We start from the raw sequence: 55,706 nt of genomic DNA on the forward strand, positions 1-55,706 counted from the left end.
ACACCGCGCTTGAACCAGTTGTTCACGTGCTGGGGCGTGACACCGCGGTTCTTGGCGAAGTCGGAGGCGGAAAGATGAACTTCCTGTAGTAGCGCTTTTAAACGATCACCTGATGTATTCATAAACGCAGAGTTTACTGGCCGGAATTACAGATCAAATAAACCATGCGTTGAGTTGCGCTTGTAGGGATTTACTTAGTTGTAGCCTGATACTTCGGATTTTGATTTAAATTAAACGTTATTTATAAAACATTGAACTTTCCGTTTAATTTTTCCCACAAAAAAAAGCCCCGAATAATCGGGGCTTTTTCAATTGCCGGGGCAATGAGGAGCGGGTATCAGCCTTTGTAGGCGGCAACCGACTTCAGGATCTCGGCGCGGGCGGCGTCTGCGTTGCCCCAACCGTCGATCTTCACCCATTTGCCTTTTTCGAGGTCTTTGTAGTTCTCGAAGAAGTGTTTGATCTGCTCCAGCAACAGTGGCGGCAGGTCGGTGTATTCCTTCACGTCCACGTACAGCTGGGACAGCTTGTCGTGTGGAACCGCGATCACTTTAGCGTCGCCGCCGCCGTCGTCGGTCATGTTCAGGATGCCGACTGGACGCGCACGGATAACCGAGCCTGGGGTAACCGGGTAAGGGGTTACCACCAGCACGTCGAGGGGGTCACCGTCGTCAGCCAGCGTGTTGGGGATAAAACCGTAGTTGGCCGGGTAGAACATCGGGGTGGCCATGAAACGGTCAACGAACAGGCAGTCGCTGTCTTTGTCGATTTCGTATTTGATCGGCGCGTGGTTGGCCGGAATCTCGATGGCGACGTAGATGTCGTTCGGCAGGTCTTTGCCAGCCGGAATCTTGCTGTAGCTCATTGGGCGTTGCCCCCGTTAATTGGCCATGAAACATGGCCGGATTGGCCTAAAAGTGGCGGCGATTATAGGCACATTCTGACGCCGATGCCATGCGCCAGACGTCGTACGGTCATTCGCCCTGTGGCTGATAGCGCGGGTCGCTGGCTTGCAGTTGACTGAGGCGGGCCAGGGGATCCTGGCGATAAAAGAGGCTGAGTTGGGCGTACACCTGTGGATAACTGCTGACCAGCAAATCCGGGGCGCTGAAAAAATATTCGCTGGTGACGGCAAAGAATTCAGCGGGGTTTTCGGCGGCGTAGGGGTCGATCTCGGTTTCGGCGTCCGGGTTGGCATCGAGTTGGCGATTGAGATCGTCGTAGGCGCTCTGCATCACGCTGGCCCACTCCTGCACGCGCATGTCATGGTGCAGCGGTGGCAGGCCGTTGGCGTCGCCGTTGAGCATGTCGAGCTTGTGGGCCAGTTCGTGGATGACCAGGTTGTAGCCTTCCCACTGGCCGCTGGCCAACACGCCGGGCCAAGCGAGGATCACCGGGCCTTGCTGCCAGGCTTCGCCGCTGTGTTCGCCGTCCCACTCGTGTTCGACGCCGCTGCTGTCGCGGTGACGCTGGGGGCTGAGGAAGTCGTCGGGGTACAGCACGATTTCGTGGAAGCCCTGGTACCAGTCGAGGTCGCCCAGGTTCATCAGCGGCAATTGCGCCTGGGCGGCGAGCAGCAGGCGTTGTTCCTGATGCAATTCGACGCCGGGCAGGGCGGTCAGGTGTTTTTCGGCGAGGAACAGCACGCAGGCTTCGCGCAGCCACTGGTCCTGCTCGGTGCTGATGCCGTCGAGGAAGGTCAGGTGATGGCGCACCCGTTGCCAAGTGTCATCGGCAATCGGGTGTTTGGCCAGCAAGCGCCGGCGACGCCAGGCGCTGAGGGACCACATCGCAGGTTACTGCGGCTTGGCTTCGGAGGATGTGCGGCCAAACCGGCTGCGGAACACCCCAATGATCATCGGCACGAGCGACAGCAGGATGATGAACACCACCAGCAGCGACAGATTTTTCTTGATGAACGGCACATTGCCGAAGAAATAGCCCAGGGTTACCAGGCCGCCGACCCAGAGGATGGTGCCGAATACGCTGAAGCCGAAGAAGCGCGGGTAGGGCATTTTCGCGATGCCGGCAACGAACGGCGCGAACGTGCGCAGGATCGGCAGGAAGCGCGCCAGGGTCACGGTTTTGCCGCCGTGTTTGTCGTAGAAGTCGTGGGTCTTTTGCAGGTAGTCGCGACGGAAGATCTTCGAGTTCGGGTTGCTGAACAAGCGCTCCCCGGCCGTTCGCCCGATCACATAGTTGGTGCTGTCGCCGAGGATTGCCGCCAGCATCAGCAGGCCGGCCAACAGCACCGGGTCCATGCCACCACCCGCAGCGACTGCGCCGGCGATGAACAGCAATGAATCGCCTGGCAGGAACGGCATGACCACCAGGCCGGTTTCGCAAAAGATGACAAGGAACAGAATGGCGTAGATCCACGGACCGTAATTGGTTACCAGCAGGTCGAGGTAGACGTCGAGATGCAGGATAAGGTCGAGCGGGTTGAAATCCATGGATGGCACCTGTGTGAATGGCCCGGCTCAGCAGGCCTGTGCGGAAGCTCGGGTAATAAGGCTACAAGTGTATGCCGCATTTCTTACAACCCTGAAAGGTCCGCATTATACGGATTGAGAGGTGAAAAGCGTGTTGGTTTTGTAGCGAAGGATGTCGTGGTACTCGGGCTTGCAAGTGCTGCAGGGCTAAATGTGGGAGGGGGCTTGCCCCCGATGAGGCAGTGCCAGTTAAAAATTGGCTGACTGGCACACTGCTATCGGGGGCAAGCCCCCTCCCACAGTAGATTTGAGGTGTTTGGGCTACCGCGATCAATCCTCACTGATCGGCAACACGTAGTTCTTGAACTCCGTGTCTTCCCGAAACCCAATGGACTCATAGGTCTTCTGCGCCACTTCGTTGTCGCTGCTGGTCGACACGCGCAGTCGCACCGCGTGGGTCTCCTTGGCCATTTTCTTCGCCGTGCGCATCAGGTTGTCCGCCACCAATTGCCGGCGGGCGTCTTCAGCCACATAGATGTCATTGAGGATCCACACCCGCTTGAGCGACAGCGACGAAAAGCTCGGGTACAGCTGGCAAAACCCCAGCAGCTTCTTGTCATCATCATCCGCCAGGGCCAGGTAGATCACCGACTCCTTGCGCCGCAGGCGCTTCTCCAGGAAGGCCCGCGACGAATCCGGGAACGGCAACGCCCCGTAGAACTCACGGTATTTGACGAACAGCGGGGTCAACAGGTCCAGGTGTTCCAGGGTCGCTTGAGTAATCCGCATGCCAGGCCTCAACTTCCAAATGGGGGATGACCACACAAGCGGCCGTGACTCGATGCTGCCTAATGGCGTGAAAAAGCGCAATCGTGCAGCGTTCAGTCATCCGGTGAACTGAGCAGGAAATTGCCTTTCATCAGGTCAGGATCATCCGACTCGAGGGTCTGCACCTGCGCCTCGTCCTTGAGATTGACCCCCGACAGCTGCCGGCGACACGCCTCTCGCATCAAGTAAAGCAGGCGGTGGGCGGCCATGCCGTAGCTCAGGCCTTCCAGGCGCACATTGGAGATGCAGTTGCGGTAGGCGTCGGTGAGGCCGACCTTGGGGTTGTAGGTGAAATACAGGCCCAGGCTGTCCGGCGAGCTGAGGCCGGGCCGTTCGCCGATCAGAATGACGGTCATCTTGGCCCCGAGCAACTGGCCCACTTCATCCGCCACCGCCACGCGGCCCTGTTCCACCAGGATGACCGGCGACAAGGACCAACCGTCTGCGCTGCTCTGTTCTTCCAGGCGCGTCAGAAACGGCAAGGTGTGTTTATGCACCGCCAGTGCCGACAGGCCATCAGCGACCACCACCGCCAAGTCCACGCCGCCGGGGTTGGCCGATGCATGATCGCGCAGCAACTGGGCTGACTCATCGCTCAGGCGCCGCCCCAGGTCCGGGCGTTGCAGGTAGAGGTGACGGTCAGTGGCAGCACTGTGCAGCAACAGGCTGTCACGCCCGCGTTCGGCCAACTGACCGCGCAGGCCCGCATGGTCGAAGGGCAAGTGCACCGCATCCCGCGCCTGGGCGTGGGCAAACTGGAAATCCAGCTGCGCGTTAGTGGGGATGCTGGTGCCGGTGCGGCCCAGGGCTATTCGGGCTGGCGTCAGGCGGCGCAGTTCCAGCCAAGGGTTGTCAGGCAGGTCGAGTTGCACAGGCGGCTCCTTCATCCCAATTGCGCCAAGGCTTGGCGAAACGCCGGTGGCAGGCTGTTGCCGAAGTGCACCTTGCCGTCGGCTTGCGTAAAGATGCCCATTTTCGCCAGCCACTGCTCAAACTCCGGCGCTGGCTTCAAGCCCAGGGTCTGGCGGGCGTACAAGGCGTCGTGGAACGAGGTGGTCTGGTAGTTGAGCATGATGTCGTCGGAGCCGGGAATGCCCATGATGAAGTTGATCCCGGCCACACCCAGCAGGGTCAGCAGAGTGTCCATGTCGTCCTGGTCGGCTTCGGCGTGGTTGGTGTAACAGATGTCGCAACCCATCGGCACGCCGAGCAGCTTGCCGCAGAAGTGGTCTTCGAGGCCGGCGCGGATGATCTGCTTGCCGTTGTACAGGTACTCGGGGCCGATAAAGCCTACGACGGTATTCACCAAAAATGGTTTGAAATGTCGCGCCACCGCGTAGGCGCGGGTTTCGCAGGTTTGCTGGTCGACGCCAAAGTGCGCGTTGGCCGACAGGGCACTGCCCTGGCCGGTTTCGAAGTACATCAGGTTCTGGCCCAATGTGCCGCGATTGAGGCTCAGGCCTGCTTCGTAACCTTCCTGCAGCACACTCAGGCTGATGCCGAAGCTGGCGTTGGCCGCCTCGGTGCCGGCAATCGACTGGAACACCAGGTCCAGCGGCACGCCACGGTTGATCGCTTCGATGGAGGTGGTGACGTGGGTCAGCACGCAGGCCTGGGTGGGGATTTCATAGCGTTGGATGATCGCGTCGAGCATCTCCAGCATGGCGCAGATCGAGGCGATGCTGTCGGTGGCCGGGTTGATGCCGATCATGGCGTCGCCGTTGCCGTACAACAGGCCATCGAGAATGCTCGCGGCGATGCCGGCCGGCTCATCTGTAGGATGGTTGGGCTGCAGCCGCGTGGACAAGCGCCCGCGCAGGCCCAGGGTGCCGCGAAACTGCGTGACCACGCGGATCTTCTGCGCCACCAGCACCAGGTCCTGCACACGCATGATCTTCGACACGGCGGCGGCCATTTCCGGTGTCAGCCCTGGCGCCAGGGCGCGTAGGGAATGTTCATCGGCCGCGTCGCTGAGCAGCCAGTCGCGCAAGCCGCCGACGGTCAGGTGGCTGACCACGCTAAACGCCTGTTTATCGTGGGTGTCGATGATCAGTCGGGTGACTTCATCGCTTTCATAGGGGATCAGCACTTCGTCGAGGAAGTGTTTGAGCGGGATATTCGCCAACGCCATCTGCGCCGCCACGCGTTCACCGTCGTTCTGTGCGGCGACGCCGGCGAGAAAGTCACCGGAGCGTGCGGGGCTGGCCTTGGCCATTACGTCCTTGAGGCTGTCGAAGCGGTAGGTCTGTGCACCCACCGCGTGGGAAAAACTTGCCATACAGAGTCTCCTGGGCGACGCAGGCACGCGCCTGCGTCGAGGTTTACGGCTATCAGTGCAAGGCGGCCTCTGCGGCCTGGATCGCCGCGAATTCCTCTTCGGGCGTGCCCGCTACCAAGTGATGCCGGCTGTAGAAAGCAAAGTAAGCAATTAATACTCCATAGATGATCGCGGCGCCAATCACCACCCGTGGATCCACCAGAAAGCCCGCTACCACGGCCACGCAGGCCAGCACGAGGGCAACGCCGGAGGTGAAGACGCCGCCCGGCGTGCGGTACGGACGGTCCATTTTGGGGCGACGGATGCGCAGGGTGATGTGCGCGGCCATCATCAGCATGTAGGAAATGGTCGCGCCAAACACCGCCACCAGGATCAGCAGGTCACCCTGGCCGGTCAGCGACAGGCCAAAGCCGATGATGCCGGGGATCACCAACGCCAGCACGGGCGCCTTGCTTTTGTTGGTCTCGGACAGTTTGCGTGGCAGGTAGCCGGCACGCGACAGCGCGAAGATTTGTCGCGAATAGGCGTAGATGATCGAGAAAAAGCTGGCGATCAGGCCCGCCAGGCCTACCAGATTGACGAAGCTGCCCATCCAGGTCGAGCCGCCATAGGACAAGGCCAGCGCCTCCACCAGCGGGTTGCCGGACTTGATCAACGCGTACGTGCCGGCGCCGCCCGGTGCTATTACCAGGATCAGCAGGGCAAAACTGGTCAGCACCACAATGGCGCCAATCAGGCCGCGCGGCAGGTCGCGCTTGGGGTTCTTGGTTTCTTCGGCGGCCAGCGGCACGCCCTCGACGGCCAGGAAAAACCAGATGGCATAGGGGATTGCCGCCCACACACCCACATAACCGAACGGCAGGAAGGTGCTGGCACCCTTGGCCTCGGTCACCGGGATGTCCAGCAGGTTGGCGACACTGAAGTGCGGCACCATCGACACCAGGAACACGCCCAGGGCAATCGCAGCCACGGCGGTAATCACGAACATCAGCTTCAAGGCTTCGCCGACACCCAAGATGTGGATGCCGATAAAGATGATGTAGAACGCCAGGTAAATCATCCAGCCGCCAATGCCGAACAGCGACTCGCAATACGCGCCGATAAACACCGCGATGGCGGCGGGGGCGATGGCGTATTCGATCAGGATCGCGGTGCCGGTGAGAAACCCGCCCCAGGGACCAAAGGCGCTGCGGGCGAAGCCGTAGCCACCGCCGGCGGTGGGGATCATGGAAGACAGCTCGGCCAGGGAAAAACACATGCACAGGTACATGGTGGCCATCAGCAATGTGGCCAGGAACATCCCGCCCCAGCCACCTTGGGCCAGGCCGAAGTTCCAGCCGGCGTAGTCGCCGGAGATCACGTAGGCAACGCCAAGGCCGACCAGCAGTACCCAGCCGGCGGCGCCTTTTTTCAGTTCGCGTTGTTGGAAGTATTGGGAGTCGACTTTTTCGAAGTCGACAGAAGATCCAGTCGGTTCGCTAGGCATGGGAAAGTACCTTTCATTCTTATTGTTTTTAATTTGGCGTCTTTGTGTCGAATGCAAAATGTGGGAGGAGATAAGCCCCTCCCACATTTGATTGCATTTCAAATGTGCGAGGGGGTAATTAGAAGAAGCCCAGCGGATTAATGTCGTAGCTCACCAGCAAGTTCTTGGTCTGCTGGTAGTGATCCAACATCATCTTGTGGGTTTCACGGCCAACGCCGGACTTCTTGTAACCACCGAACGCGGCATGGGCCGGGTACAGGTGGTAGCAGTTGGTCCACACGCGGCCCGCCTTGATCGCGCGGCCCATGCGGTAGGCGCGGTTGATGTCGCGGGTCCACACACCGGCGCCCAGGCCGAACTCGGTGTCGTTGGCAATCGCCAGGGCTTCGGCTTCGTCCTTGAAAGTGGTGATGCTCACCACCGGGCCGAAGATTTCTTCCTGGAACACACGCATCTCGTTGGTGCCCTTGAGCAGGGTCGGCTGGATGTAATAGCCGCCGGCCATGTCGCCGCTAAGCTTCTCGACCTTGCCGCCGGTCAGCAACTGCGCGCCTTCGCCCTTGGCGATTTCCAGGTAGGACAGGATCTTGTCGAACTGCTGCTCGGACGCCTGGGCGCCGACCATGGTGTCGGTATCCAGCGGGTCGCCGCGTTTGATCGACTCGATCTTCTTCATCACCACTTTCATGAAGTCGTCGTAGATCGATTCTTCCACCAGTGCACGGGAAGGGCAGGTGCACACTTCGCCCTGGTTGAAGAACGCCAGCACCAGGCCTTCGGCTGCTTTTTCGATGAACGAAGGTTCGGCTTTCATGATGTCGGCGAAGAAGATGTTCGGCGACTTGCCGCCCAGCTCAACAGTCGACGGAATAATGTTCTCGGCCGCCGCATGCATGATGTGCGAACCCACCGGGGTGGAGCCGGTGAAGGCAATCTTGGCGATGCGCTTGCTGGTCGCCAGGGCTTCGCCGGCTTCCTTGCCGAAACCGTGCACCACGTTCAGCACGCCCGGTGGCAGCAGGTCGCCGATCACTTCCAGCAGCACGTTGATGCCCAGCGGGGTTTGCTCGGCAGGCTTGAGCACCACACAGTTACCGGCGGCCAGCGCCGGGGCGAGTTTCCACGCGGCCATCAGCAGCGGGAAGTTCCACGGGATGATCTGGCCAACCACGCCCAGCGGTTCGTGGAAGTGGTAGGAGGCGGTGTGTTCGTTGATCTCGGCGCTGGTGCCTTCCTGGGCGCGAATGCAGCCGGCGAAGTAGCGGAAGTGGTCGGCCGCCAGCGGGATGTCGGCGTTGAGGGTTTCACGCACGGCCTTGCCGTTGTCCCAGGTTTCGGTGATGGCCAGCAGTTCGAGGTTCTGTTCGATGCGGTCGGCGATTTTCAACAGGACCAGCGAACGGTCCTGGGCCGAGGTCTTGCCCCAGGCGTCGGCGGCGGCGTGGGCGGCGTCCAGGGCCTTGTCGATGTCTTTGGCGGTGGAGCGCGGGAATTCGGCGATGGGCTTGCCGTTGACCGGCGAAGTGTTGGTGAAATAGTTGCCATCGGCCGGCGCAACGAATTCGCCACCGATGTAGTTGCCGTACTTGGCCTTGAACGAAACGATGGCGCCTTCAGTACCGGGGTGTGCGTAACGCATGGTGGGTATCTCCTGGCTTTTATGTTTATTGGGAGCGCAGCGCAGCGAGCGCTTGATAAGCGTAGAGCAAAGGTTGGGCCACTGCTTTGCAGGCCAGGTAAATCAAGGGGTTAGGGATTGTTGCAAAGCGTTGCTGTGGCAGGGGTGATACAGCCTGAGTGACAGTTTGTGCCATAAACGGTACAGCCTGTGACGGGCGGGTCGGCCTGGGATTGCATTGCCAGGATGGCTGGGGGATGCTGGGGGTTCTCACGCAGGGAGAATAATAAGAAATGCACAACGATCATTTCAGTCGCCATGCCCAGCAAGTCCTCACCGTGGCGCATGGTCGCGACCCATCCAGCGATCCCTCCATCGCCCGCTCCTGGCTGCGCTGCCTGGAGGACTATCACCTCGACCCTGCGCAAACCATTGCCCCCACCGTGCTTGAACACGGGCGCCTGCTGGAAAGCCGCGAGCGCCTGCAACAGGTGCTGCATATCGCCGGCAGTGAGATGAACAGCCTGCACCAGCAGCTGTCCGGCGCCGGGCATGCGGTACTGCTGACCGATGCGCGAGGCGTGATCCTCAACTGTGTCACCGCGCCGTCCGAGCGCAAGATCTTCGAACGCGCCGGGCTTTGGCTGGGCGCTGACTGGAGCGAAGCGTGCGAGGGCACCAACGGCATCGGCACCTGCCTGGTGGAGCGCCAATCCCTGACCATTCATCGTGATGAACACTTCCGTGGCCGGCATACCGGGCTGACCTGTTCGGCTAGCCCGGTGTTCGATCCCCATGGCGATCTGCTGGCTGTGCTGGATGTGTCCTCGGCCCGCGAGGCGGTGTCGCGTCAGAGCCAGTTCCACACCATGGCGCTGGTCAATCTGTCGGCGAAGATGATCGAGAGTTGCTATTTCTTGCGCCACTTTGAAAACCACTGGTTGCTGCGCTTTCACCTGCAGGCTGAGTCGGTGGGGTTGTTCAGTGAAGGATTGCTGGCGTTCGATGGCGACGGGCGCATCTGCGCGGTGAACCAAAGTGCGCTGAACCTGTTGGGGCAGTTGCGTGGCGGTCTGCTGGGCCAGCCGGTGGAGGCATTTTTCGAATGCACCCTCGATCAGTTGCTCGGCCGCGCCAGCGCCAATGCCACCGCCAGTTGGCCGTTGCGTACCCGCGATGGTCGGCATTTGTTCGCGGCGCTGCGCGGTCAGGTGCGCAGTATTCCCACACCCGTTGCCAAACCTGCGGTAGTGGAACGGCCGCGCCTGCCCGGCATCTGCCTGGGCGATCCGGCCCTGCAACAGGACTTCAGCAAGGCGTTGCGGGTTTTCGAGCGCGATGTGCCGTTGCTGATCAATGGCGAAACCGGTTCCGGTAAAGAGGCCTTTGCCAAGGCCGTGCATCAGGCCAGCCGGCGGGCCGACAAGGCATTTGTGGCACTCAACTGTGCCGCCATCCCGGAAAGCCTGATCGAAAGTGAATTGTTCGGCTATCGGGGAGGCAGCTTTACCGGTGCGCGCAAAGAAGGCATGCAAGGCAAGTTGCAGCAAGCCGATGGCGGCACCCTGTTTCTCGACGAAATCGGCGATATGCCCCTGGCGCTGCAAACCCGTCTGCTAAGAGTGCTGGAGGACCGGCTGGTGGTGCCGCTCGGCGGTGAGCCCCAGGCGGTAAACGTACGAATTATCAGCGCCACCCATCGCAATTTGCTGGCGCGTGTGCAGGACGGCACCTTTCGCGAAGACTTGTACTACCGGCTCAATGGTCTGGAAATTTCCCTGCCGGCACTGCGTGATCGCGCGGACAAATCCCAGTTGCTGGATTTTCTGCTGGGCCAGGAGGCGGGTGAGCAACAGGTCGCGCTGGATCCTGCTGCACGCCGGGTGTTGTTGGCGTTTGCCTGGCCAGGCAATGTGCGTCAGATGCGCATGGTGCTGCGCACGCTGATCGCGCTATGTACGGACGGTCTTGTTCGGCTTGAAGACGTGCCCGCCCGTGTTCGTGGTTCGCAGACCGCACAGGCAAACAGTGTCATGCCATCGGTTGATTCATCGCTTGATGTCGCCGAACGTGGAGCGTTGCTGGCCGCCTTGGCGCAGCAACACTGGCACATGAGCCAGACCGCGGTTTTATTGGGCATCAGTCGAAATACGTTATATAGAAAGTTGCGCAAGTACGGAATCGCTCGTCAATTGCGCCAGGAATGTTAGTTGCCGGTCGCTTATTAACTGCGGCGTGTAAGTAACGGTTATCGCTCACCGTCCGAGGGGTCGGCTTTGTTTGCGCGGCATTGGTTTTCTGGAACTGGTGGTTGGTTTTTCAAGACGCAAAGGATAAGGCCAATGTGCAATTTGGCCTTGCCTGTCTCAACAACCATCCGTTTCAGAAGTTATCAGGGTGAAGGTTATGCGTATAACAGGTCAGACTCCGGCAACACCTATGCAAACTGAACAACCGTCCACCGAGTCATCAAAAGAGCCCACGGCACCGCCCATTAATTATCCCAGTGATGAAGCCCAAAACGGGCAAGAGGTACACAGTCGTCGCAAGAGAGACTTGTTTTTCAACCCGTTCAGGCGGCGTCCGCCATCACCACCGACACGGGGAAGCAGCGTTGGAGGCTCACGGCCACGCCTCAATCCCCCGCCTGCAAGCCCAGCGCCGCCGACGGGGTCTGCGGGAAGTGCCTTCAAGAGTATTTTGCCAAAGATCACTGGCCAGCCGGTGGCCAATGTGATTCCGTCCCAGACCCATGCTGCTCCCAAGACCTTGGCCGAGGTGACGCAAAACCTGATCGTTGCGGATCGATTGCACAAGGCCGGTGTGTTTTCCACTTCCCCCAAACTCGGCACGGTGGCCCGTGATGCCTTTGTAAATGCGGGTGTCAATGGGCTCGTCAGTGCGCCACTCAGTATTGCAACCTACGCAGGGTCCGCTTGGACAGGAGAGGCGATCAAAGGCCAGTACGCCGCACAGACCCCGGTACTGCCACCGGTGCACCAACCGGCCCCCAGCACTCAGGGGACGACGCCCACGGGCAGTATTTCGACGCAGAATGCCAATGTAGACACGCGATTGGCCCTGGCCGAACTGCGTATCGAGGTCGTGGCGAATAACATCATGGCAATACGGGAGGGGACGGATGCGACGGCCCTCAAATTGGTTGAACGTGATTCACAGTCTCCGGGTGAGCGACTGGCCGCGCTTGAGGCCTTGTACGACGTCGCCGAAAATCAACTCAAGATGATCGGTGATGAAAACGACATGATCTTTCGACCTTACAAAGAAGCTTCCGGCGCAACGACCGGTACCGACAGCAGCCGGCTGGACAGCCTGGACAAGCGTTTTGAGGCGGTGAACAAGTTCATCGGCAAACTCATCGTACTCAAGGCCACCGAGTTACCCGTCGAAACAACAGCTGATACGGCGACCGTCTGAGTCCCCGGGCGGCCCTCCGGGGCCGCTTCCTGACAGCTAAAGAGTGCGATTTTCGCCCCCCTGCGCTAACCTGCCTCGATGTTTTACGAGGTCGACTATGCACATTCATATTCTCGGTATCTGCGGCACGTTCATGGGCTCGATGGCGGTGCTGGCCAAAGAGCTGGGCCACCATGTCACCGGCTCCGACGCCAACGTCTATCCGCCCATGAGCACGCAACTCGAGGCCCAGGGCATCGAGCTGACCCAAGGCTACGACCCGGAGCAATTCGACCCGGTCCCTGACCTGGTGGTGATCGGCAACGCCATGTCCCGTGGCAACCCAGCGGTCGAATATGTGCTCAACAAAGGTTTGCCTTATGTGTCTGGCCCGCAGTGGCTGGCCGACCACGTGCTGCAAGGCCGCTGGGTACTTGCTGTCGCCGGCACTCACGGCAAGACCACCACCAGCAGCATGCTGGCCTGGGTGCTTGAGCATGCGGGCATGAGCCCGGGCTTCCTGATTGGCGGCGTGCCGCAGAATTTCTCGGTGTCGGCGCGCTTGGGCGACACGCCGTTCTTCGTGATCGAGGCGGATGAATACGACAGCGCCTTCTTCGACAAGCGCTCAAAGTTCGTTCACTACCGTCCGCGCACGGCAATCCTGAACAACCTGGAATTCGATCACGCCGACATCTTCCCCGACCTGGCGGCCATCGAGCGCCAGTTCCACCACTTGGTGCGGACCATTCCAAGCGAAGGCCTGGTGATCCACCCGACCACCGAGCCTGCCTTGCAGCGCGTGATCGAGATGGGCTGCTGGACCCCGGTACAAACCACCGGCGCGGGCGGGCAATGGCAGGTCAAGTTGCTCAGCGAAGACGGTTCCCGCTTTGAAGTGCTGTTCGAGGGCGAGGCCCAAGGCATCGTCGAGTGGGACATGACCGGCCAGCATAACGTCGCCAACGCTTTGGTGACCCTGGCGGCTGCGCGGCATGTAGGCGTAGTGCCGTCCATGGGTATCGCCGCGCTGAGTGCATTCAAGAGCGTGAAACGGCGTATGGAAAAGGTCGCCGACGTGAATGGGATTACCATCTACGACGACTTTGCCCACCACCCGACGGCGATTGCCACCACCCTGGATGGCCTGCGCAAGCGCGTTGGCGATGCGCCGATCATTGCGATTGTCGAGCCGCGCTCCAACTCCATGAAGCTTGGCGCGCACCGCGACGGCCTGCCGGAAAGCGTCAACGATGCCGACCAGGTGGTCTGGTACGCACCGGCCAATCTCGGCTGGGACCTGCCGGCGATTGCCGCCCTGTGCACGGTGCCGTCCAGCGTCTGCGACTCCATCGAAGGCATCATCGAACACGTCAAGCACCAGGCCAAGCCCGGCACTCACGTAGTGGTCATGAGCAACGGCGGCTTTGGCGGCCTGCATGGCAAGTTGGCCGAGGCGCTGAAATGAGCGGCCCGGAGCGCGTCACCCTGGCGATGACCGGTGCATCCGGCGCACCCTATGGCTTGCGTCTGCTCGATTGCCTGGTGCGTGAAGACCGCGAAGTGCATTTCCTGATCTCCAAGGCCGCGCAGTTGGTAATGGCCACCGAGACCGACGTGGCGCTGCCGCCCAAGGTGCAGACCATGCAGGCCTTCCTCACCGAATACACCGGTGCGGCGGCGGGGCAGATCAAGGTCTACGGCAAAGAGGACTGGATGTCGCCGGTGGCGTCCGGCTCGGGAGCGCCGGCGGCGATGGTGGTGGTGCCGTGTTCCACGGGCACCTTGTCGGCGATTGCCACGGGGGCCTGCAACAACTTGATCGAACGGGCTGCTGACGTGACCTTGAAGGAGCGCCGCCAGTTGATCCTGGTGCCACGAGAAGCGCCGTATTCGAGCATTCACCTGGAGCACATGCTCAAGTTGTCGAACATGGGCGTGACCATTCTGCCGGCCTCGCCGGGTTTCTATCACCAGCCGCAGACCATCGATGACCTGGTGGACTTTGTGGTGGCGCGCATTCTCAACCTGCTGAACATTCCCCAGGACATGCTGCCACGTTGGGGCGAGCACCATTTGAGCAGCGATGAATAAGGCGCTGCTGGTCCTGCTGGCGCTGCAACTGACGGGCTGCGCCACCGCGCGTACGTTGGACGCGGCGCAACCGGGTGCGCCGGTGGTGTATGCCGGCACGCGGTTGGATTTGTATGCGATGAATGGTGGCTGCTGCGCCAAGGACAGGTTTGGTGCCGAGGCGCCGGGTTATCCTGGGGTGGATCTGCCGGCGAGTGCGTTGCTCGATACCTTGTTGTTGCCGCTGTCGGTGTTGACGGTGTTGGGCGTTGGTTTCAACGCCACGGGCGGCCTGTAACCCTGGGGCAAGCCCGCTCGCCACGAAAAAGCCCTTCAGTGGGAAGGGGCCGGTTATTTGCCGAGTTTGCGCAACTCGTCCGACTCCACCACCCGCACCCCATCCTGCTCTTCCAGCGCCAGGCGCCACATGGCGCGGGCCAGTTCGCACACTTCAATGCCGTGGTATTTGCCCGGAATCAACCGCGACAGCGGCCCGGCCAATTGCTCCGCCAAGCGCGGTTGCAAGCGTTCCCCCAGCAACAACGAAGGCCGCACGATGGTCAGCTGTGGCCAGTCCTGGGCCCTCAAGGCTTGTTCCATTTCCCCCTTGACGCGGTTGTAGAACACCGAGGATTTCGGGTCGGCGCCAATCGCGCTGATCACGATCAGGTGCCGCGCGCCCATTTCCCGCGCACGCTTGGCGAAGGCCACGACCATGTCCAGGTCAACCGCGCGAAAGGCGGCTTCGGAACCAGCTTGTTTGAGGGTGGTGCCCAGGCAGCAGAAGGCGATATCCACCCGGCCGCTCAGTTGTGGCAGGAGCACCTCCGGGTCGCCCACCGGGTTTTCCAAATGCGGGTGTTCGGCCAGCGGCTTGCGGCTGGGCGCAAGCACGCGGGTCACGGTGGGTTCGTTGAGCAGGCGGTCGAGCAGGTGTTCGCCGGTAAGGCCGGTGGCTCCGGCGAGCAAGATATGCTGAGGCGTCAGGTACATGGTGTTTCCCCCTTGTTACACGTTACAGCTTAGTTGCCTTTGGCTTCCTTGCTATTCATTGAGACGCTTTCCAGCGCCTTTCGTGCCTGCTGTTTGCGTAATAATTGCCAGTGGGCGATCACACCCTTGGGGGCCCAGATCTGCGGTTCGGAGGCTTCGAAGTTGTCCGCCTGTTCGCGTTCGGCCACATGCAGTTGCGCCAGCTTGAAGGCTTGCTGCAAGTCGTCGGTCTGGTTGAGGGCTTGGGCGAAGAGGGCGTCGCCGAAGTAGGTGAAGTCGGCTTCCTCGGAGCAGCCGAAGGACACGCGGTCGGCCCGGGAGGCGGTCATGATCAGCGTGTGCTCATCCTTCAAGGCCGGGATGAAGCCGCCGGAGTAGCAGGCCGAAATCACCACGATCTTGTCGCGGTTCTTCAGCGGTGCCAGCACGGCTGCCAGCTCATCGGCTGGCAGGTCGGCCAGCTCCATGCGCGGCTGGTCCAGCACCAGTTCGTGTTCGTGGGTACCGTGGCTGGTCATGTAGATGAACACCAAGTCTTCCGGGCCGGTGCGCTCGGCCAGGGTTTGCACGGCGCGACGCAAGCTTTCGCGGGTGGCCAGGGGGCGATCGGTGATGTGGTCGCGGTGATTGACCAGGCGAATCTGCCCGCGTGCGCCGAAGCGGGTGGCGAGCATATTGCTGACGTAATCGGCTTCGCGCAGGAACACGCTTTGTTTACCGTCGCCAGCCACGGCCAGGGTGTACAGCTCCACGGCGGGGGTGGAGGCGGGCACGGCGGCGAGGGCTGCATCCAGCAGGCGGCCTTGGGCCAGCACGCCGATTTCCAGGGGGTCGGGCAGCAGTTTGCCGTCGGCGTCACGCACGCGCATGCCATTGACCCAGGTACCGGCCTGCACGGTGCCGTCGGTGAGGACCAGGGTGCCTTTGCCTTGATAGTTGTCGCCGTCGAAACCGCCGATATAGAAGCTGCCATCGGTGAGGTTGAGGCGACCTTCGCCGCTAAAGCGCCAATCAGCGAACTGGCCGACGTAGTGGCTGCCATCCACACCGATCAACTCGCCCTTGCCGCTGAGCGCGCCTTCCTTGAATTGGCCGATCCACACGTCGCCATCGGCGTTCTCGTAGCGGCCCTTGCCGTTGAGTTGGTTCTGCTTGAACTGGCCGACATAGATGTCACCGTCGGCGCTGTTGAAGGTGCCGTTGCCTTCCAACTGACCATCGACGAAATGGCCGCTGAACTGGTTGCCGCTGTCGTCGTTGCGCTGGCCTTCGCCATTGGGCTTGCCGTGGGCGAACTGGCCCTGGTACTGGCTGCCGTCCGCCAGCTCCAGGCGACCAAGGCCGGAATACTGGTCGTCCTTGAATTCGCCGCGATAGGTCATCTGCCCCTCTTTGAGGGTGCCTTCGCCATTGCGTCGTCCGTTCTTGAAGCCGCCCACATAGTGGCTGCCCGCCGTGGTCAGGCTGCCCTGGCCATCGAACAGGCCTTGCTGGAACCGGCCTTTATAGACTTCGCCGTTGCTGCCATGCCATTCGCCCTGGCCGTGCCACTGGCCCTTGTCGAACTGCCCGGCGTACCAGCTGCCGTTGGGGTAGTCCACGCGGCCCTGGCCCTGCAGCAAGCCATCGACCACATCACCCCGGTAGCGGCCGCCATCAGGCAGGCGCGCATCGGGCGGCAACAGCGATTCGCCATCTCCGCAAGCGGTGAGCAACAGGGCAAGGGCGAGGGGAGCGAGTGGGCGCATAGCGGGATCCGGATAATTGAGCGCCGAGTATGCCGCAGCTGCGAGTTTCATACATAAATTTACATACCCTGTGGTGAGGTTTATTTCCCCACCACAGGCACGGCCTTATACAAAGCAGAGTGACAACGACTCGGCAATGTAAGCCGGTTTTTCCTGGCCTTCGATTTCCAGGGTGCAGGTTGCCTTGAGCAACCACTGGCCGGGCTTTTTCTCGGACACGTCGGTGAGGGTGACCGCCAGGCGCACGTTGGAGTTGACCTTCACCGGCTGGATGAAGCGTACGCTGTCCAAACCATAATTGACTGCCATCTTCAGGCCTTCGGGCATGATCAGGATGTCTTCGATCAGCTTGGGGATCAGCGACAACGACAGGAAGCCGTGGGCGATGGTGCTGCCGAATGGCGTTTGCGCGGCCTTGACCGGGTCGACGTGGATGAACTGATGATCGCCCGTGGCCTCGGCGAACAGGTTGATGCGTGCCTGGTCGATGGTGAGCCATTCGGAACGTCCCAGTTCCTTGCCGACATAGTCTTTGAGCTGCGCTACGGGTACATGGGGCATTGCGTCTCTCCTTGGTTCATCGGTGCTGTTTTTATCGATTACAGAGAACCAATGTAGATCATCATGGCCAATCGGCCCGGTCAACCCACCATGCTTTTGGCGAATGCCGGTGCATAGGGCGGGCATGCTTATAATGCGGGCGAGTTTCGAGGGGGAAGAACGGATGCTGTTACGGGGCCTGACCTGGCTGGTGCTGTTTCAATTGATCGGCACCGCGATCAATCATTTGCTGTTGCCGGTACTGCCGGGGCCGATCATCGGGCTGCTGCTGATACTGGGCTTCCTGGTCTGGCGTGGCGAAGTCGGCGAGCCATTGAGCCTGGCCGCCAGCAGCCTGTTACGGTACCTGCCGTTGCTGCTGGTGCCGCCGGCGGTAGGCGTGATGGTGTATGCCAAGGACATCGCCGCGGACTTCTGGGCCATTGTCGGTGCGCTGGTGTTGTCACTGGTGATTGCCATGGGCTTTGTCGGCGTGTTGATGCAGCAGATGGTCAAGCGCAAGGAGAAGGATCAATGACCTTCGACTGGCAGGGCGCCTGGGCGGCGGTGATCCATCACCCGTTGTTCGGCATCGGCATCACCCTGGGTGCCTATCAACTGGTACTGGCCGGTTTCGAGAAAACCCGCTGGATCTTCCTGCAGCCTGTACTGGTTTCCATGCTGCTGGTGATCGGCGTACTGATCAGCTGTGGCCTGAGCTACGCCGAGTACCGCAAGAGCACCGAGATCATGGGCATCCTGCTGGGCCCGGCGACGGTGGCCCTGGCGGTGCCGCTCTACTTGAACCTGCGGCGCATTCGCCAATTGTTCTGGCCGATTTTTACTACGCTGGTGATAGGCGGAGTGTTGGCCACCGGCCTGTGTGTACTGCTGGGCTGGTGGTTTGGCGCCGAACACAGGATGTTGATGACCATGGCGCCCAAGTCGGTGACCTCGCCGATCGCCATGCTGGTGGCCGAGCAGATTGGCGGTGTGGCGGCATTGGCGGCGGTGTTTGTGCTGATCACCGGGGTGATCGGCGCGATGATCGGCCCGGCATACCTGTCGCGCCTGGGCGTGCACAGCCCTGAGGCGCGGGGCATGGCCCTGGGCATGACCGCCCACGCGGTCGGCACCTCAGTGGCGTTGCAGGAAAGCGAAGAGTGCGGCGCCTTTGCGGCGCTGGCCATGAGTCTGATGGGCGTGGCCACGGCAGTGTTCCTGCCGCTGGCTGTGTCGGTGATCGTTTAAACCGGGTTTAAGGAAACCTTTATGAGTCTGGCGCTGTTCCCACTCAATACCGTGCTATTCCCAGGCTGCACCCTCGACCTGCAATTGTTCGAGGCGCGCTATCTGGACATGGTCGCCCGCTGCATGAAAAAGGGCGAAAGCTTCGGCGTGGTGTGCATCCTCGACGGCAAGGAAGTGGGCCTGGCCCCGGACGGCTACGCGCTGATCGGCTGTGAAGCGCTGATCCGCGACTTCAAGCAGCAGGACAATGGCCTGCTGGGGATTCGTGTCGAAGGCGGTCGCCGGTTCCGGGTGCGTGACGCGGGCGTGCAGAAAGACCAACTGCTGGTGGCTGATGTGCAGTGGCTCGAAGAACTGCCGGATCAACCGCTGGAAGAAGAGGACGCCGACCTGCTGGCATTGCTCCAGGCGTTGGCCGAGCATCCGATGGTGGCCTCGCTGGACATGGACGCCCACGCCGACGGGCAGCAAGCCTTGGGCAATCAACTGGCGTATCTGCTGCCATTCACCGAGGCCGACAAGATCGACCTGCTGCAACTCGACGACCCGCAGCAGCGCCTGGATGCGATCCAGATGCTGCTCGATGAGTTGCAGGGCGAGTTGTTCACTTAATAGGCATAACGCAGCAGGGCGTGGGGCGTGCCGGTGAGGGCGATAAAGCTGAGCACCGCCACCAATGCTGGCAGCAACAGCCACCAGGCTTTTTGCGGCATCGCCGGCAGCGGGCTGCGGTACTGGCTGACCCCCAGGCTGAACGCACATACCGTCATCGCCAGCAGCGTGCCGGCCAGGATGTCTGTGGGCCAATGCGCGCCCAGGTAGACCCGCGACAATGCGATAAAGGCGGCGGGAATGCAGCCCAGCAGCATCCAGGTCAGGCGTAGCCGGATGGGTTGCCCGCGCCCGGCCAGGACCGCGAGGGCCAGGAAAAACGCAAACGCGCCGGATGCATGGCCGCTGGGCATACTGAAACTGGTCAGTGGGTCTGTGAGGATTTCCGGGCGGCCACGGGCGAAAAACAACTTGGTTCCGGTGTTGATCACCGCCGCACCGGCGAGGGTCGCGCCGACAAACACCGCATGGCGCCATTGCCGAGCCACTAGCAGCAAGCCGGTAAACACGGCGCTGGCGACGAACATCTTCTTGAATTCGCCCAGTTGGGTGATGCGCACCATCACTTCGTCCAGCCAGGGGCTGCGGTGCTCCTGTACCAGGGCGCTCAGGCCCTGGTCAAAGTCATTGAGGTGGGGGTAGCCGATAAACAAGGCGATCAACATCGTCAGGCTGGCGCAACCGATCCAAAGGGTAGCGCGACGATGGCCACGCAGGCTGCTGTTCAGGCTCAGGCCCACCACCACCGCGATACAGGCTGCTACCACTCCCGCTTCAGGCCAGAAACCCTCCGGCAATGGCAGGCGGAACGCGGCGCCGGTCGCCCAGCCTGGCAGCAGGTACGCCACCGACCATCCCGCCGCCGCCACGAGGCTGACAATCGCAAAACGCGGGAAGGGCATGTCGCACATCCCGGCCACCATCGGCAGCATGGGCCGCAGCGGGCCGATGAAGCGCCCGACCAGCAGGCTGGCAATGCCGTACTTGTGGAAGTAGGTTTCGGCGCCGTTCATCCATTCCGGGTGATGACGCAAGCCGGGCAAGCGCCGGATGTTCTGGTGGAAATGTCGCCCCAAGTAGTAGGAAACCCCGTCACCCAACAATCCGCCGAGGAAGCCCAGCAGCAGGGTCTCGCTCAGTGACAGCGCACCGCTGCCGGCGAGGGCGGCAATGGCAAACAACAATACCGTGCCCGGCACGATCAGCCCGGCGATGGCCAGGCACTCCACGCAGGCGACGATAAACACCGCGACCGCCAGCCATTCGGGGTTCAGGGTCAACCAGCCGGTAATGCTATCGAGCCATTGGCCCATACAATCCACTCCATGCTCAAATCAAAAAATAATCGCGGCCTTCGACCTGGCCCCTGCGCAGCGGGTTCCGCGTGCAATAAGGCGCGTAGCCAGCATCGACGAAGCGGTACATCAGGTGTTCATCACGCCCGCTGGGGATCCCCAGGCGGGTGGTCTGGATGATCTGGGTCGGGGTCTGCCCCACATCCTCCACGTAGAGCCGTTCCTGATCGAAGCGCTTGGCATCCCACATCGGCACCTTCAGACCCAAGGCCTTACACAGCAGGGTCTGGCCGGCGCACAGTTTTTGCGAGGCGCGGGGACTGCCGTCGGGGGTCGGGTTGTTCAACAACATCTGTGCCAGGCTGGCCGGGCCTGATACCTCATCGACCCATGGATAGGCCGATTTGATCAACACGGCATTGCCTGGTCCATGGGCGCTGAAGTTCAGCGAATCGCCACCCCGGGCGTAGTACATGTAGATATGCCCGCCATCCAGAAACAAAGCCTTACGCTTTTCTGTGTAGCCCAATGAGGCGTGACTGCCTTTTTCCGCCACGTAATAGGCTTCGGTTTCAATAATCCGCGCCGAAAGCCAGGTTTCACCGACGCGATGGCGGATGACTTTGCCGAGCAATTCCTGCGCAAGCAGTTGCGCGTCACGGTCGAAGAAGCAGTCGGGCAGGGCGCTGGCGGGGAGTTGCGGCGATGAACTGGGCATGGCGGTCAGGGTAAATACGGCTAAATGTGACGGAATCATAACAACTCCCACCTTAATTACCGCTGAACCCCAGGTTTTTACAGTTCATTTCGACCATCCGCCCCTCACCGCTGTCAGTCGGGCGGCGTCACAGCTATAATCTGCCGCTTTCCTCCCTGCCAAGACTCCCTGACCATGACTGAGTCCGTTCTTGACTACATGACCCGCCTGGGTCGCGCTGCCCGTCAGGCCTCGCGGTTGATCGCCCGTGCGAGCACTGCGCAGAAGAACCGTGCCCTGCTGGCCGCCGCCGATGCCCTGGATGCTTCGCGCTCCGAGCTCAGCGCCGCCAACGAGCAAGACCTGGCCAACGGCCGCGCCAATGGCCTGGAGCCGGCCCTGCTGGACCGCCTGGCACTGACCCCGGCACGTATCGACGACATGATCGAAGGCCTGCGTCAGGTGGCCAAGCTGCCTGACCCCATCGGTGAAATCCGCGACATGCGTTACCTGCCGTCCGGCATTCAGGTCGGCAAGATGCGCGTGCCCCTGGGCGTGATCGGTATCATTTACGAGTCGCGTCCGAACGTGACCATCGACGCCGCGAGCCTGTGCCTGAAGTCTGGCAACGCCACCATCCTGCGCGGCGGTTCCGAGGCGATCAATTCCAACCGTGCCATCGCGGCCTGCATCCAGCAGGGCCTGGCCGTGGCCGAGCTGCCCGCCGAAGTGGTGCAAGTGGTGGAAACCACCGACCGCGCCGCCGTGGGCGCGTTGATCACCATGCCGGAATTCGTCGACGTTATCGTGCCGCGTGGCGGCAAGAGCCTGATCGAACGCGTCAGCCGCGATGCCAAGGTGCCAGTGATCAAGCACCTGGACGGCGTGTGCCACGTGTACATCGACATCGCCGCCGACATCGACAAGGCGATCCGCATCGCCGACAACGCCAAGACCCACCGCTACGCCCCGTGCAACACCATGGAAACCCTGCTGGTGCACGTCGGCATTGCCGAGCGCGTGCTACCGCCGCTGGCTGCCATCTACCGCGACAAGGGCGTTGAACTGCGCGGTTGCGCGCGCACCCGTGCGCTGCTGGGTGCGGACGTGATCGAGGCGACCGAGCTGGACTGGTACACCGAATACACCGCGCCGATCCTGTCGATCAAGATCGTCGATGACCTCGACGAAGCCATCGAACACATCAACACCTACGGCTCCAAGCACACCGACGCCATTGTCTCCGAGCATTTCAGCGATGCGCGACGCTTCCTCAACGAAGTGGATTCCGCCTCGGTGATGATCAACGCTTCGACACGCTTTGCCGACGGCTTCGAATACGGCCTGGGCGCAGAGATCGGGATTTCCACCGACAAGCTCCACGCCCGTGGCCCGGTCGGGCTGGAAGGCCTGACCAGCGAGAAGTACGTGGTGTTCGGCGACGGTCATGTGCGCACTTGATGGGTAAACGCATCGGGCTGCTCGGCGGTACCTTCGACCCCGTGCACATCGGCCATTTGCGCAGTGCCCTGGAAGTTGCGGATGCTCTCGCGCTGGACGAGCTGCGCGTGATGCCCAATGCGCGGCCGCCCCATCGCGATACGCCGCAGGTGTCGCCGCAGCAACGCCTGGAAATGGTGCGCCTGGCGGTGGAAGGCATAACGCCGCTGGTGGTGGACGACCGCGAGCTCAAGCGCGATAAACCGTCCTACACTGTTGACACCCTGGAGCTGATGCGCGCCGAGTTGGCCGCGGATGACCAGTTGTTTTTGCTTCTGGGCTGGGACGCTTTTTGCGGCCTGCCCTCTTGGCATCGCTGGGAGGAACTCCTCCAGCATTGTCACATCCTGGTTCTGCAACGCCCGGATGCCGACAGCGAACCGCCGGATGCCTTGCGCAACCTGCTGGCCGCGCGGTCGGTAAGTGACCCCTTGGCCCTGACCGGGCCGAACGGGAATATTGCATTCGTCTGGCAGACCCCGCTTGCGGTGTCCGCCACCCAGATCCGTCAACTGCTGGCCAGCGGGAAGTCGGTACGTTTCCTGGTGCCTGACGCGGTCCTGGCCTACATCGATGCGCACGGGCTTTACCGTGCGTCGAACTGAAAAGGCGCGCTTGAACGCACGAAAAATCGTACGGCAGGCGCCCGAACATACGAGCAAAACGAGTTTTATATGACGAACAAAGACGTAAGCAAAGTTAAGCGCAAAGGCACTTTCAAAAGCGCGCCGCTGCCGGTTGAAGCCCACGTAGGCCCGGAATTGGCCGGCGAAGAGCTGGTAAAGGTCGCCGTGGCTGCCCTGGAGGACGTCAAGGCCCAGGATATCCAGGTGCTGGACGTGCGCGACAAGCAGAGCATCACCGACTTCATGATCATCGCCACCGGTACCTCGAACCGCCAGATCGGCGCGATGCTCGACAAGGTCCGCGAAGCCGTCAAAGCCCAAGGCGTGAAGCCGCTGGGTGAAGAAGGCAAGGGCGACAGCGACTGGGTGCTGCTGGACATGGACGATGTGATCGTTCACATGATGACCTCCAACGCCCGCCAGTTCTACGATCTGGAGCGTCTGTGGAAAGGCGCCGAGCAGAGCCGTGCCGCCGATGGCAAGCACCACAGCCCGGAAGTGGGCCACGCGCACTTCGACAAGCTGAACAAAGACCAGGAATAAGGAACGGCTGTGCGCCTGCGTCTGATTGCTGTCGGTTCACGCATGCCCAAGTGGGTGGAAGAAGGCTGGCACGAGTATGCCAAGCGTCTGCCCGCCGAGCTGTCGCTGGAACTGGTAGAGATACCGCTCAATACCCGGGGCAAGAATGCCGACGTGGCGCGCTTTATCCGTCAGGAAGGCGAAGCCATGCTGGCCAAGGTCGGCCCCAACGAGCGCATCGTCACCCTCGAAGTGCACGGCAAGCCCTGGAGCACCGAGCAACTGGCGGTGGAACTGGATCGCTGGCGCCTGGACTCGCGTACGGTCAACTTCATGGTCGGCGGTCCCGAAGGGCTGGCGCCGGAAGTCTGTGCGCGGGCGGACCAGCGCTGGTCGCTGTCGGCGCTGACGCTGCCGCACCCGTTGGTAAGGATCCTGATCGGTGAACAGCTGTATCGCGCCTGGACAGTCCTGTCCGGGCACCCTTACCACAAATAATCTGCGCCCCTCCCGATGACCCAACCGATCCGCATCAAGGACCACGAGAAAGACGCACGTCTCGTACGCGCACGCGTGGTGTTTGGCGCGATCATGGTGGTGGCGTTGTTGGGCGTGCTGATCGCCCGTCTGTATTTCCTGCAGGTGATCCAGTACGACTATCACTCCACGCTGTCGGAAAACAACCGGGTGCATGTGCAGCCGATCCCGCCGACCCGTGGGCTGATTTTCGACCGTAATGGCGTGGTGGTGGCGGACAACCGGCCCAGCTTCAGCCTGAGCATGACCCGCGAGCGCTCTGGCGACTGGCAGCAGATCCTCGATGTGATCGTCGAGGTGCTGCAACTGACGCCGGAAGACCGGGTGATCTTCGAGAAACGCATGAAGCAGGGGCGCCGGCCTTTCGAGCCGGTGCCGATCCTGTTCGAGCTGACCGAAGAGCAGATCGCGCGGATCGCGGTGAACCAGTTCCGCCTGCCGGGTGTGGAAGTGGTGGCGCAGTTGGTCCGGCATTACCCGCAGGGGCCGCACTTTGCTCACTCCGTCGGCTATATGGGGCGGATCAACGAGAAAGAGCTGAAAACCCTCGATCCGGTGAATTACAGCGGCACCCACCATATCGGCAAGACCGGCATCGAGCGTTTTTATGAGCCCGAGCTGCACGGCCAGGTGGGTTACGAGGAAGTCGAGACCAACGCCCGTGGCCGCGTGCTGCGGGTGCTCAAGCGCACCGACCCGGTGCCGGGCAAGGACATCGTACTGAGCCTGGACATCAAGTTGCAGGAAGCGGCGGAGATGGCCCTGGGCGGGCGTCGCGGCGCGGTGGTTGCCCTGGACCCGGCTACCGGTGAAGTCCTGGCGATGGTCAGCCAGCCGAGTTTCGACCCCAACCTGTTTGTGACCGGGATCAGCTTCAAGGCCTACGCCGAGTTGCGCGATTCCATTGATCGTCCGCTGTTCAACCGCGTGCTGCGCGGCCTGTACCCGCCGGGTTCGACCATCAAGCCGGCGGTGGCGATTGCCGGCCTGGACGCGGGTGTGGTTACCGCTTCCAGCCGCGTGTTCGACCCGGGCTACTACATGCTGCCCAACTACGATCACAAATACCGTAACTGGAACCGCACCGGCGACGGCTTTGTCGACCTGGACACCGCAATCATGCGCTCCAACGACACCTATTTTTACGACCTAGCCCATAAGCTCGGGATCGATCGCCTGTCTGCCTACATGGGCAAGTTCGGTCTCGGCCAGAAAGTCTCCCTGGACATGTTCGAAGAGTCCCCCGGCCTGATGCCGTCGCGGGAGTGGAAGCGCGCAACCCGCCGCCAGGCGTGGTTCCCGGGCGAAACCCTGATCCTCGGTATCGGCCAGGGCTACATGCAGGCCACGCCGCTGCAACTGGCCCAGGCCACGGCGTTGGTCGCCAACAAAGGCATCTGGAACCGTCCGCACCTGGCCAAGACTATCGAGGGCGAGAAGCCCTTGGATGAAAACCCGATCCCGAACATCGTGCTGCGCGATCCGTCCGACTGGACCAAGGTCAACCATGGCATGCAGCAAGTGATGCACGGTGCACGCGGCACCGCACGCAAGGCGGCCATTGGTGCGCAGTACCGCATTGCCGGCAAGAGCGGTACCGCCCAGGTGGTGGCGATCAAGCAGGGCGAAAAATACGACCGCTCCAAGGTTCAGGAACGCCACCGCGACCACGCCTTGTTTGTCGGCTTTGCCCCGGCGGACGATCCGAAGATTGTGGTCGCGGTGATGGTCGAGAACGGCGAGTCCGGCTCCGGCGTCGCGGCGCCCGTGGTGCGCCAGGTGATGGACGCCTGGCTGCTGGCCGACGACGGCAGGCTCAAGCCCGAATATGGCGGCCCCCCTTCAAGCACCGAGGTTACGGCCCGTGAAGAGTAATTTTGACCGCATCCTCTCCAGTGAGGATGTGATGCGTCGCCGTGCGACGTTGCTGCAACGCATGCACATTGATGGCCCGCTGCTGATCCTGCTGCTGACCCTGGCGGCCGGCAGCCTGTTCGTGCTGTATTCGGCCAGCGGCAAGAACTGGGACCTGCTGATCAAGCAGGCGTCGTCGTTCGGCCTGGGCTTGTTGTCGATGGTGGTGATCGCCCAGCTCGAGCCGCGTTTCATGGCGCGCTGGGTGCCGTTGGGCTACGTCGCCGGGGTGTTGTTGCTGGTGGTGGTCGACGTGATGGGCCACAACGCCATGGGTGCGACCCGCTGGATCAACATTCCGGGGGTGATTCGCTTCCAGCCGTCGGAATTCATGAAGATCCTGATGCCCGCGACCATTGCCTGGTACCTGTCCAAGCGCACCTTGCCGCCGCAGCTCAAACATGTGGGCATCAGCCTGATCCTGATTGGCGTGCCGTTCATCCTGATCGTGCGCCAGCCCGACCTCGGCACCTCGCTGCTGATCCTGGCGGGTGGCGCGTTCGTGCTGTTCATGGGCGGCTTGCGCTGGCGCTGGATCCTCAGCGTGCTTGCCGCTGCCGTGCCGGTGGCCGTGGCCATGTGGTTCTTCTTTATGCACGACTACCAGAAGCAGCGGATCCTCACGTTCCTCGACCCGGAAAGCGATCCGCTGGGTACCGGCTGGAACATCATCCAGTCGAAGGCCGCCATCGGCTCCGGCGGGGTATTTGGTAAGGGTTGGTTACTGGGTACCCAGTCGCACCTGGACTTTTTGCCCGAGAGCCACACCGACTTCATTATTGCGGTGATGGGCGAAGAGTTCGGCCTGGTGGGCATTTGCGCGCTGTTGCTGATCTATCTGCTGTTGATTGGTCGCGGCCTGGTGATCACCGCGCAGGCGCAGACGCTGTTCGGCAAACTGCTCGCCGGCGCCCTGACCATGACTTTTTTTGTTTACGTTTTCGTCAACATCGGTATGGTCAGTGGCCTGTTGCCGGTGGTTGGGGTGCCGTTGCCATTCATTAGCTACGGCGGAACTTCGCTGGTGACATTGCTGTCAGCGTTTGGGGTTTTGATGTCGATTCATACGCATCGCAAATGGATCGCACAGGTTTGAATAAGGTGAAGATGTCAATGCAAGTAATGCGCGGCTGGGCGACTCGGCACGCGTCCTGGATGGGCCTGATTGGGCTGCTGGGCGCAACGCAGGAGGCGCAGGCCGGTGACTATGATGGTTCACCCCAGGTCGCCGAATTTGTCGGTGAGATGACCCGCGACTATGGTTTCGCCGGTGAACAGCTGATGGGCGTGTTCCGCGAAGCGCAGAAAAAGCAGGCGATCCTCGATGCCATCTCGCGCCCCGCCGAACGTGTGAAGCAGTGGAAGGAATATCGCCCGATGTTCCTCACCGACGCCCGCGTGGCCCGTGGCGTGGACTTCTGGCGCCAGCACGAGGCCGTGCTGGCTCGCGCCGAGCAGGAGTACGGCGTGCCGGCCCAGGTCATCGTTGCGATCATTGGCATTGAAACCTTCTACGGGCGCAATACCGGCAGCTATCGGGTGATCGACGCCTTGTCGACCCTGGGCTTCGATTATCCGCCCCGCGCCGAGTTCTTCCGCAAGGAACTGCGCGAGTTCCTGCTGCTGGCCCGCGAAGAGCAGGTCGACCCGCTGAGCCTCAAAGGTTCCTATGCCGGTGCGATGGGCTTGCCGCAGTTCATGCCGAGCAGCTTCCGCGCCTATGCAGTGGACTTCGACGGCGACGGGCATATCAATATCTGGAGCAACCCCGACGACGCCGTCGGCAGCGTGGCCAGCTACTTCAAGCGCCATGGCTGGGTCGCCGGCGAGCCGGTGGTGATCCGCGCCGATGTCAGTGGGGACCGCGTCGATGAAGGTCTGACTCAGGGCATCGAGCCGGCCAAGACGGTCGGGGAGTTGCGGGCGCTGGGCTGGTCGAGTCAGAATGCGCTGCCTGACGATATGCCGGTCACGGCATTCCGCCTTGAGGGCGAAAACGGCCCGGAATACTGGATGGGCCTGAAGAATTTCTACGCAATCACGCGTTATAACCGCAGTGTGATGTACGCCATGGCCGTGCATCAGCTGTCAGACATGCTGGTCCAAGCACGGGGCACTAAGTAATGCGGGCATCGCCGTTCAATCAACCGCTCAAGCTGGTGGCGTTCGTCGCGTTGTCCCTGCTGGTCGTCAGTTGCTCCACCAGCCGCGGTCCGGCGCAGAAGTCCGGGGGCACCGCAGTTCGTTCCCAGCCGGGCCTGGACATCAACCGTGCGCACAAAGACGGCGCGCCGTGGTGGGATGTCGATGTGTCGAAGATCCCGGACGCCACGCCCACCCTGCACACCGGTGCCTACAAGGCCAACCCGTACACCGTGCTGGGCAAGACCTATTTCCCGTTGCAGGACTCCAAGACCTACGTGCAATCGGGCACGGCTTCCTGGTACGGCACCAAGTTCCATGGCCAGAACACTGCCAACGGCGAAGTGTATGACCTGTATGGCATGAGTGCAGCGCACAAGACCCTGCCGCTGCCGAGCTATGTGCGGGTGACCAACCTGGACAACAACCGCACGGTGATCCTGCGCGTCAACGACCGTGGCCCGTTTTACTCGGACCGTATCATCGACCTGTCCTACGCCGCCGCGAAGAAACTCGGCTACGCCGAAACCGGCACTGCGCGGGTCAAGGTCGAAGGCATCGATCCGGCGCAGTACTGGGCCCAGCGCGGCAAGCCGGCACCGTTGATGCTCAACGAGCCGCAGACACCACAACCGCAAATCACCGCATCGGCCGGCAAGGTCGAGCAGTGGACACCGCCGCCACAGCAGCACGCCCCGGACACCGTGGCTGTGCCGCAGGCTGCCCAGGGCGCTTCGCTGGCTGGCGGCCAATACTTGCAGGTGGGCGCTTTCGCCAACCCGGATGCGGCAGAACTGTTAAGGTCCAAGCTAAGCAGCATGGTCAACGCGCCGGTCTTCATCAGTTCCATCGTGCGTAACCAGCAGACATTGCACCGTGTGCGCATGGGCCCGATCGGCTCGCCGAGCGAAGTGGCGCAAGTGCAGAACAGCGTGCGCCTGGCCAACCTGGGGCAACCCAGCGTGGTCACCGCTGAATAAACAGAATTGATGGTTCTGGCCCGTGCGCGGGGCAGGGCTGTGGTTGTTGGCTCGTTGAACAATAAAAACCCGGGGGCAAGGGGTGAGCGGGCAACCGAACACGTGACAGTCTGGTAGCGGACTGTCTGAATAAGTTTTGCCCGCGAGGGCAAGTTTCCATAAGCAATTTCGAGAGACGGATGAACATCACCACCTTAGCCAAACGCACGTGCCTGCTTCTTTCGCTGATCATCACCCCGGCCGCCTGGGCGGTTGAAATGGTGCCGGCTTCCCCGCAACTGGCTGCCAAGGCCTGGGTCCTCATGGATGCCGCCAGCGGCAACGTGCTGGTCGAGAACAACGGTGACCAGCGCCTGCCACCGGCCAGCCTGACCAAACTGATGACCGCCTACATCGCGACCCTGGAAATCCGTCGCGGCCAGATCGGCGAGAACGACCCGGTTACCGTCAGTGAAAACGCCTGGCGTACCGGCGGTTCGCGGATGTTCATCAAAGTGGGTTCGCAGGTGACTGTGAGCGACCTGCTGCACGGCATCATCATCCAGTCCGGTAACGACGCCAGCGTCGCCCTGGCCGAGCACATCGCCGGCAGCGAAGACGCGTTCGCCGACATGATGAACAAAACCGTGGCCGACCTGGGCATGACCAACAGCCACTTCATGAACCCGACCGGCCTGCCGAACCCGGAGCACTACTCGTCGGCGCACGACATGGCGATCCTGGCGCGCGCGATCATTCGTGTCGACCCGGTGCACTACGCGATCTACTCCCAGAAGGAGTTCTTCTGGAACAACATCAAGCAGCCTAACCGCAACCTGCTGCTGTGGCGCGACAAGACCGTCGACGGTCTGAAAACCGGCCACACCGAAGAAGCCGGCTACTGCATGGTGTCGTCCGCTGTGCGCGACGGCCAACGCCTGATCGCCGTAGTCTTCGGCACCAACAGCGAGCAGGCCCGTGCGGCCGAGACGCAGAAACTGCTGACCTACGGTTTCCGTTTCTTCGAAACCCAGACCTTCTACCAGAAGGGTACTGAGCTGGCGACCGCGCCGGTGTGGAAGGGTGCTACCTCCCAAGTCAAGGCCGGCCTGGCTGAAGACCTGACCCTGACCATGCCTAAAGGCCAGCTGAAGAAGCTCGCTGCCAGCATGACCATGAACCCGCAACTGGTTGCGCCCATCGCCAAGGGCGACGTGATCGGTAAAGTCGAAGTGAAGCTGGACGACAAGGTGGTGCACAGCGCCGACCTGATCGCCCTGGACGCCGTCGACGAAGGTGGTATCTTCCGCCGCGTGTGGGATAGCATCCGTCTATTCTTCTACAGCCTGTTCAACTGATTGTGTGCACCTGCAAGGCCCCGTGTTGATCCGACGCGGGGCTTTGCCCGTCGCCACGGCTTACGCTTACGAGGCCGTTACGCCATGACCGATAAAGAAGCAGAAGTAAAGGCGCCCAAGATCGAATTCCCAGTGACGGATTATCCCGTCAAGGTGATCAGCGATACCGGCGTGGGCCGTAAGGACACGATTCTCGCGATCGTTCGCAAATACGCGACGATCAATGACAACCGCGTGGACGAGCGTCAAAGCTCCACCGGCAAATACACCACGATCCAGTTGCACATCGTTGCGACGGATCAGGACCAGCTCTACAACATCAACAGCGAACTGCGGGCCACCGGCTTCGTGCACATGGTGCTGTGATGTCACAGGTCCTGGGCTTTCGCGAGCTCGGCCGGATGGACTACGAGCCCGTCTGGCACGCCATGCAGCGCTTCACTAACGAGCGCGGCACGTCGGCCCCCGATGAGATCTGGCTGGTGGAACACCCGCCCGTGTTCACCCAGGGCCAGGCCGGCAAGGCCGAGCATCTGCTGCTGCCGGGGGAAATTCCGGTGGTGCAGGTCGACCGAGGTGGCCAAGTGACTTACCATGGGCCCGGCCAACTCGTGGCTTATTTGCTGCTGGATGTGCGCAAGCTGGGGTTTGGCGTGCGCGACCTGGTCAGCCGCATGGAGGCTTGCCTGATCGAGCTGCTGGCCAGTTACGGAGTGACTGCTGCGGCCAAGCCGGATGCGCCGGGTGTGTACGTTGATGGCGCGAAGATCGCCTCCCTGGGGCTGCGGATTCGCCACGGCTGTTCCTTTCATGGCCTGGCCCTGAACGTGGACATGGACCTGGCACCGTTCCGGCGGATCAACCCGTGTGGCTATGCCGGGTTGGCGATGACGCAACTGAGCGACCACGCCACACCGATTAAATTTGCCGAGGTAAGTGCCCGGCTGCGTGCGCAGCTCGTCAAACACCTCGACTATGCTGAGCAGACGACCCTTACGGGCGGAATCGACTGATTATGACTACTGATGCAGTGCAAACCATGATCCCGACGGTGGACGTTACCGAACGCCCAGCCCCGGCCCCGCGTGCCAAGGTGGAAGCCGGCGTCAAGCTGCGCGGCGCCGAAAAGGTTGCACGCATCCCGGTGAAGATCATTCCGACCACCGAACTGCCGAAGAAACCCGACTGGATCCGCGTGCGCATCCCGGTTTCGCCGGAAGTCGACCGTATCAAGGCGCTGCTGCGCAAACACAAGCTGCACAGCGTCTGCGAAGAGGCCTCCTGCCCGAACCTGGGCGAGTGCTTTTCCGGCGGCACCGCCACCTTCATGATCATGGGGGATATCTGCACCCGTCGTTGCCCGTTCTGCGACGTTGGCCACGGCCGTCCGAAGCCACTTGACGTCAACGAGCCGGAAAGCCTGGCCATCGCCATCGCCGACCTGCGCCTCAAGTACGTGGTGATCACCTCGGTAGACCGCGACGACCTGCGTGACGGCGGTGCCCAGCACTTTGCCGACTGCATCCGCGAAATCCGCAAGCTGTCGCCGAACGTGATGCTCGAAACCCTGGTGCCGGACTACCGCGGTCGCATGGACGTGGCGCTGGAAATCACCGCAGCCGAGCCGCCGGATGTGTTCAACCACAACCTGGAAACCGTGCCGCGCCTGTACAAGGCTGCCCGCCCCGGTTCGGACTACCAGTGGTCGCTGACCCTGCTGCAGAAATTCAAGCAGATGATGCCGCACATCCCGACCAAGTCCGGCTTGATGCTGGGCCTGGGCGAGACCGACGAAGAAGTCATCGAAGTCATGAAGCGCATGCGCGAACACGACATCGACATGCTGACCCTCGGCCAGTACCTGCAACCGTCCCGCAGCCACTTGCCGGTGCAGCGTTTCGTGCACCCGGACACCTTCGCCTGGTTCGCCGAGGAAGGCTACAAGATGGGCTTCAAGAACGTGGCGTCCGGCCCGCTGGTGCGTTCTTCGTACCATGCGGACGAGCAGGCCAAGCTGGTCAAGGCAAGCCTGGTTTCCTGATAGCGCTGTGAGCGGCACCGCAGGTTAATGTGGGAGGGGGCTTGCCCCCGATAGCGGACTGTCAGTCAGCACTTCTGATACTGATACACCGCCATCGGGGACAAGCCTCCTCCCACAGTTGTTTCGCGTTAGCCAAGGAGAGTCGTGGATGACCGCTGCAGTACCTGCCCTCCGTAGCGAAGGCACCATCGCCCTGATCGCCCCCGCCGGCCCCGCCACCCTGGACGTTGAAAAAGCCGGCCAATGGATGCGCACCCGCGGCTACGACCTGCGCATCTTCCCGGGTGTCTATGAACGCGACGGCTACCTCGCCGGCAGCGATAAAACCCGCCTCAACGACCTGCACACAGCTTTCGCCGACCCTGAAATCGACGCCATCTTCTGCCTGCGTGGCGGCTACGGCACGCCGCGCCTGCTCGATAGCCTGGACTTCGACCTGCTACGCGCCAATGCCAAACCCTTCGTGGGTTACAGCGACATCACCGCGCTGCACCTGGCAATCAGCCGTTACGCCGGCTTCGTGACCTTCCATGGGCCGATGCTCAACGCCGATCTCTTGGGCGACAAGCAACCACCTACCGAGTCTTCATTGTTCAGCATGCTGCGCGGCCAGTTGGGCGCTGGCAGCGAGTTGACGCACCCCGTGGCGTACCCGCTGACCACAATCGAGCCTGGCATTGCCTGTGGGCGCTTGCTGGGTGGCAATCTGTCGATGATCGCGGCAGTCATGGGCACACCCTTTGAGATCGACGCAGATGGCATCATCCTGTTGATCGAGGACGTCAACGAGCCGATCTACCGTATCGACCGCCTGCTGACGCACCTGCGCCTGGCGGGCAAGCTGGAGCAGGTCGCCGGCGTACTGGTAGGGGACGTGGCGGGTGTGGATCAGGTTGCGCTGGAGCGCTTGCTCAAGCAGACCTTCGAGCCATTGCGCATCCCGGTGTTGTCCGGTTGGCGCAGTGGGCATTGCGACCCGAACCTGACGTTGCCGATGGGCGCATTGGTGCGGTTGGATGCGGGGGAGCAGCGGGTGGTGTTGGAGCAGGATGTGGTGTTCAAAGCCTGAGCTTTTTAGTCTGTCAGTCCGTCATCGGGGGCAAGCCCCCTCCCACAATGGAATGCTGTCGGAATGTGGGAGGGGGCTTGCCCCCGATAGCGATAGCCGCCAAAGGCAGCTCTATCGATTCTGCAACGACTCCAATAGTTTAACCGTCGGATACCCATCCGCCGGCCAGCCCAAGGCCTGCTGCGCCGCACGAATCGCCTTGCGCGTATTGGCGCCGATAATCCCATCCGGGTTGCCCGCGTCATAGCCGTTGGCACTCAAGGCCGTCTGCAAGTCGATGCGCTGCGAGCGGCTCAATGGCAGCTCATCCTTCGGCCAATCGCCACGGATCACTCCACCGCCACCAAAGCGTTCCGACAACAAGCCAACCGCCAGTGCATAGGACGAGGAGTTGTTGTACTTGAGGATCGCGCGGAAGTTATCCAGCACCAGGAACGCCGGGCCACGGTAACCGGCCGGCAACAGCAGCGCAGCGGAGAGTTGGTCGACGTTGGGCGGCATGCTTGCGCCGGGCGGCAGTTGGATACCCAGTTTCAGCCAATCTGCGACCGTCTTGCGGATGCCGCCATCGGCCAGGGCGTAATCGAAGTTCGCCGGCAGTTGTTTCACTTCGAAACCCCACGGTTGGCCTTTCTGCCAGCCGGAGCTCTGCAGGTAGTGTGCGGTGGAGGCGAGGGCGTCTGACGGGCTGTTCCAGATATCGCGGCGACCGTCGCCATCGAAGTCGACGGCGTGGGTGTTGTAGGTGGTTGGGATAAATTGGGTCTGGCCCATGGCGCCGGCCCAGGAACCTTTCATCTGGTCGGCCTGGATATCGCCGTGCTGGATGATCTGCAGCGCCGCCAGCAATTGCGCCTGGGCAAATGCCGGGCGGCGGCCTTCGTAGGCCAGGGTCGCCAGGGAGCGGATCACCGAGTTGTTGCCCTGGAACTGGCCGAAGTTACTTTCCATGCCCCATACCGACACCAGCGCCTGGCGGTCGACGCCATAACGTTGTTCGATGCTTTGCAGGATGTCGGCGTACTTGACCAGCAACGCCTGGCCGTTGCGCACGCGCACGGGCGACAGGGCGCCGTCGAGGTATTCCCACACCGGGCGGGAAAATTCCGGCTGGCTGCGGTCGGCGCGGATCACCGCCATGTCGGGTGTGACGTTGGCGAATGCGTTGTCGAACACGGTGGCGGTGATGCCGGCCTGCAGGGCTTGCACGCGAAAGGCCGCCTGCCATTCGGCGAAGGTCTGGGTCGGCTGGATATCAAGATTATCCACAGCCAGCGGGGCCACGACAGCGGGCGCAACCACAGGGGCGGTCTGGAGCTTGGGCAGCGGTTGAGCGTCGGCGGCGGTGGGTTTCTCCGCACAGGCGACGAGCAGGATGAGGCTGGAGGCAGCGATCAGCTGGCGAAAGTGCCAACGACGGGAAAGACTAGAGGGCATGCACAGGTCCAGGGATTGCAAATCAGGTGCAGACCTTATCATGCCAGAGGGCTGCTTGCCTTCAGGCAGCCAGAAAGTAAGAAGCCTCCCAGCTATTAGACTGGAAGGCTTCGCGGCGGTAGCTGCCTTTGCCCTTGCCGGCGCGTTCCTGACGGCTACGGAACAGTGGCTGGGCGATGATGGATTTGGCCTTGTTGGGGCCATGCTTGGATGGCTTTTTGCTCATGGTCGTTACTCTCGTTGGGTGGTTGAAGCGGTGCAAATCATCTGCCGATGTTGCGCCGCTGTAAAGCCCTTCGAGAGGTAGGACTATTCTGCCGGCAATGTCAGGCGCTGGCCGGCCATCAACAATGATAAACGGCTCAGGCTCATCCACGGCGAACCCGCCGCCTGGCCCTTGATCTGCGCGTCGATGCGTTGCGCTTCCAGCAGCAATAGCGCCCAGCGTTGCGCCGAGTGCCGCTGCAGTGCTTTGCTCATCAAGGGTTTGCGCTTGTCCCAAACCGGTGGCTTGGCCTGGCTGAAGCATTTGTCCAGCGGCGTACCCTGGCTGTATTGCAGGGCAATATTGGCCAGCACCCGCAGTTCCCGGGCCAGGGCCCAGAGAATCACCGGCGGTTCCACGCCTTCGCCGCGCAGGCCTTCAAGCATACGCAAAGCGTGGGCGGGTTCACCGTTGAGGATCGCATCCACCAGCCCGAACACATCGAAGCGCGCGCTATCGGCCACGGCGCCCTGGACGGTTTCGACGGTAATCTGCCCGTCTTCGGCCATCAGCTTGAGCTTTTCGATCTCCTGGGCAGCGGCCAGCAAATTGCCTTCAACCCGGGCGGCGATCAACTCCACTGCGTCCTGGGTCGCCGACAGTCCCGACTGCGACAGCCGCTGGCGAATCCATTGCGGCAACTGGCTGCTATCCACCGGCCAGATCTGGATGAACTGGGTCTGCGCCCCTTCCACCAGGGCCTTGCCCCACTTGGTTTTCTGCGCGCTGCCATCAAGCTTGGGCAGGCTGATCAACAGCACGGTGTCTTCGGCGGGGCGCGAGCAGTATTCCATCAGGGCGGCCGCGCCTTTGTCGCCAGGCTTGCCCGAAGGCAGGCGCAGTTCCAGCAGGCGCTTCTCGGCAAACAGCGACATGCTCGCACCGGCCTGCAGCAGCGTGCCCCAGTCGAAGCTGGCGTCGGCGCTGAAGACCTGGCGTTCGTCGAAACCTTGCTGGCGTGCCGCCGTGCGAATGGCGTCGGCGGCTTCCTGACACAGCAGCGGATCATCACCGCTGACAATGTAGACAGGCGCAAGGCCACCTTGCAGGTGTTTGGCGAGTTGGGCAGGGGCGAGTTTCATAGGCGGGGTAAACGGGGCGCTTGGGGCGCCCCGTCCGGCTTACTCGACAGGGACTTCAACAGGCGACTGTTTCGGTGTGTTGTCTTCGTACTCTTTGGCAGCTTTCAGCGCGTCGGCCTCGGCCTTGGCCTTGTTGTCAGCCTGTTGCTGCAGGGTCTCCAGTTGTTCCGGAGTCAGCATCGACAGGCGCAGCACAATGCGCTGTACCAGTTCGCGACGCATTTCCTTGCGCACCTGCTGGATTTCGGAGTCCGAACCCACCAGGTTGTTGCCATCGTGGCTGACCACTTTCTGCACCTGGATCTTGTCACCCATCAGCGGCAGATGATCGCGGCCCTGGATTTCGAAGTTGAGCGCAGTGCTCAGTTCGATGTCGGAGGCACGCCCGGCGCTGGCGTAGCTCAGGTTACGCTGGGTTTCTCTTTCATCCACCAGGAACAGTTTGTACGTCGCGCCGGTGTAGACGTGCACGCCGCTGTTTTCCAGCACCTGACGCAATTGCGTCACCGTATCGCCGTAGGCGTTGCGGGCGCTGACGTCGAGTTCCTTGATCGTCAGGTCATTGGTGGCAGTACCGCGCAGCTGGAAGCCGCATGCGCTCAGCAGCACGGCAAGGCCCATCACCAGCAAATTGCGTTTGATCATTTTGTTGCTCCCCTTGAAACCATGTGGGCCTTATCGAGGCCCTGAAGGCTTTGTTCGACGCAGGGCCCAAGCCCTGCGCCCGATCCGATTAGCTCGCGACGATATTGACCAGTTTGCCAGGCACCACGATCACTTTGCGAATCGTCAGGCCTTCGGTAAAGCGCAGCACGTTTTCGTTGACGCGGGCAGCCGCTTCAACGTCTTCGCGGCTGGCGGTGGCTGGCATGTCGATCTGGCCACGCAGTTTACCGTTGACCTGGATCACCAGTTGCAGCGTGTCCTGTACCAGGGCGCTGTCATCCTGCACCGGCCAGCGCGCATCGATGACGGCGTCGTTGTGGCCCAGGCGGTTCCACAGGTCGTGGCTGATGTGCGGCGTGATCGGCGCCAGCAGCAGGGTGACCGTTTCCAGGCCTTCCTGTACCAGTGCGCGATCCTGCTCAGTCACTTGTGGGGCTTTTTCCAGCACATTCATCAGCGTCATTACCTGGGCGATGGCGGTGTTGAACTTGTGGTTCTGGCCTACGTCCTGGCTGGCTTGCTTGATGGCCAGGTGGGTGCTGCGGCGAATGAGTTTCTGCTCGTCGCTCAAGGCGGCCACGTCCAGTTTACCCGGCAGGCCCTGGCTGATGTGAGCGTGCGCCAGGCGCCAGACGCGCTTGAGGAAACGATGCGAGCCTTCGACGCCGGAGTCGGACCATTCGGCGCTCATGTCAGGCGGCGAGGCGAACATCATGAACAGGCGGCAGGTGTCCGCGCCGAACTGATCGATCATCGACTGCGGGTCAACGCCATTGTTCTTGGACTTGGCCATCTTCTCGGTGCCGCCGATTTCCACCGGCAGGCCGTCGGCGATCAGCTTGGCGCTGATGACCTTGGCTTTGCTGTCGCGCTCAAGCTCGACGTCTGCCGGGTTGAACCAGGTGTAGGCGCCATTGGCTTCACGGCGATAGTAGGTCTCGGCGACCACCATGCCCTGGGTCAGCAGGTTCTTGAACGGCTCATCGGAGCTCACCAGGCCTTCGTCACGCATCAGCTTGTGGAAGAAGCGCGCGTACAACAGGTGAAGGATGGCGTGTTCGATACCGCCGATATACTGGTCAACCGGCAACCAGTGGTCGGCTGCGGATTTCTCTACCAGGCCGCCTTCATAATGCGGCGAGGCGTAGCGGGCGTAATACCACGAGGACTCCACGAAGGTGTCCATGGTGTCGGTTTCACGTTTGGCAGGCGCGCCGCATTTGGGGCAACTGCATTCGTAGAATTCGGGCATGCGCGCCAATGGCGAACCGGCGCCGTCCGGCACCACCTCTTCCGGCAGGACGACTGGCAGTTGATCTTCCGGTACTGGCACGTCGCCACAGCTTGCGCAGTGGATGATCGGGATCGGGCAGCCCCAGTAGCGCTGGCGGCTGATACCCCAGTCGCGCAGGCGGAACTGGGTGCGCGAGGCACCGAGGTTTTTCTTGATCAGGGCGACTTCAATGGCGTCGAAGGCGCCCTGGAAGTCCAGGCCATCAAACTCGCCGGAATTGATCAGCTCACCGTGCTCGCCGTAGGCGTCCTGCCACGGGGCCGGGTTGGTGTCGCCCGAGCTGGTACGCACCACGGACTTGATCGGCAGGCTGTACTTGGTGGCGAATTCGAAATCGCGCTCGTCGTGAGCCGGCACAGCCATGACAGCGCCATCGCCGTAGTGCATCAGCACGTAGTTGGCCACCCACACCGGCAGCTTTTCACCGGTGAGTGGGTGCTCGACGAACAGGCCGGTCGGCAGGCCTTTTTTCTCCTGGGTGGCGACGTCGGCCTCGGCCACGCTACCGCCTTTGCATTCGGCGATGAACGCCTGCAACTCAGGGTTGTTCTGTGCAGCCTGGGTGGCCAGCGGGTGTTCGGCGGCCACGGCGACGTAGGTCGCGCCCATCAGGGTGTCCGGGCGGGTGGTGAAGACTTTCAGTGCGCCCGCTTCGCCGATCGAGTCGATGTTGTACGGGAACTGCACTTCCATGCCCTTGGATTTGCCGATCCAGTTGCGTTGCATGGTCTTGACCTGCTCCGGCCAGCCCGGCAGGTCGTCGAGGCTCGACAACAGTTCATCCGCGTAGGCGGTGATCTTGAAGTAGTACATCGGGATTTCGCGCTTTTCGATCAGCGCGCCGGAGCGCCAGCCGCGACCGTCGATCACTTGCTCGTTGGCAAGGACGGTCTGGTCGATCGGGTCCCAGTTCACGGTGCCGCTTTTTTTGTAGATCACACCTTTTTCGAACAGGCGCGTGAACAGCCATTGTTCCCAGCGGTAGTAATCCGGCTTGCAGGTGGTGACTTCGCGGGACCAGTCCACCGCCAGGCCCAGGCTGCGCAGCTGGGTCTTCATGTAGGCGATGTTTTCGTAGGTCCACTTGGCGGGGGCCACGTTGTTTTTCATCGCGGCGTTTTCCGCCGGCATGCCGAAGGCGTCCCAACCCATGGGTTGCAGGACGTTCTTGCCTTGCATGCGCTGGTAACGGGAAATCACGTCGCCGATGGTGTAGTTACGCACGTGCCCCATGTGTAGCTTGCCGCTGGGGTAAGGGAACATCGATAGGCAGTAGTAAGTCTCCTTGCCTGGCTGTTCACTGACTTCAAAGGACTTTTGCTCGTCCCAGAAGGTTTGGGCGGCATTTTCTATTTCACGGGGCTGATATTGTTCGTGCATGGCTACTTTTGAACTGAATAGGGGTGGCCTAATCCTCTTCGGTGCAACATTCAGGTTGATCGACACCAAAAAGCGGCGCGTCCGTGCCCAAACCCTGCGGGAAGTGGAGTTACAGGAAGCGCCGTAGCATACATGACCCCACTCTATCGAGGGAAACCCTGATTGCTCTGGCAGGGCCGTCTGTCGTGGCGCCGGGCAGGCGCAGCCACGGGGGCTACGCTGTTTATTGGGGAGCAAGTCTTTCTTCAATGAGGTGAGGGGATGGTTGAATCGCAGCGAATCGTAACGAAACCGGAAATCTACGAAGGACTGATCGACCGATTGGGTCGTGCATTGGATGCAGCGAGGACAGCGGGCCGATTGCGTGATGAACGGCCTGTGGAGTTGGAACTGCGCGGTTTGACCCGCGCGGAGCTGGAACTGATCAAGGCTTTTCTGGAACGGAATGGGCGCGGTGCGCCTCCTCTGGTGGCAACCCCGCCACCCAAGGAGCCCACGCACTCTGCCAAGGTGGTGTGGCTCAAGGACTTGTCGGTCGGTCGCGGCCCGGAAAAACGCCGCTTCGTACGCTACAAGTAGTTCACTCCCCCAGAGCAACACCTTCGCGTCATGTCACGGTAAAGATTGTCGCTAAACCCCGTTACACCTTAGGCTTCGGGCATCTTTGGAGATGCCCGATGCCTATTCGTTACTTCATCAAACAACTGCTCCTGCCGCCCGGCATTCTTTTGCTGTTGCTGGCCCTTGCCTGGTGGTTTCGGCGCAGCCGGCCACGCTTGGCGGGTTGCTGCTTTGCGCTGGGGTTTGGCGGTATGTGGCTGATCAGCCTGCCGGTGATGGTGGAGTGGGGCGCGCGAACCCTGGAAACCGAGCCGCCGTTGGCGCGGGAAGACTGGTCGACGCTGGCGCAGCGCGCCGATGCGATCGTGGTGTTGGGCTCCGGGCGGGAGCGCGGGGACCCGGCCTGGGGCACCGATCAGCCGACGGGTATCGGCCTGGAGCGCCAGCGCTATGCCGCACGATTGGCCAAGGCCTCCGGGCTGCCGGTGCTGACTACCGGCGGCCTGCATTACGGCACACCGCCCAGCGAGGCGGAACTGATGGCGGTATCTATGCAGGATGACTTCGGCGTGACAGTGCGCTGGAAGGAAGAACGCAGCCGAACCACCTGGGAAAACGCGCAGATGAGCGCGGAAATTCTCTTGCCCGAAGGCATCAGGCGCGTGGTGGTGGTGACCCAGGCCTGGCACATGCCGCGTTCGGTGTGGAGCTTCGAGAAGGCCGGTTTTACCGTGGTGCCTGCGCCGGTGGGCTTCCTGGGCGTGGATAACGCCCGGCCACTGGGTGGCTGGATGCCTGAGTTCGTATCAGTGTGGCGCAGCGGGCAGTTGATCAACGAAGCGGTGGGGCAGCTGGGTTATCGGTTGTTCTATCGATAACGCGGCAGATCAACATCTGGGAGGGGGCAACCCCCCCTCCCACATTGGTTATGGGTTGTCTGTCAGACGGTTTTGGACATGCGGCCCGCCAGCAGCGCCCAACCGAACAGCCCCAGGCACAGGATGATCAACGGCCACGAACGCCATTGCAGGTACGGCGTGAGGTTGTGCATCGGCACCACTTCGCCGTAGAGAATGCCGCGTTCGAATTGCGGGATCTGCGCCGTGATCTGCCCGAACGGGTTGATCAGGCCGGTCACGCCATTGTTGGTGGCGCGGATCATCCAGCGCCCGGCTTCCAGCGCACGCATCTGCGCCATTTGCAGGTGCTGCAACGGGCCGATGGAGCGGCCGAACCAGGTGTCGTTGCTGATGGTCAGCAGCAGATCGCTCTGGGCTGACAGGCCGGCGGCGAATTCCGGGTACACCACTTCGTAGCAAATGAACGGCGCAATCTGATAACCCTTGGCCTGCAGCATCGCCTGGTCAGAGGGACCGCGGGCGAAGTCCGACATCGGTAGATCAAAAAAGGCAATCAGGCCACGCAACATGTCCTGCAGCGGCACGTATTCACCGAACGGCACCAGCTTCTGCTTGAGGTAGGTACCGTCGCCTTCGCCGACCACGGTGATGCCATTGAAGTAGCGCTTCTGGTGGTGCACTTCCTGGCGAATCGGTACCCCGGTGATCAGCGCGGTGTGCCGGTCGGCGGCGAACTTGCCCATCATGCCCAGGTAGCCTTCGACAGACTCCTTGAGCACCGGCACCGCCGTTTCCGGCCATACCAGCAAGTCGACACGCTTGGAGCTGAAGCTCATGTCGCGATACAGCGCCAGCTGCGCGTTGAGCTGCTCCGGGTCCCACTTCATGCTCTGTTCGACGTTGCCCTGGATGGCGGCCACGCTCAGCGGCGCGCCGGACGGACTGGTCCAGGCGTGATGCTTGAGTGCCAGGCCGATCGCCCAGGGTGCTACCAGCAATACCAGGCCGGCACCGATAAAGGCGTTGCGCTTGCCGGCCAGCAGGCGCGGCAGGTTGCACAGCAGGGCGGCGGTGAGTGCCAGGGCAAAGGAGATCAGCCACATCCCGCCCAGCGGCGCGAGGCCGGTGAGCGGGCCATCGAGTTGGCTGTACCCGGAATACAACCATGGGAAACCGGTGAGGAACCAGCCGCGAAATGCTTCCTGGCCCACCCACAACGCCGCGAAGGTCAGGGCATCGGCCAGCGGCGCTTCGTTGCGACGCAACCAGCGCGCCCACAGCCAGGCGGGCAGGGCGAAGAACCAGGCGATGGCGGCGGTGAACAGCAGCATCAGGAACCCCGCCAGCAACACCGAAGCGCCGCCGAAGTGGTGGATGCTGTAGTAGATCCAGCTGGTGCCGGCGCCGAACAGGCCGAAGCCGAAACACCAGCCACGGCCCAGGGCCTGGCGTGGGCTCAGTTCCCGCAGCCCGACATAGAACAGGCCGACCGCCACCAGCGCAAAAGGCCACAGGTCGAACGGCGCCAGCGCCAGGGTGGTGATGGCGCCGGCCACCACGGCCAGCAAATTACCGGGCCAGCCGGGGCGGGTTAGGCGCTGCATGTCATTCCTTAGCGGGCAATTGGTGTCAGGCGGATCAGGTGGATGCGACGGCTGTCGGCATTCAGGATGCGGAAGCGATACGCGCCGATCTCGGTGGTTTCGTTACGCTTGGGCAGGTGCCCGAACGCACTCATCACCAGGCCGCCAACGGTGTCGAACTCATCGTCGGAGAATTCGCTGTCGAAGAACTCGTTGAAGTTCTCGATCGGCGTCAGCGCCTTGATCAGGAAGTCACCGCTGGGCAGTGGCTTGATGTAGCTGTCTTCTTCGACGTCGTGTTCGTCTTCGATATCGCCGACGATCTGTTCCAGCACGTCTTCAATCGTCACCAGGCCAGCTACGCCGCCGTATTCGTCGATCACAATGGCCATGTGATTGTGGTTGGCGCGGAATTCGCGCAGCAACACGTTCAGGCGCTTGGATTCAGGCACGAAGGTGGCCGGACGCAGCAAGTCCTTGATATTGAAGCTGTCGCCGTTCTCCTTGAGGATCAGCGGCAGCAGGTCCTTGGCCAGCAGGACGCCCATGACATCGTCATGGCTTTCACCGATCACCGGGTAGCGCGAGTGCGCCGAGTCGATCACGGCCGGGAGGAACTCCCGTGGGGTCTGGGTCGCCTTGATGCTGATCATCTGCGAGCGCGGGACCATGATGTCCCGTACTTGCAGGTCAGCCACCTGGATGGCGCCCTCGACAATGGCCAGCGCTTCGCTGTCCAGCAACTTGTTCTGATGGGCCTCGCGCAGCAGCTCCAAGAGCTCCTGGCGGTTTTTCGGCTCGTGGGCAAAAGCCTGGGTCAGTTTACCCAGCCATGACTTCTGCCCGTTGCTCGATCGGTCTTCGCTCATAGCGATTACTCTGAATCCTTTATTGTTACAGTTGAGTGTTTTTAAGCTTCGTCGTCGGCATATGGGTCCGGATGACCCAATTCTGCAAGCAACGTTTGTTCCAGTGTTTCCATTTCCTCGGCTTCCTCATCGTCTATATGGTCGTAACCCAAGAGATGCAAGCAGCCGTGGATGACTAGATGGGCCCAGTGGGCTTCAAGTTCCTTGCCTTGTTCCTTTGCCTCGCGCTCCACCACGGCGACACAGATGACCAGATCGCCCAGCAACGGGATATCCAGCAGCTCATCCGGCACATCGGCGGGGAAGGACAGCACATTGGTCGCGTAATCCTTCTGGCGCCAGGTGTGATTCAGTTCGCGGCCCTCGGGCTCGTCCACCAGGCGAATGGTCAGTTCCGAGTCGGCGGTGCGCTGGCGCAGGGCCAGGGCGCACCACTGACGGAACTGGGCTTCGCTGGGGGCGGGCGCTTCGGTGGCCAGCTGCAGGTCTAGCTCAAGCATCGCGGCGAAGGTCCTTGGCCGGTGCATCGTCGCGATGGTCGAAGCGCTCGTAGGCTTCGACGATGCGCTGCACCAGCGGGTGACGAACCACATCCTTGGGCATGAAGTGCGTGAAGCTGATGCCCGGCACGTCCTTGAGCACCTCGATCACCTGGGCCAGGCCCGACTTGGTGCCTTTGGGCAGGTCGACCTGGGTGACATCGCCGGTGATCACGGCGGTGGAGCCGAAACCGATGCGGGTGAGGAACATCTTCATCTGCTCGACCGTAGTGTTCTGGCTTTCGTCGAGGATGATGAAGCTGTTGTTCAAGGTACGACCACGCATGTAGGCCAGCGGGGCGATCTCGATCACCTGGCGTTCGATCAGCTTGGCCACGTATTCGAAGCCGAGCATCTCGTACAGTGCGTCGTAGAGCGGGCGCAGGTACGGGTCGATCTTCTGGGCGAGGTCGCCGGGCAGGAAGCCGAGCTTCTCGCCAGCCTCGACCGCCGGGCGTACCAACAGGATGCGGCGCACTTGCTCGCGTTCCAGCGCGTCGACTGCGCAGGCCACGGCCAGGTAGGTCTTGCCGGTACCGGCAGGGCCGATGCCGAAGTTGATGTCGTTGCCGAGGATTTCCTTGACGTACTTCTGCTGATTCAAGCCGCGCGGGCGAATCATGCCTTTTTTGGTACGCAGGGCCACGCTGGCTTCGGCCACGGGGTTATTGGCCAGGTCTTCGACGGCCGATTCCTGCAGGTACAGGTGCACGGTTTCCGGCGACAGCTCGCTACCCTTGGTTTCGCGGTAGAGGCGGCGCAGCAGGTTTTCTGCGGACGTGGTGTGTTGGGGTTCACCAATGAGCTCGAACTGATTGCCGCGGTTGCGGATCTCGATGCTCAGGCGTTGTTCGATCAGGCGCAGGTGCTCGTCGAACTGTCCGCACAGATTGGCGAAACGGCGAGCCTCAAAGGGCTCGAGGAGAAAACGATGGGGTTCTGCTATGGGTGCGTTCAAGGTTGTTTTTAGCCGCCCTTTGGCTGTTGAGGTGAAAGAGAGAATAACGCCAGCTGCCCGTGCGCGAAAGCACTTACGTCATCGGAATGTTGCGCGGTCAGAATGTGGGAGGGCGCTTGCCCCCGATAGCGCCGGTTCAGATAAAACATCTGTGTCTGACACGCCGTCAGCGGGGGCAAGCCCCCTCCCACCTAATCAGGCAATTATTGCCGCAATGACCCGCGCAACGAATGCGGCTGCGCCGCATCGATGTGCACATCGGCAAACTGGCCGATCAGGGTCGGATTATCGCAACGGAAGTTTACGATTCGGTTGTTCTCGGTACGCCCCTGCAATTCGCCCGGGTCTTTTTTCGAATAGTCGGTGACCAGGATGCGCTGGACAGACCCGACCATTTGTCGGCTGATCTCGAAACCCTGCTGGTTCAAGCGGTGTTGCAGCGCATTGAGGCGCTCTTTTTTCAGCGCTTCCGGGGTGTCGTCCGCCAGGTCGGCCGCCGGGGTGCCGGGGCGTTGGCTGTAGACGAACGAATAGGAGAAGTCGAAGCCGACATCTTCGATCAGCTTCATGGTCTGCTCGAAGTCTTTCTCGGTCTCGCCGGGGAAGCCGACGATAAAGTCCGAACTGATGCAGATGCCCGGCACCGCTGCGCGCAATTTGCGCAGTTTGGATTTGTATTCCAGGGCGGTGTGGTTGCGCTTCATGGCCGCCAGGATGCGGTCCGAGCCCGATTGCACCGGCAAGTGCAGGTGCTTGACCAGTTCCGGCACTTCAGCGTGGGCCTGGATCAGGCTGTCGGAGAACTCCAGCGGGTGTGAGGTGGTGTAGCGGATGCGCTCGATACCGTCCACGGCAGCCACCACGCGGATCAGCTCCGCCAGGTCGGCCAGGCGGCCATCCTCGGTCAGGCCGCGGTAGCCATTGACGTTCTGGCCCAGCAGGGTCACTTCGCGCACGCCGTTTTCGGCCAAGTGGATGATTTCCGACAGCACATCGTCAAATGGCCGGCTGACTTCTTCACCGCGGGTGTAGGGCACCACGCAGAAGGTACAGTACTTGCTGCAGCCTTCCATCACCGACACATAGGCGCTTGGCCCATCGATACGGGGTTCGGGCAAGTGGTCGAATTTTTCGATCTCCGGGAACGACACATCCACCTGCGGCAGCTTGGTAACGCGCGCGGCATCGATCATTTCCGGCAGGCGGTGCAGGGTCTGCGGACCGAAGACCACGTCGACATAAGGTGCGCGGTCGCGGATCGCGGCGCCTTCCTGGCTGGCCACGCAACCGCCGACGGCGATCACCATGTCCGGGTTGGCCAGTTTCAATTCGCGCCAGCGGCCCAGTTGCGAGTACACACGGTCCTGGGCCCGCTCGCGGATCGAGCAGGTATTGAGCAGGATCACGTCGGCATCTTCGGCGCGGGCGGTGACTTCCAGGGCCTGGTGTTCGCCCAGCAGATCGACCATGCGCGAGCTGTCGTACTCGTTCATCTGGCAACCGTGGGTTTCGATGTAAAGCTTCTTGGCCATGGGAATCGTCAACTGGTGGTAAAGAACCGCGCATTATAGGGGGCATGCCCATTGGTTCCTAGCGTTGTGCATCGGGTGCCATGCTATAGTTCGCGCCCTCTTTTATATCCCCGATGTGTTGTTCGCCCACCATGACCAAACGTGAAGCTCCAATCTACAAGGTGATTTTCCTCAACCAGGGCCAGGTGTTCGAAATGTACGCCAAGCAGATCTATCAAAGTGATCTGTGGGGGTTCCTGGAGGTGGAAGAGTTCGTCTTTGGCGAGCGCACCCAGTTGGTCGTCGACCCGGGCGAAGAGAAGCTCAAGGCGCAGTTCGAAGGCGTGGTGCGCAGCTTTGTGCCGATGCATTCGATTGTGCGTATCGATGAAGTCGAGCGCCTGGGCACGCCGAAGATCAGCGAGGCGCGGGGCACCAGCAATGTGATGCCATTTCCGATGCCAATGCCGGAGAAGTAGGGCGGCTGTCAGGGCAGCGGTGAGAAGGGCGAACGCCCATCGGCGCTCTGCAGTTCCAGAAGGTAGTTGCGGAAAATCTGGCCCAGCACCTGGGTCGCCACTTCCAGTTCATCGCGCTGCATGTGCTCGGCGACTTCGTCGGCGGTGTCCAGCGCGTCTTCAGCGCCGTTGACCGCGGCCATTTTCAGCACGATGTAGGCCTGGACGTTGTTGGCCGGCACGCCTTCGCCCTTGAAGAACATGTTGCCCAACTGGAATTGCGCTTGGGCATGGCCCTGCAACGACGCTTTCTCGAAGTAGCTCAAGGCCTTGTTGAGGTCGCGGGCAGGGTTCTTGCTGTCGTGGAAGTACTCGCCCAACTCGTATTGCGCCTGCGCATCCCCGCCGTCGGCCTGCTTCTGGCACGCGCTCAGGGCTTCGGCCTGGCTGTCTGGCTGGGTATTGAGGGTGCAACGACCCATCGCTGGGATTAACAACGAGTTGCCGCCTGCTTGTGCATGTGCCAGCAGCGGCTGAAGGAGCAACAGGCAGCCCAGAACCAGGGTGCGGCCGGTGCGTTTCATGGGAATCGACTTACCTCTGACGGGGCACGCGGACCCTCGGGGGATCCAATAAGCGCGCATTATGAAATAAGCAGGCCTCTGCTTACAAAGTCTTTACTCGTTTTTCTGCTGCTTGGGCAAGTTATCTGCCGGATTGCAGGTGAATTCTCGGAAAAACTCGGAAATATCTGTAAGCAAAGTAGCAAATCAGACACCGTTTGCGGGGTGCCTGATGGTTGCGGCCTGTTACTTCAGTGCGGCGAAGGCGCGTTCGGCGGCGTCGAGGGTCAGTTTCAGCTCGGCTTCGCCGTGGGCGATCGAGGTGAAGCCGGCTTCGAAAGCGCTCGGTGCCAGGTATACGCCGCCTTCCAGCATCAGGTGGAAGAAGCGTTTGAACAGACCGGCATCGCTGCTCATTACGTCGTCAAAAGTGACGATATCGTCGGCACCGCTGAAGTACAGGCCGAACATACCGCCCGCCTGGGTGGTGACAAACGGAATGCCGGCGGCATCGGCGCGCTGTTGCAGGCCGTCGAGCAGGCGCGTGGTGTAGTCGGTCAGCTCGGCGTGGAAGCCCGGGCGGCTGATCAGGCGCAGGGTGGTCAGGCCGGCGGCCATGGCCAGTGGGTTACCCGACAAGGTGCCCGCCTGGTACACCGGGCCAAGCGGCGCGATGTGCTGCATGATCTCGCGCTTGCCGCCGAAGCAGCCCACCGGCATGCCGCCGCCGATGATCTTGCCGAAGGTGCTCAGGTCCGGCGTGACGCCGTAGTGCGCCTGGGCGCCGCCGAGGGCGACGCGGAAACCGGTCATCACTTCGTCGAAAATCAGCACCACGCCGTGTTTGTCGCACTGTTCGCGCAGGCCTTCCAGAAAGCCTGGCGCGGGCGGCACGCAGTTCATATTGCCGGCCACCGGCTCGACGATGATGCAGGCCACGTCCTGGCCCACTTCATTGAGCATCTGCTCGACGGCGGCGATGTCGTTGAACGGCAGGGTCAGGGTGTGCTTGGCAAACGCGGCAGGCACGCCCGCCGAGCTAGGGACACCTTGGGTCAGCGCGCCAGAACCGGCCTTGACCAACAGGCTGTCGGAGTGGCCGTGGTAGCAGCCTTCGAACTTGATGATGCTGTCGCGGCCGGTGAAACCACGGGCCAGGCGGATTGCGCTCATGGTGGCTTCGGTGCCGGAGCTGACCATGCGCACCATTTCCATCGACGGCACGATCGAGCAGACCAGGTCCGCCATCTCGGTTTCCATGGCGGTCGGCGCGCCGTAGGACAGGCCGTGTTCCAGTTGCTTGCGCACCGCGTCCAGCACGTCCGGGTGGCTGTGGCCGAGGATCATCGGGCCCCAGGAGCCGACGTAGTCCACGTAGCGCTTGTCATCTTCGTCGGTGACGTAGGCGCCTTCGGCATGCTTGAAGAACAGCGGCGTGCCGCCCACGCTCTTGAACGCACGCACGGGGGAGTTCACACCGCCGGGGATGTGTTTCTGGGCATTGGCAAACAGCGTTTCGGAACGGGACATGATCGGGCTCTCTAAACTGAAATTTTAAGAAGGTCGTTGAACGCACGGGCGCGGCGCGTGACTTCCTGGGTGCTATCGGCGCCAAACAGGCCGTGCACCACCGCCAGCAGGTCGGCACCGTGGGCCACCAGGGGTTCGGCGTTCTCCAGGGTGATGCCGCCGATCACGCAGATCGGCAGCTGCAGGCGCGCACGGGCCAGGGCCAGCATTTCGACGGTGGCGGCCGGGGCGCCGGGCTTGGTACTGGAATTGAAGAAGCGACCGAAGGCGACGTAGCTCGCACCTTCCTTGGCAGCCTGCTCGGCCAGTTCGATCTGGCTGTGGCAGGTGGAACCGATGATGGCCTTGGAGCCGAGCAGGGCACGGGCCGGAGTCAGCGGGCCGTCGGTCTGGCCCAGGTGCACGCCGACGCCGAGGCGCGCGGCCAGTTCGGCGTCGTCGTTGATAATGAGTTGGGTTTTGTAGCGCGAGCACAGCTCCCGCAGCTTTTCTGCTTCACGCAGGCGCCGGGCTTCGTCGCTGCTTTTGTCGCGGTATTGCAGCAGGGTCACGCCACCGTCCAGCGCCGCTTCGACGTAGGCGAGGAATTTGCCGGCCAACAGTTGGCTGTCGGTAATGGCGTAAAGGCCACGTAGTTTCATCAGGCAGGCCTCGTGCTGTTAAGAGCAGAAATCCAGCGGCAGACGGCGCGGCACGAACTGGCCCTGGCCGAGTTGTTCAGCGTCACGCAGGGTGCGCCAAGTGTAGTTGAGGGCCGATTGCACGGCGCTCACCAGGCCTTCGCCCTGGGCGATCCGGCCCGACAGGGCACTGGCCAGCGTGCAGCCCGAACCGTGATAACTGCCAGGCAGGCGCTGGCAGGTAAAGGTCTGGCGCGTGCCGTCGCGGCTGTAGAGGCGGTTGTGTACTTCGTGCTCGTCGCCATGCCCGCCGGTGATCAGCAAATGCCTGATATACGGCAGCAGCTTCTCGGCGCATTCGTCCGCCGAGCCTTCCGGCAGCTCGGCGAGGATGCGCGCTTCGGGCAGGTTCGGCGTGGCGATCAGCGACAACGGCAACAGCCGCTCGCGCATCGCATAACCGACCTCGTCCTTGCCCAGGCTACCGCCGCCACCGGCGCGCAGTACCGGGTCGCACACCACCGGCAGGTGCGGATGCGCCTGCAGCAGTTCGACCACGGTGTCGACCATCGCGGTGGAACCGAGCATGCCGAGCTTGACCGCCGCCACTTCGGAGTCGCCGAGCACGGCATTGGCCTGGGCCAGTACCCATTCGCGGTCGAGCACGCGGAAGTCGCTGACGTTGACCGTGTTCTGCACGGTCAGCGCGGTGACGGCCGGAGCCGCGTGGCAACCCTGGGCGAGCAGGGCTTCGATATCTGCCTGCAAGCCGGCGCCACCACTGGGGTCATGGCCGGAGAGACAGAGGACAACGGGGCGAGAGCTGTAGATATTCATGGTGCGCGAGCTTACCACCAAACGCTTTTGGCGGGGCTGTTGCGCGAAAGAGGATTTTCACCGCGGGTGGAAGGTTTCAGCAATCCAGGTCAGTGCATGAATATTGCTGAAAGCCCCGTTCTAGAGCCTTTCAAAAAATTATTTCAATGGTGTCCAATAGCCTTTAGTGGCTATGCTAGAGTGGATCCAAACTACTAACTGTATTGCCGGTGTACGTCTTCTCAAAAGGAATGGGGGGCTTTTTGACATAACCGGGCAGGCCACGCTGGGGCTCTATGCGCTATTTGCTGATTTTATTGTTGTGCGGGCTGCCGCTGCTCGCCAGCGCCATCGAGTTCAACCAGGACACGCGCAGCCTGCCGCTGGGTCGAGCCTTGCAAGTGCTCGAAGACCCGACCGATGCCCTCACGATCGCCGATGTCAGCGCACCCTCTGCCGTCACGCAGTTCAAGCCCCACGATAAAGACACGCTCAACGCCGGTTACTCACGTTCGGTGTTCTGGCTCAAGGTCAATCTGCACTACCTGCCTCAGAATCCTGAAGCCCAACGCACCTGGTTGCTGGAGCTGGCCTACCCGCCGCTCGACCATCTGGACCTGTACCTGCCCGACAGCACAGGCACCTATCGCCTCGCCGGGCGCACAGGGGATGCGCTGCCGTTTGCCGCCCGTGAGATTCGCCAGAACAACTACCTGTTCAAGCTCGACTTCACGCCGGGCGAAGCGAAAACCGTCTACCTGCGCCTGCAAAGCGAAGGCTCGATCCAGGCGCCCTTGACGCTGTGGTCCAGCACCGCCTACCTGGAACAACAGCCGCTGCGCCTGTATGTGTTGGGCCTGATCTACGGCGTGTTGCTGGGCATGCTGGTGTACAACCTGTTCATCTATCTCAGCGTGCGCGACACCAGCTACCTCTATTACATCCTGTATATCGCTTCATTCGGCATGTACCAGCTGTCGGTCAACGGCGCGGCAGTGGAGTACTTCTGGCCGGACAACCCCTGGTGGGCGAATGCGGCGACGCCGTTCCTGATTGGCTCGGCAGCGTTGTTCGGCAGCCTGTTTGCGCGCAGCTTTCTGCACACGGCCCAGCACAGCCGCTGGATCAACCGTCTGTTGCTGGGGCTGGTGGCGTGTGGCGGTGTGGTGATGCTGCTGTCGTTGATGACCAGCTACGCCCTGGCGCTGCGCCTGGCCACCGGCTTGGCGCTGGTATTTACCGTGACCATCTTTGTCGCGGCCATCAAGGCCTGGTATTGCGGGCAGCGGGTGGCGCGCTATTTCATCATTGCCTGGTCGGCGTTCCTGCTCGGTGGGGTGGTCAATACCCTGATGGTGCTGGGCTACCTGCCGAATGTGTTCCTGACCATGTACGCCAGCCAGATCGGTTCGGCGATCGAAGTAGCGTTGTTGTCCCTGGCCCTGGCCGACCGCATCAACGCAATGCGTGAGCAACAGGCGCAGATCCTGTTCGATGCCAGCCAGAAGCTCGAAGTGCTCAACCAGCAATTGGCCCGCAGCAACCGCCTCAAGGATGAATTCCTCGCCACCCTGACTCACGAACTGCGCACCCCGATGAACGGTGTGATCGGCTCCCTCGAACTCATGCAAACCGTGCCGCTGGATGCGGACCTGGCGCAATACCAGCAAACCGCTGCCGGCTCGGCGCGGGACATGATGCGCATGGTCAACGGCATCCTTACCCTCACCGAGTTGCAGGCCGGGCGCCTGGTTGCGCGGCCCGAGGTGTTCAGCCTGCGCGGTACGCTCGACACCTTGCGCCAGCAGTTCAGCGCCAGCGCCCAGAGCAAGGGCCTGGCCTTTTCCATCGATGTGGCGGACGAGCTGCCGGACCGCGTGCTGGGCGATGCCGACAAACTGCTGCAGTGCCTCGATTGCCTGCTGGATAACGCCTTCAAGTTCACCCACGAAGGTTCGGTGCGCCTGCGGGTGGTCGGTGTGCCCCACAGCGATGGTCGCCTTCGCCTGAGTTTTATCGTCACCGACACCGGGATCGGCTTTGCTTTCCTTGATGAAGCCACCCTGTACCAGCGCTTCTTCCAGCTGGATGGCTCCACCACTCGTGAGTACGGCGGCCTGGGCATCGGCCTGGCCATCTGCCGGCAACTGGTCGAACTGCTGGGCGGGCGCCTCACCCATCATTCCGAGCCGCGCAAAGGCAGCCGCTTTCAGCTGGAAGTAGAGGTCAGCCCGGTCCCGTCCGAGTCAAAGCCTGGACCGGACAAACAACGTGCGCCCCAGGAATGCTCGGTGCTGTTGGTGGATGACAACAGCGTCGGCCAATTGGCGGTGCGCGGTATGTTGCTCAAGCTCGGTTACCGGGTGAAAACCGTGGACAGCGGCCCGAGCGCGCTGGCGGCGTTGCAGGCAGCGGATTTCGATGCAGTGCTGTTGGATGTTCCAGAAGGCGGTTTCTCGTTGTGCTGTCAGATTCGTGCGTTGCCTGGATGCGGCGAATTACCGGTGATCGCCTTGAGCTCGTCACCGAATGTGTCGGAGCGCGAGGGCTGCCATGGCATCGGGATTTCCGAGCGCCTGGCCAAGCCAGTACGTTTCGAGGCGTTGCAGGTGGTGTTGGAGCGTCGGTTGTTGTGTCCGTTAGAGGGCAAAAGCGCCGGACAATCGGCGGGTATGTCACTTTTTTAAGCGGTATGACGGTGCTTAACTGAAATGCAGGCCTCAACTGAACGTGGCCTTTTTTCTTGGAGGCCCGTCATGAACCTGCATCAATTTGCCGAAACCCACGACGTCACCAACCAGCCGCCGTCCCTGGACGGCACCAACCTGTACCGTATCGATCTGCCCCTGCAGGAATGGTCGCGCCGCTTTGGCGCCGGCTGGGCGCAGGCGCGTATCGATGCCTACGGTGTGTTGGCGGGCGGGCCGTTGATGGAAGCCGGGTTCCTGGCCAACCAGAACAAGCCGGTGTTCAACAGCCATGACCGTTATGGTCGTCGCATCGACCTCGTGGAATTTCACCCGGCTTATCACGAGCTGATGCGCACCGCCGTCGAACACGGCCTGCCGTCACTGCCCTGGGCCCATCCGCAGTCCGGCGCCCACGTGGCCCGCGCCGCCATGACCTACCTGCACAGCCAGGCCGAAGCGGGCACCGGCTGTCCGCTGACCATGACCTTCGCCTGTGTGCCGGCGCTGCGTTTGCAGCCGGACCTGGCCGATATCTGGCTGCCGAAAGTCCTCGGCACCCAATACGATTCGCGCAACGTTGGCATCGCCCACAAGGCCGGTGCCACCATCGGCATGGCCATGACTGAGAAGCAGGGCGGCACCGATGTGCGTGCCAACACCACCCGGGCATATCCGGTGGGCGCTGGCGGGCCAGGGCAGGCCTATGAACTGGTGGGCCACAAGTGGTTCTGTTCGGCACCGATGTGTGATGCGTTCTTGACCCTGGCGCAAACCGACAAGGGCCTCACCTGTTTCCTGCTGCCCCGGCACCGACCGGATGACACACGCAACGAGTTCTACATCCAGCGCCTGAAAAACAAACTCGGCAACTGCTCCAACGCCTCCAGCGAAGTGGAATTCCGTGGTGCCCTGGCCTGGATGATCGGCGAAGAAGGCCGTGGCGTGCCGACCATCATCGAGATGGTCGCCATGACTCGCTTCGATTGCATGGTCGGCTCCAGCGCCCTGATGCGCCAGGCGCTGACCCAGGCCAGCCATCATTGTGCCCATCGTTCGGTCGGCGGCCGCGTGCTCAGCGAGCAGCCGTTGATGCAGAACGTGCTGGCGGACCTGGCGCTGGAAAGCGAATCCGCACTGGCCCTGAGCCTGCGCATGGGCCGTGCGCTGGATCATCTGGACGATGAACAGGAAGCCAAGTTCGCCCGGCTGGTGACGGCGGTGGGCAAGTATTGGATCTGCAAACGTGCGCCGGCGATGATCAACGAGGCCGCTGAATGCATGGGCGGCGCCGGCTATGTCGAAGACAGCATTTTGCCGCGTCTGTACCGTGAGGCACCGGTGAACTCGACGTGGGAAGGGTCCGGTAACGTGCAGTGCCTGGACGTGCTGCGGGCGTTGTCGAAAGAGCCGGGTGTGCTGGAGGCGCTGTTTGTCGAACTGGGCGATGGGCATGGCGACAAGTTGCTTGTGCGGCATATCGAACAGCTCAAGTCGGCGTTCATGGACACCCAGGACATCCAGTACCGTGCGCGGCAACTCACCGAAGACATCGCCGTGGCATTGCAGGCCAAGTTGTTGCTGGAGGCGGGGAATGCGGCGGTCAGTGATGGGTTTATCGCCAGTCGGTTGGGCGAAACGTCCGCTCGGGTCTATGGCACCTTGCCTCGTGGTGTGGATGTGGCGGCGCTCGTCACCCGTTCCACCCCCAATCTATCGGACTAAAATGCGGTAAACATGTGGGAGGGGGCTTGCCCCCGATAGCGGTGTGTCAGCGATAGATGTGTTGGCTGACAGTCAGCTATCGGGGGCAAGCTCCCTCCCACATTTACCGCATTCCAACTCTGGTGTTTCGGTGAGGCCGGGATACAGGCAAGATAAAGGCCTGCAAGTCAGAACACAGGATGCTTACCGTGACCGAAGCTTTTGTTGTCGTTCAAACCGCTGAAGAAGCCGTGGACCGGCTGGCGGCCCTGCATGAGCGTGCCACTGGCGCGCTCAATCAAGCCCTCAAGCAATACCTCAAAGACCGCGTCGAGCCCGACGCCGCACAACGTGCGCTGTTTCGCTACCCGGAACTGCGCCTGACTT

Annotated in this window: 55 protein-coding genes (2 of these 55 only partly in view); 27 read left to right on the forward strand and 28 right to left on the reverse strand. The window is 61.8% G+C overall.

What is annotated here, in order from left to right; translation table 11 throughout:
- The 9 genes from AC3WP7_RS18700 to exaC all read right to left on the reverse strand — a co-directional run.
- Positions 1-122, reverse strand: partial view of a LexA family transcriptional regulator gene (locus AC3WP7_RS18700; protein ID WP_092248102.1) — the 5' end (the start) only. The gene continues 655 nt to the left of window position 1, outside the view; the window shows 122 of its 777 coding nt (coding positions 1-122); the start codon lies at positions 120-122; the stop codon falls past the left edge of the window.
- Positions 123-337: 215 nt separating this feature from the next.
- Positions 338-865 carry an inorganic diphosphatase gene (ppa, locus tag AC3WP7_RS18705; RefSeq protein ID WP_003219382.1) on the reverse strand — a complete coding sequence of 176 codons (528 nt, stop codon included), beginning with the start codon at positions 863-865 and terminating at the stop codon, positions 338-340.
- 109 nt (positions 866-974) lie between these two features.
- Entirely contained in the window at positions 975-1,790 is an 816-nt protein-coding gene (locus tag AC3WP7_RS18710; RefSeq protein WP_093125650.1) for a M90 family metallopeptidase, read from the reverse strand.
- Between the two features lie 6 nt (positions 1,791-1,796).
- Positions 1,797-2,453, reverse strand: coding sequence for a DedA family protein (locus AC3WP7_RS18715; protein ID WP_028618093.1), 657 nt, complete (start codon positions 2,451-2,453; stop codon positions 1,797-1,799).
- A 309-nt stretch (positions 2,454-2,762) separates the two neighbouring features.
- On the reverse strand, positions 2,763-3,221 hold the full coding sequence (locus AC3WP7_RS18720) for a GNAT family N-acetyltransferase (protein ID WP_017735604.1): 459 nt from the start codon (positions 3,219-3,221) through the stop codon (positions 2,763-2,765).
- Positions 3,222-3,313: 92 nt separating this feature from the next.
- Positions 3,314-4,147 carry an ethanolamine ammonia-lyase subunit EutC gene (eutC, locus tag AC3WP7_RS18725; RefSeq protein WP_092248108.1) on the reverse strand — a complete coding sequence of 278 codons (834 nt, stop codon included), beginning with the start codon at positions 4,145-4,147 and terminating at the stop codon, positions 3,314-3,316.
- Positions 4,144-5,538 (reverse strand): ethanolamine ammonia-lyase subunit EutB, encoded by a 1,395-nt coding sequence (locus tag AC3WP7_RS18730; RefSeq protein ID WP_093125660.1) that lies wholly within the window; start codon positions 5,536-5,538, stop codon positions 4,144-4,146. The genes eutC and AC3WP7_RS18730 overlap by 4 nt, the downstream gene beginning before the upstream one ends.
- 52 nt (positions 5,539-5,590) lie before the next feature.
- Positions 5,591-7,024, reverse strand: a complete 1,434-nt coding sequence (eat, locus tag AC3WP7_RS18735) for an ethanolamine permease (RefSeq protein WP_102592446.1) — start codon at positions 7,022-7,024, stop codon at positions 5,591-5,593.
- Between the two features lie 118 nt (positions 7,025-7,142).
- Complete coding sequence (exaC, locus tag AC3WP7_RS18740; protein ID WP_102592445.1) at positions 7,143-8,663, reverse strand: acetaldehyde dehydrogenase ExaC; 1,521 nt, start codon at positions 8,661-8,663, stop codon at positions 7,143-7,145.
- A 272-nt stretch (positions 8,664-8,935) separates the two neighbouring features.
- Between exaC and AC3WP7_RS18745 the strand changes: the two genes are divergently transcribed.
- From AC3WP7_RS18745 to AC3WP7_RS18765, 5 genes are all read left to right on the forward strand, one after another.
- Entirely contained in the window at positions 8,936-10,852 is a 1,917-nt protein-coding gene (locus tag AC3WP7_RS18745) for a sigma-54-dependent Fis family transcriptional regulator (protein WP_092248120.1), read from the forward strand.
- Positions 10,853-11,342: 490 nt separating this feature from the next.
- Positions 11,343-12,080, forward strand: coding sequence for a hypothetical protein (locus tag AC3WP7_RS18750; RefSeq protein ID WP_256572987.1), 738 nt, complete (start codon positions 11,343-11,345; stop codon positions 12,078-12,080).
- 97 nt (positions 12,081-12,177) lie between these two features.
- The gene (gene mpl / locus AC3WP7_RS18755) at positions 12,178-13,527 is read left to right on the forward strand and encodes a UDP-N-acetylmuramate:L-alanyl-gamma-D-glutamyl-meso-diaminopimelate ligase (RefSeq protein ID WP_093125669.1); all 1,350 of its coding nucleotides are present in this window, start codon (positions 12,178-12,180) and stop codon (positions 13,525-13,527) included.
- Positions 13,524-14,153 (forward strand): flavin prenyltransferase UbiX, encoded by a 630-nt coding sequence (gene ubiX / locus AC3WP7_RS18760; RefSeq protein WP_028618086.1) that lies wholly within the window; start codon positions 13,524-13,526, stop codon positions 14,151-14,153. Before mpl ends, ubiX begins: the two co-directional genes overlap by 4 nt.
- Positions 14,146-14,430 (forward strand): YceK/YidQ family lipoprotein, encoded by a 285-nt coding sequence (locus AC3WP7_RS18765; protein WP_071493681.1) that lies wholly within the window; start codon positions 14,146-14,148, stop codon positions 14,428-14,430. Before ubiX ends, AC3WP7_RS18765 begins: the two co-directional genes overlap by 8 nt.
- Before the next feature lie 53 nt (positions 14,431-14,483).
- On the opposite strand, the gene AC3WP7_RS18770 is transcribed toward AC3WP7_RS18765, so the two are convergent.
- From AC3WP7_RS18770 to AC3WP7_RS18780, 3 genes are all read right to left on the reverse strand, one after another.
- Positions 14,484-15,125 (reverse strand): oxidoreductase, encoded by a 642-nt coding sequence (locus tag AC3WP7_RS18770; RefSeq protein ID WP_102592444.1) that lies wholly within the window; start codon positions 15,123-15,125, stop codon positions 14,484-14,486.
- A gap of 29 nt (positions 15,126-15,154) precedes the next feature.
- Positions 15,155-16,873 carry a C13 family peptidase gene (locus AC3WP7_RS18775; RefSeq protein ID WP_092248130.1) on the reverse strand — a complete coding sequence of 573 codons (1,719 nt, stop codon included), beginning with the start codon at positions 16,871-16,873 and terminating at the stop codon, positions 15,155-15,157.
- Between the two features lie 105 nt (positions 16,874-16,978).
- Positions 16,979-17,434, reverse strand: coding sequence for a MaoC family dehydratase (locus AC3WP7_RS18780; RefSeq protein ID WP_071489885.1), 456 nt, complete (start codon positions 17,432-17,434; stop codon positions 16,979-16,981).
- Positions 17,435-17,597: 163 nt separating this feature from the next.
- On the opposite strand from AC3WP7_RS18780, the gene AC3WP7_RS18785 reads away from it, so the two are divergent.
- Genes AC3WP7_RS18785 through AC3WP7_RS18795 form a run of 3 tightly spaced genes read left to right on the forward strand, consistent with a single transcriptional unit; the run spans position 17,598 to position 19,276 of the window.
- A complete protein-coding gene (locus AC3WP7_RS18785; RefSeq protein WP_102592443.1) occupies positions 17,598-17,951 on the forward strand; it encodes a CidA/LrgA family protein in 354 nt (117 codons plus the stop codon).
- Positions 17,948-18,664: an LrgB family protein gene (locus AC3WP7_RS18790; protein ID WP_092248136.1), complete on the forward strand. Its 717-nt coding sequence runs from the start codon at positions 17,948-17,950 to the stop codon at positions 18,662-18,664. Before AC3WP7_RS18785 ends, AC3WP7_RS18790 begins: the two co-directional genes overlap by 4 nt.
- A gap of 21 nt (positions 18,665-18,685) precedes the next feature.
- Positions 18,686-19,276: an LON peptidase substrate-binding domain-containing protein gene (locus AC3WP7_RS18795; RefSeq protein ID WP_058427778.1), complete on the forward strand. Its 591-nt coding sequence runs from the start codon at positions 18,686-18,688 to the stop codon at positions 19,274-19,276.
- On the opposite strand, the gene AC3WP7_RS18800 is transcribed toward AC3WP7_RS18795, so the two are convergent.
- Entirely contained in the window at positions 19,273-20,589 is a 1,317-nt protein-coding gene (locus AC3WP7_RS18800) for a bifunctional DedA family/phosphatase PAP2 family protein (RefSeq protein ID WP_071489886.1), read from the reverse strand. The two genes, AC3WP7_RS18795 and AC3WP7_RS18800, sit on opposite strands and share 4 nt — an antisense overlap.
- Positions 20,590-20,605: 16 nt before the next feature.
- Positions 20,606-21,289, reverse strand: coding sequence for a DNA-3-methyladenine glycosylase (locus AC3WP7_RS18805; RefSeq protein WP_092248442.1), 684 nt, complete (start codon positions 21,287-21,289; stop codon positions 20,606-20,608).
- A gap of 174 nt (positions 21,290-21,463) precedes the next feature.
- Between AC3WP7_RS18805 and AC3WP7_RS18810 the strand changes: the two genes are divergently transcribed.
- The 13 genes from AC3WP7_RS18810 to AC3WP7_RS18870 all read left to right on the forward strand — a co-directional run bounded on the left by AC3WP7_RS18810 (position 21,464) and on the right by AC3WP7_RS18870 (position 33,936).
- Positions 21,464-22,729 (forward strand): glutamate-5-semialdehyde dehydrogenase, encoded by a 1,266-nt coding sequence (locus AC3WP7_RS18810; protein ID WP_102592442.1) that lies wholly within the window; start codon positions 21,464-21,466, stop codon positions 22,727-22,729.
- Positions 22,729-23,373: a nicotinate-nucleotide adenylyltransferase gene (nadD, locus tag AC3WP7_RS18815; protein WP_071489888.1), complete on the forward strand. Its 645-nt coding sequence runs from the start codon at positions 22,729-22,731 to the stop codon at positions 23,371-23,373. Before AC3WP7_RS18810 ends, nadD begins: the two co-directional genes overlap by 1 nt.
- 69 nt (positions 23,374-23,442) lie before the next feature.
- Entirely contained in the window at positions 23,443-23,937 is a 495-nt protein-coding gene (gene rsfS, locus AC3WP7_RS18820; protein WP_003176298.1) for a ribosome silencing factor, read from the forward strand.
- Between the two features lie 9 nt (positions 23,938-23,946).
- The gene (gene rlmH, locus AC3WP7_RS18825) at positions 23,947-24,414 is read left to right on the forward strand and encodes a 23S rRNA (pseudouridine(1915)-N(3))-methyltransferase RlmH (RefSeq protein ID WP_003176297.1); all 468 of its coding nucleotides are present in this window, start codon (positions 23,947-23,949) and stop codon (positions 24,412-24,414) included.
- A 15-nt stretch (positions 24,415-24,429) separates the two neighbouring features.
- Positions 24,430-26,328: a penicillin-binding protein 2 gene (mrdA, locus tag AC3WP7_RS18830; RefSeq protein WP_071489890.1), complete on the forward strand. Its 1,899-nt coding sequence runs from the start codon at positions 24,430-24,432 to the stop codon at positions 26,326-26,328.
- Positions 26,329-26,359: 31 nt separating this feature from the next.
- Positions 26,360-27,463 carry a rod shape-determining protein RodA gene (gene rodA, locus AC3WP7_RS18835; RefSeq protein WP_042570827.1) on the forward strand — a complete coding sequence of 368 codons (1,104 nt, stop codon included), beginning with the start codon at positions 26,360-26,362 and terminating at the stop codon, positions 27,461-27,463.
- A gap of 17 nt (positions 27,464-27,480) precedes the next feature.
- Positions 27,481-28,491 (forward strand): lytic murein transglycosylase B, encoded by a 1,011-nt coding sequence (gene mltB / locus AC3WP7_RS18840; protein ID WP_071489891.1) that lies wholly within the window; start codon positions 27,481-27,483, stop codon positions 28,489-28,491.
- Entirely contained in the window at positions 28,491-29,489 is a 999-nt protein-coding gene (locus AC3WP7_RS18845; protein WP_071489892.1) for a septal ring lytic transglycosylase RlpA family protein, read from the forward strand. The genes mltB and AC3WP7_RS18845 overlap by 1 nt, the downstream gene beginning before the upstream one ends.
- A gap of 179 nt (positions 29,490-29,668) precedes the next feature.
- The gene (locus tag AC3WP7_RS18850; protein WP_071489893.1) at positions 29,669-30,826 is read left to right on the forward strand and encodes a D-alanyl-D-alanine carboxypeptidase family protein; all 1,158 of its coding nucleotides are present in this window, start codon (positions 29,669-29,671) and stop codon (positions 30,824-30,826) included.
- An 84-nt stretch (positions 30,827-30,910) separates the two neighbouring features.
- Positions 30,911-31,192, forward strand: coding sequence for a DUF493 domain-containing protein (locus AC3WP7_RS18855; RefSeq protein WP_071489894.1), 282 nt, complete (start codon positions 30,911-30,913; stop codon positions 31,190-31,192).
- Complete coding sequence (gene lipB, locus AC3WP7_RS18860; protein ID WP_071489895.1) at positions 31,192-31,839, forward strand: lipoyl(octanoyl) transferase LipB; 648 nt, start codon at positions 31,192-31,194, stop codon at positions 31,837-31,839. Before AC3WP7_RS18855 ends, lipB begins: the two co-directional genes overlap by 1 nt.
- Before the next feature lie 26 nt (positions 31,840-31,865).
- Positions 31,866-32,867, forward strand: a complete 1,002-nt coding sequence (gene lipA / locus AC3WP7_RS18865; RefSeq protein ID WP_166794335.1) for a lipoyl synthase — start codon at positions 31,866-31,868, stop codon at positions 32,865-32,867.
- 148 nt (positions 32,868-33,015) lie between these two features.
- Positions 33,016-33,936, forward strand: a complete 921-nt coding sequence (locus AC3WP7_RS18870) for a S66 peptidase family protein (protein ID WP_092248142.1) — start codon at positions 33,016-33,018, stop codon at positions 33,934-33,936.
- A gap of 111 nt (positions 33,937-34,047) precedes the next feature.
- On the opposite strand, the gene AC3WP7_RS18875 is transcribed toward AC3WP7_RS18870, so the two are convergent.
- The 5 genes from AC3WP7_RS18875 to leuS form a co-directional block, all read right to left on the reverse strand.
- Positions 34,048-35,373, reverse strand: coding sequence for a lytic murein transglycosylase (locus tag AC3WP7_RS18875; protein WP_092248145.1), 1,326 nt, complete (start codon positions 35,371-35,373; stop codon positions 34,048-34,050).
- A gap of 61 nt (positions 35,374-35,434) precedes the next feature.
- The gene (arfA, locus tag AC3WP7_RS18880) at positions 35,435-35,599 is read right to left on the reverse strand and encodes an alternative ribosome rescue factor ArfA (protein ID WP_003176285.1); all 165 of its coding nucleotides are present in this window, start codon (positions 35,597-35,599) and stop codon (positions 35,435-35,437) included.
- Positions 35,600-35,682: 83 nt separating this feature from the next.
- A complete protein-coding gene (gene holA, locus AC3WP7_RS18885; RefSeq protein ID WP_102592441.1) occupies positions 35,683-36,720 on the reverse strand; it encodes a DNA polymerase III subunit delta in 1,038 nt (345 codons plus the stop codon).
- A gap of 39 nt (positions 36,721-36,759) precedes the next feature.
- Positions 36,760-37,365, reverse strand: coding sequence for an LPS-assembly lipoprotein LptE (locus tag AC3WP7_RS18890; protein ID WP_092248148.1), 606 nt, complete (start codon positions 37,363-37,365; stop codon positions 36,760-36,762).
- Positions 37,366-37,453: 88 nt separating this feature from the next.
- Positions 37,454-40,060: a leucine--tRNA ligase gene (leuS, locus tag AC3WP7_RS18895; protein ID WP_102592440.1), complete on the reverse strand. Its 2,607-nt coding sequence runs from the start codon at positions 40,058-40,060 to the stop codon at positions 37,454-37,456.
- Between the two features lie 261 nt (positions 40,061-40,321).
- On the opposite strand from leuS, the gene AC3WP7_RS18900 reads away from it, so the two are divergent.
- Positions 40,322-40,639, forward strand: coding sequence for a hypothetical protein (locus AC3WP7_RS18900; RefSeq protein ID WP_092248154.1), 318 nt, complete (start codon positions 40,322-40,324; stop codon positions 40,637-40,639).
- A 98-nt stretch (positions 40,640-40,737) separates the two neighbouring features.
- Positions 40,738-41,499, forward strand: a complete 762-nt coding sequence (locus AC3WP7_RS18905) for a YdcF family protein (protein ID WP_093514311.1) — start codon at positions 40,738-40,740, stop codon at positions 41,497-41,499.
- Between the two features lie 62 nt (positions 41,500-41,561).
- Here the strand turns inward: AC3WP7_RS18905 and lnt are convergent, their stop codons facing one another.
- The 5 genes from lnt to miaB all read right to left on the reverse strand — a co-directional run bounded on the left by lnt (position 41,562) and on the right by miaB (position 46,962).
- Entirely contained in the window at positions 41,562-43,085 is a 1,524-nt protein-coding gene (gene lnt / locus AC3WP7_RS18910; protein ID WP_092248159.1) for an apolipoprotein N-acyltransferase, read from the reverse strand.
- Between the two features lie 8 nt (positions 43,086-43,093).
- Positions 43,094-43,933, reverse strand: coding sequence for a CorC family transporter (locus AC3WP7_RS18915; RefSeq protein ID WP_010206772.1), 840 nt, complete (start codon positions 43,931-43,933; stop codon positions 43,094-43,096).
- A 41-nt stretch (positions 43,934-43,974) separates the two neighbouring features.
- Positions 43,975-44,433 carry an rRNA maturation RNase YbeY gene (gene ybeY, locus AC3WP7_RS18920; RefSeq protein ID WP_093125711.1) on the reverse strand — a complete coding sequence of 153 codons (459 nt, stop codon included), beginning with the start codon at positions 44,431-44,433 and terminating at the stop codon, positions 43,975-43,977.
- Positions 44,426-45,430, reverse strand: a complete 1,005-nt coding sequence (locus tag AC3WP7_RS18925; protein WP_092248165.1) for a PhoH family protein — start codon at positions 45,428-45,430, stop codon at positions 44,426-44,428. Before AC3WP7_RS18925 ends, ybeY begins: the two co-directional genes overlap by 8 nt.
- Before the next feature lie 203 nt (positions 45,431-45,633).
- A complete protein-coding gene (gene miaB, locus AC3WP7_RS18930; protein WP_071489907.1) occupies positions 45,634-46,962 on the reverse strand; it encodes a tRNA (N6-isopentenyl adenosine(37)-C2)-methylthiotransferase MiaB in 1,329 nt (442 codons plus the stop codon).
- Positions 46,963-47,093: 131 nt separating this feature from the next.
- On the opposite strand from miaB, the gene AC3WP7_RS18935 reads away from it, so the two are divergent.
- The gene (locus AC3WP7_RS18935; protein WP_003194436.1) at positions 47,094-47,420 is read left to right on the forward strand and encodes a DUF1820 family protein; all 327 of its coding nucleotides are present in this window, start codon (positions 47,094-47,096) and stop codon (positions 47,418-47,420) included.
- A gap of 8 nt (positions 47,421-47,428) precedes the next feature.
- Here the strand turns inward: AC3WP7_RS18935 and AC3WP7_RS18940 are convergent, their stop codons facing one another.
- The 4 genes from AC3WP7_RS18940 to AC3WP7_RS18955 all read right to left on the reverse strand — a co-directional run bounded on the left by AC3WP7_RS18940 (position 47,429) and on the right by AC3WP7_RS18955 (position 50,949).
- On the reverse strand, positions 47,429-47,983 hold the full coding sequence (locus AC3WP7_RS18940; protein WP_071489908.1) for a tetratricopeptide repeat protein: 555 nt from the start codon (positions 47,981-47,983) through the stop codon (positions 47,429-47,431).
- A gap of 225 nt (positions 47,984-48,208) precedes the next feature.
- Positions 48,209-49,492 carry a glutamate-1-semialdehyde 2,1-aminomutase gene (gene hemL / locus AC3WP7_RS18945; protein ID WP_102592439.1) on the reverse strand — a complete coding sequence of 428 codons (1,284 nt, stop codon included), beginning with the start codon at positions 49,490-49,492 and terminating at the stop codon, positions 48,209-48,211.
- 11 nt (positions 49,493-49,503) lie between these two features.
- Positions 49,504-50,133 (reverse strand): thiamine phosphate synthase, encoded by a 630-nt coding sequence (thiE, locus tag AC3WP7_RS18950; RefSeq protein ID WP_092248177.1) that lies wholly within the window; start codon positions 50,131-50,133, stop codon positions 49,504-49,506.
- Positions 50,134-50,151: 18 nt separating this feature from the next.
- Positions 50,152-50,949 carry a hydroxymethylpyrimidine/phosphomethylpyrimidine kinase gene (locus AC3WP7_RS18955; RefSeq protein WP_092248180.1) on the reverse strand — a complete coding sequence of 266 codons (798 nt, stop codon included), beginning with the start codon at positions 50,947-50,949 and terminating at the stop codon, positions 50,152-50,154.
- A gap of 275 nt (positions 50,950-51,224) precedes the next feature.
- Between AC3WP7_RS18955 and AC3WP7_RS18960 the strand changes: the two genes are divergently transcribed.
- The 3 genes from AC3WP7_RS18960 to amn form a co-directional block, all read left to right on the forward strand.
- Entirely contained in the window at positions 51,225-53,615 is a 2,391-nt protein-coding gene (locus tag AC3WP7_RS18960; RefSeq protein WP_102592438.1) for a hybrid sensor histidine kinase/response regulator, read from the forward strand.
- A 69-nt stretch (positions 53,616-53,684) separates the two neighbouring features.
- Positions 53,685-55,340 carry an acyl-CoA dehydrogenase family protein gene (locus tag AC3WP7_RS18965; RefSeq protein ID WP_102592437.1) on the forward strand — a complete coding sequence of 552 codons (1,656 nt, stop codon included), beginning with the start codon at positions 53,685-53,687 and terminating at the stop codon, positions 55,338-55,340.
- Between the two features lie 179 nt (positions 55,341-55,519).
- Positions 55,520-55,706, forward strand: the 5' portion of a protein-coding gene (gene amn, locus AC3WP7_RS18970) for an AMP nucleosidase (protein WP_172963337.1). It continues 1,286 nt past the right edge of the window; only the first 187 of its 1,473 coding nucleotides appear in the window; it begins with the start codon at positions 55,520-55,522; its stop codon lies beyond the right edge, outside the window.

This window comes from Pseudomonas sp. FW305-3-2-15-C-LB1 (genome assembly GCF_058787615.1).

What these genes read in the sequence shown, in the direction of transcription:
- ybeY (WP_093125711.1), bottom strand. Translation starts at nt 44,433, where the DNA reads ATGCTTGAGCTAGACCTGCAGCTGGCCACCGAAGCGCCCGCCCCCAGC.
- ubiX (WP_028618086.1), top strand. Translation starts at nt 13,524, where the DNA reads ATGAGCGGCCCGGAGCGCGTCACCCTGGCGATGACCGGTGCATCCGGC.
- eat (WP_102592446.1), bottom strand. Translation starts at nt 7,024, where the DNA reads ATGCCTAGCGAACCGACTGGATCTTCTGTCGACTTCGAAAAAGTCGAC.
- rodA (WP_042570827.1), top strand. Translation starts at nt 26,360, where the DNA reads ATGCGTCGCCGTGCGACGTTGCTGCAACGCATGCACATTGATGGCCCG.
- AC3WP7_RS18780 (WP_071489885.1), bottom strand. Translation starts at nt 17,434, where the DNA reads ATGCCCCATGTACCCGTAGCGCAGCTCAAAGACTATGTCGGCAAGGAA.
- ppa (WP_003219382.1), bottom strand. Translation starts at nt 865, where the DNA reads ATGAGCTACAGCAAGATTCCGGCTGGCAAAGACCTGCCGAACGACATC.
- lnt (WP_092248159.1), bottom strand. Translation starts at nt 43,085, where the DNA reads ATGCAGCGCCTAACCCGCCCCGGCTGGCCCGGTAATTTGCTGGCCGTG.
- miaB (WP_071489907.1), bottom strand. Translation starts at nt 46,962, where the DNA reads ATGGCCAAGAAGCTTTACATCGAAACCCACGGTTGCCAGATGAACGAG.
- mpl (WP_093125669.1), top strand. Translation starts at nt 12,178, where the DNA reads ATGCACATTCATATTCTCGGTATCTGCGGCACGTTCATGGGCTCGATG.
- AC3WP7_RS18955 (WP_092248180.1), bottom strand. Translation starts at nt 50,949, where the DNA reads ATGAATATCTACAGCTCTCGCCCCGTTGTCCTCTGTCTCTCCGGCCAT.
- nadD (WP_071489888.1), top strand. Translation starts at nt 22,729, where the DNA reads ATGGGTAAACGCATCGGGCTGCTCGGCGGTACCTTCGACCCCGTGCAC.
- AC3WP7_RS18810 (WP_102592442.1), top strand. Translation starts at nt 21,464, where the DNA reads ATGACTGAGTCCGTTCTTGACTACATGACCCGCCTGGGTCGCGCTGCC.
- AC3WP7_RS18850 (WP_071489893.1), top strand. Translation starts at nt 29,669, where the DNA reads ATGAACATCACCACCTTAGCCAAACGCACGTGCCTGCTTCTTTCGCTG.
- AC3WP7_RS18710 (WP_093125650.1), bottom strand. Translation starts at nt 1,790, where the DNA reads ATGTGGTCCCTCAGCGCCTGGCGTCGCCGGCGCTTGCTGGCCAAACAC.
- AC3WP7_RS18890 (WP_092248148.1), bottom strand. Translation starts at nt 37,365, where the DNA reads ATGATCAAACGCAATTTGCTGGTGATGGGCCTTGCCGTGCTGCTGAGC.
- lipB (WP_071489895.1), top strand. Translation starts at nt 31,192, where the DNA reads ATGTCACAGGTCCTGGGCTTTCGCGAGCTCGGCCGGATGGACTACGAG.
- AC3WP7_RS18790 (WP_092248136.1), top strand. Translation starts at nt 17,948, where the DNA reads ATGACCTTCGACTGGCAGGGCGCCTGGGCGGCGGTGATCCATCACCCG.
- AC3WP7_RS18935 (WP_003194436.1), top strand. Translation starts at nt 47,094, where the DNA reads ATGACCAAACGTGAAGCTCCAATCTACAAGGTGATTTTCCTCAACCAG.
- AC3WP7_RS18800 (WP_071489886.1), bottom strand. Translation starts at nt 20,589, where the DNA reads ATGGGCCAATGGCTCGATAGCATTACCGGCTGGTTGACCCTGAACCCC.
- AC3WP7_RS18965 (WP_102592437.1), top strand. Translation starts at nt 53,685, where the DNA reads ATGAACCTGCATCAATTTGCCGAAACCCACGACGTCACCAACCAGCCG.
- AC3WP7_RS18770 (WP_102592444.1), bottom strand. Translation starts at nt 15,125, where the DNA reads ATGTACCTGACGCCTCAGCATATCTTGCTCGCCGGAGCCACCGGCCTT.
- AC3WP7_RS18795 (WP_058427778.1), top strand. Translation starts at nt 18,686, where the DNA reads ATGAGTCTGGCGCTGTTCCCACTCAATACCGTGCTATTCCCAGGCTGC.
- AC3WP7_RS18940 (WP_071489908.1), bottom strand. Translation starts at nt 47,983, where the DNA reads ATGAAACGCACCGGCCGCACCCTGGTTCTGGGCTGCCTGTTGCTCCTT.
- AC3WP7_RS18785 (WP_102592443.1), top strand. Translation starts at nt 17,598, where the DNA reads ATGCTGTTACGGGGCCTGACCTGGCTGGTGCTGTTTCAATTGATCGGC.
- thiE (WP_092248177.1), bottom strand. Translation starts at nt 50,133, where the DNA reads ATGAAACTACGTGGCCTTTACGCCATTACCGACAGCCAACTGTTGGCC.
- AC3WP7_RS18765 (WP_071493681.1), top strand. Translation starts at nt 14,146, where the DNA reads ATGAATAAGGCGCTGCTGGTCCTGCTGGCGCTGCAACTGACGGGCTGC.
- AC3WP7_RS18745 (WP_092248120.1), top strand. Translation starts at nt 8,936, where the DNA reads ATGCACAACGATCATTTCAGTCGCCATGCCCAGCAAGTCCTCACCGTG.
- AC3WP7_RS18720 (WP_017735604.1), bottom strand. Translation starts at nt 3,221, where the DNA reads ATGCGGATTACTCAAGCGACCCTGGAACACCTGGACCTGTTGACCCCG.
- holA (WP_102592441.1), bottom strand. Translation starts at nt 36,720, where the DNA reads ATGAAACTCGCCCCTGCCCAACTCGCCAAACACCTGCAAGGTGGCCTT.
- AC3WP7_RS18915 (WP_010206772.1), bottom strand. Translation starts at nt 43,933, where the DNA reads ATGAGCGAAGACCGATCGAGCAACGGGCAGAAGTCATGGCTGGGTAAA.
- mrdA (WP_071489890.1), top strand. Translation starts at nt 24,430, where the DNA reads ATGACCCAACCGATCCGCATCAAGGACCACGAGAAAGACGCACGTCTC.
- leuS (WP_102592440.1), bottom strand. Translation starts at nt 40,060, where the DNA reads ATGCACGAACAATATCAGCCCCGTGAAATAGAAAATGCCGCCCAAACC.
- eutC (WP_092248108.1), bottom strand. Translation starts at nt 4,147, where the DNA reads ATGAAGGAGCCGCCTGTGCAACTCGACCTGCCTGACAACCCTTGGCTG.
- AC3WP7_RS18845 (WP_071489892.1), top strand. Translation starts at nt 28,491, where the DNA reads ATGCGGGCATCGCCGTTCAATCAACCGCTCAAGCTGGTGGCGTTCGTC.
- hemL (WP_102592439.1), bottom strand. Translation starts at nt 49,492, where the DNA reads ATGTCCCGTTCCGAAACGCTGTTTGCCAATGCCCAGAAACACATCCCC.
- AC3WP7_RS18775 (WP_092248130.1), bottom strand. Translation starts at nt 16,873, where the DNA reads ATGCGCCCACTCGCTCCCCTCGCCCTTGCCCTGTTGCTCACCGCTTGC.
- AC3WP7_RS18805 (WP_092248442.1), bottom strand. Translation starts at nt 21,289, where the DNA reads ATGCCCAGTTCATCGCCGCAACTCCCCGCCAGCGCCCTGCCCGACTGC.
- mltB (WP_071489891.1), top strand. Translation starts at nt 27,481, where the DNA reads ATGCAAGTAATGCGCGGCTGGGCGACTCGGCACGCGTCCTGGATGGGC.
- exaC (WP_102592445.1), bottom strand. Translation starts at nt 8,663, where the DNA reads ATGCGTTACGCACACCCCGGTACTGAAGGCGCCATCGTTTCGTTCAAG.
- AC3WP7_RS18715 (WP_028618093.1), bottom strand. Translation starts at nt 2,453, where the DNA reads ATGGATTTCAACCCGCTCGACCTTATCCTGCATCTCGACGTCTACCTC.
- rsfS (WP_003176298.1), top strand. Translation starts at nt 23,443, where the DNA reads ATGACGAACAAAGACGTAAGCAAAGTTAAGCGCAAAGGCACTTTCAAA.
- lipA (WP_166794335.1), top strand. Translation starts at nt 31,866, where the DNA reads ATGATCCCGACGGTGGACGTTACCGAACGCCCAGCCCCGGCCCCGCGT.
- AC3WP7_RS18730 (WP_093125660.1), bottom strand. Translation starts at nt 5,538, where the DNA reads ATGGCAAGTTTTTCCCACGCGGTGGGTGCACAGACCTACCGCTTCGAC.
- arfA (WP_003176285.1), bottom strand. Translation starts at nt 35,599, where the DNA reads ATGAGCAAAAAGCCATCCAAGCATGGCCCCAACAAGGCCAAATCCATC.
- AC3WP7_RS18900 (WP_092248154.1), top strand. Translation starts at nt 40,322, where the DNA reads ATGGTTGAATCGCAGCGAATCGTAACGAAACCGGAAATCTACGAAGGA.
- AC3WP7_RS18960 (WP_102592438.1), top strand. Translation starts at nt 51,225, where the DNA reads ATGCGCTATTTGCTGATTTTATTGTTGTGCGGGCTGCCGCTGCTCGCC.
- AC3WP7_RS18875 (WP_092248145.1), bottom strand. Translation starts at nt 35,373, where the DNA reads ATGCCCTCTAGTCTTTCCCGTCGTTGGCACTTTCGCCAGCTGATCGCT.
- AC3WP7_RS18905 (WP_093514311.1), top strand. Translation starts at nt 40,738, where the DNA reads ATGCCTATTCGTTACTTCATCAAACAACTGCTCCTGCCGCCCGGCATT.
- AC3WP7_RS18870 (WP_092248142.1), top strand. Translation starts at nt 33,016, where the DNA reads ATGACCGCTGCAGTACCTGCCCTCCGTAGCGAAGGCACCATCGCCCTG.
- AC3WP7_RS18855 (WP_071489894.1), top strand. Translation starts at nt 30,911, where the DNA reads ATGACCGATAAAGAAGCAGAAGTAAAGGCGCCCAAGATCGAATTCCCA.